General features: G+C 58.8%; 53 protein-coding genes, 4 pseudogenes and 1 riboswitch (2 of these 58 running past the window's edge). Of the genes and pseudogenes, 26 read left to right on the top strand and 31 right to left on the bottom strand.

Annotated features, from left to right (window positions below; translation table 11 throughout):
- The 9 genes in view from LRP30_RS07180 to LRP30_RS07140 are tightly spaced (at most 11 nt apart) and all read right to left on the bottom strand, a layout consistent with a single transcriptional unit that may run on beyond the window.
- Positions 1-163 carry the 5' portion of a flagellar biosynthetic protein FliQ gene (locus tag LRP30_RS07180; RefSeq protein ID WP_249759824.1) on the bottom strand. 113 nt of this gene lie to the left of the window's left edge, so the window shows 163 of its 276 coding nt (coding positions 1-163); its start codon is at positions 161-163; its stop codon lies off the left edge, out of view.
- A 2-nt stretch (positions 164-165) separates the two neighbouring features.
- Positions 166-831 carry a type III secretion system export apparatus subunit SctR gene (sctR, locus tag LRP30_RS07175; protein ID WP_249759823.1) on the bottom strand — a complete coding sequence of 222 codons (666 nt, stop codon included), beginning with the start codon at positions 829-831 and terminating at the stop codon, positions 166-168.
- Positions 824-1,942, bottom strand: a complete 1,119-nt coding sequence (gene sctQ / locus LRP30_RS07170; protein ID WP_249759822.1) for a type III secretion system cytoplasmic ring protein SctQ — start codon at positions 1,940-1,942, stop codon at positions 824-826. Before sctQ ends, sctR begins: the two co-directional genes overlap by 8 nt.
- A 6-nt stretch (positions 1,943-1,948) precedes the next feature.
- Complete coding sequence (locus tag LRP30_RS07165; protein ID WP_249759821.1) at positions 1,949-2,467, bottom strand: hypothetical protein; 519 nt, start codon at positions 2,465-2,467, stop codon at positions 1,949-1,951.
- The gene (gene sctN / locus LRP30_RS07160) at positions 2,443-3,798 is read right to left on the bottom strand and encodes a type III secretion system ATPase SctN (protein WP_276017371.1); all 1,356 of its coding nucleotides are present in this window, start codon (positions 3,796-3,798) and stop codon (positions 2,443-2,445) included. Before sctN ends, LRP30_RS07165 begins: the two co-directional genes overlap by 25 nt.
- Complete coding sequence (sctL, locus tag LRP30_RS07155) at positions 3,795-4,415, bottom strand: type III secretion system stator protein SctL (protein WP_249759820.1); 621 nt, start codon at positions 4,413-4,415, stop codon at positions 3,795-3,797. The genes sctN and sctL overlap by 4 nt, the downstream gene beginning before the upstream one ends.
- Positions 4,412-5,044, bottom strand: a complete 633-nt coding sequence (locus tag LRP30_RS07150) for a nodulation protein NolU (RefSeq protein ID WP_249759819.1) — start codon at positions 5,042-5,044, stop codon at positions 4,412-4,414. The genes sctL and LRP30_RS07150 overlap by 4 nt, the downstream gene beginning before the upstream one ends.
- An 11-nt stretch (positions 5,045-5,055) precedes the next feature.
- Positions 5,056-5,922, bottom strand: a complete 867-nt coding sequence (sctJ, locus tag LRP30_RS07145; protein ID WP_276017370.1) for a type III secretion inner membrane ring lipoprotein SctJ — start codon at positions 5,920-5,922, stop codon at positions 5,056-5,058.
- 8 nt (positions 5,923-5,930) lie between these two features.
- Positions 5,931-6,443: a nodulation protein NolB gene (locus tag LRP30_RS07140; protein ID WP_249759818.1), complete on the bottom strand. Its 513-nt coding sequence runs from the start codon at positions 6,441-6,443 to the stop codon at positions 5,931-5,933.
- A gap of 193 nt (positions 6,444-6,636) precedes the next feature.
- Here LRP30_RS07140 and LRP30_RS07135 point away from each other — a divergent pair, with 193 nt between their 5' ends.
- A complete protein-coding gene (locus LRP30_RS07135) occupies positions 6,637-7,311 on the top strand; it encodes a secretin N-terminal domain-containing protein (protein WP_276017378.1) in 675 nt (224 codons plus the stop codon).
- Between the two features lie 549 nt (positions 7,312-7,860).
- Here the strand turns inward: LRP30_RS07135 and LRP30_RS07130 are convergent.
- Complete coding sequence (locus LRP30_RS07130) at positions 7,861-8,052, bottom strand: hypothetical protein (RefSeq protein WP_249759817.1); 192 nt, start codon at positions 8,050-8,052, stop codon at positions 7,861-7,863.
- A 180-nt stretch (positions 8,053-8,232) separates the two neighbouring features.
- On the opposite strand from LRP30_RS07130, the gene LRP30_RS07125 reads away from it, so the two are divergent.
- Positions 8,233-8,499 carry a hypothetical protein gene (locus tag LRP30_RS07125; protein ID WP_249759816.1) on the top strand — a complete coding sequence of 89 codons (267 nt, stop codon included), beginning with the start codon at positions 8,233-8,235 and terminating at the stop codon, positions 8,497-8,499.
- A 654-nt stretch (positions 8,500-9,153) separates the two neighbouring features.
- On the opposite strand, the gene LRP30_RS07120 is transcribed toward LRP30_RS07125, so the two are convergent.
- The 4 genes from LRP30_RS07120 to LRP30_RS07105 all read right to left on the bottom strand — a co-directional run bounded on the left by LRP30_RS07120 (position 9,154) and on the right by LRP30_RS07105 (position 16,675).
- Positions 9,154-10,227: a ribonucleotide-diphosphate reductase subunit beta gene (locus LRP30_RS07120; protein ID WP_249759815.1), complete on the bottom strand. Its 1,074-nt coding sequence runs from the start codon at positions 10,225-10,227 to the stop codon at positions 9,154-9,156.
- On the bottom strand, positions 10,218-12,155 hold the full coding sequence (locus LRP30_RS07115) for a ribonucleoside-diphosphate reductase subunit alpha (RefSeq protein WP_249759814.1): 1,938 nt from the start codon (positions 12,153-12,155) through the stop codon (positions 10,218-10,220). Before LRP30_RS07115 ends, LRP30_RS07120 begins: the two co-directional genes overlap by 10 nt.
- Positions 12,156-12,256: 101 nt before the next feature.
- Positions 12,257-12,471: riboswitch (cobalamin riboswitch) on the bottom strand.
- A gap of 412 nt (positions 12,472-12,883) precedes the next feature.
- Positions 12,884-13,837, bottom strand: coding sequence for a class I SAM-dependent methyltransferase (locus LRP30_RS07110; RefSeq protein WP_249761713.1), 954 nt, complete (start codon positions 13,835-13,837; stop codon positions 12,884-12,886).
- Positions 13,838-15,211: 1,374 nt separating this feature from the next.
- Positions 15,212-16,675: a DUF1521 domain-containing protein gene (locus tag LRP30_RS07105; protein ID WP_249759813.1), complete on the bottom strand. Its 1,464-nt coding sequence runs from the start codon at positions 16,673-16,675 to the stop codon at positions 15,212-15,214.
- A gap of 899 nt (positions 16,676-17,574) precedes the next feature.
- Between LRP30_RS07105 and LRP30_RS07100 the strand changes: the two genes are divergently transcribed.
- From LRP30_RS07100 to LRP30_RS07070, 7 genes are all read left to right on the top strand, one after another.
- Positions 17,575-17,880, top strand: a complete 306-nt coding sequence (locus LRP30_RS07100) for a hypothetical protein (protein WP_249759812.1) — start codon at positions 17,575-17,577, stop codon at positions 17,878-17,880.
- Positions 17,881-17,922: 42 nt separating this feature from the next.
- Positions 17,923-18,114, top strand: a complete 192-nt coding sequence (locus LRP30_RS07095; protein ID WP_249759811.1) for a hypothetical protein — start codon at positions 17,923-17,925, stop codon at positions 18,112-18,114.
- 116 nt (positions 18,115-18,230) lie between these two features.
- Positions 18,231-19,124, top strand: coding sequence for an FHA domain-containing protein (locus LRP30_RS07090; RefSeq protein WP_249759810.1), 894 nt, complete (start codon positions 18,231-18,233; stop codon positions 19,122-19,124).
- A gap of 33 nt (positions 19,125-19,157) precedes the next feature.
- Positions 19,158-19,694 carry a hypothetical protein gene (locus LRP30_RS07085; RefSeq protein ID WP_249759809.1) on the top strand — a complete coding sequence of 179 codons (537 nt, stop codon included), beginning with the start codon at positions 19,158-19,160 and terminating at the stop codon, positions 19,692-19,694.
- Between the two features lie 2 nt (positions 19,695-19,696).
- A complete protein-coding gene (locus LRP30_RS07080) occupies positions 19,697-20,125 on the top strand; it encodes a hypothetical protein (RefSeq protein ID WP_249759808.1) in 429 nt (142 codons plus the stop codon).
- A gap of 9 nt (positions 20,126-20,134) precedes the next feature.
- The gene (gene sctV / locus LRP30_RS07075; protein ID WP_249759807.1) at positions 20,135-22,234 is read left to right on the top strand and encodes a type III secretion system export apparatus subunit SctV; all 2,100 of its coding nucleotides are present in this window, start codon (positions 20,135-20,137) and stop codon (positions 22,232-22,234) included.
- 105 nt (positions 22,235-22,339) lie between these two features.
- Positions 22,340-22,852 carry a tetratricopeptide repeat protein gene (locus LRP30_RS07070; RefSeq protein WP_249759806.1) on the top strand — a complete coding sequence of 171 codons (513 nt, stop codon included), beginning with the start codon at positions 22,340-22,342 and terminating at the stop codon, positions 22,850-22,852.
- Between the two features lie 951 nt (positions 22,853-23,803).
- On the opposite strand, the gene LRP30_RS07065 is transcribed toward LRP30_RS07070, so the two are convergent.
- The 5 genes from LRP30_RS07065 to LRP30_RS07050 all read right to left on the bottom strand — a co-directional run bounded on the left by LRP30_RS07065 (position 23,804) and on the right by LRP30_RS07050 (position 25,465).
- Positions 23,804-24,244 carry a hypothetical protein gene (locus tag LRP30_RS07065; protein WP_249759805.1) on the bottom strand — a complete coding sequence of 147 codons (441 nt, stop codon included), beginning with the start codon at positions 24,242-24,244 and terminating at the stop codon, positions 23,804-23,806.
- A complete protein-coding gene (locus tag LRP30_RS07060; RefSeq protein WP_249759804.1) occupies positions 24,245-24,517 on the bottom strand; it encodes a DDE-type integrase/transposase/recombinase in 273 nt (90 codons plus the stop codon).
- A 19-nt stretch (positions 24,518-24,536) separates the two neighbouring features.
- The gene (locus LRP30_RS07055) at positions 24,537-24,749 is read right to left on the bottom strand and encodes an IS3 family transposase (protein WP_249759803.1); all 213 of its coding nucleotides are present in this window, start codon (positions 24,747-24,749) and stop codon (positions 24,537-24,539) included.
- 297 nt (positions 24,750-25,046) lie between these two features.
- On the bottom strand, positions 25,047-25,172 hold the full coding sequence (locus LRP30_RS44915; protein WP_256477655.1) for a hypothetical protein: 126 nt from the start codon (positions 25,170-25,172) through the stop codon (positions 25,047-25,049).
- 80 nt (positions 25,173-25,252) lie between these two features.
- Positions 25,253-25,465 carry a hypothetical protein gene (locus tag LRP30_RS07050; protein WP_249759802.1) on the bottom strand — a complete coding sequence of 71 codons (213 nt, stop codon included), beginning with the start codon at positions 25,463-25,465 and terminating at the stop codon, positions 25,253-25,255.
- Between the two features lie 794 nt (positions 25,466-26,259).
- Between LRP30_RS07050 and LRP30_RS07045 the strand changes: the two genes are divergently transcribed.
- From LRP30_RS07045 to LRP30_RS07020, 6 genes and pseudogenes are all read left to right on the top strand, one after another.
- Positions 26,260-26,970, top strand: a complete 711-nt coding sequence (locus LRP30_RS07045; protein WP_249759801.1) for a hypothetical protein — start codon at positions 26,260-26,262, stop codon at positions 26,968-26,970.
- Positions 26,971-27,432: 462 nt separating this feature from the next.
- Positions 27,433-28,753, top strand: a pseudogene (locus tag LRP30_RS07040) (pitrilysin family protein).
- A 59-nt stretch (positions 28,754-28,812) separates the two neighbouring features.
- A pseudogene (locus LRP30_RS07035) lies at positions 28,813-30,184 on the top strand (pitrilysin family protein).
- 583 nt (positions 30,185-30,767) lie between these two features.
- Positions 30,768-30,905: a hypothetical protein gene (locus LRP30_RS07030; protein WP_249759800.1), complete on the top strand. Its 138-nt coding sequence runs from the start codon at positions 30,768-30,770 to the stop codon at positions 30,903-30,905.
- A gap of 893 nt (positions 30,906-31,798) precedes the next feature.
- Positions 31,799-32,548 carry a hypothetical protein gene (locus tag LRP30_RS07025; RefSeq protein ID WP_249759799.1) on the top strand — a complete coding sequence of 250 codons (750 nt, stop codon included), beginning with the start codon at positions 31,799-31,801 and terminating at the stop codon, positions 32,546-32,548.
- Between the two features lie 59 nt (positions 32,549-32,607).
- Entirely contained in the window at positions 32,608-33,327 is a 720-nt protein-coding gene (locus LRP30_RS07020; protein WP_249759798.1) for a hypothetical protein, read from the top strand.
- Positions 33,328-33,598: 271 nt separating this feature from the next.
- Here LRP30_RS07020 and LRP30_RS07015 read toward each other — a convergent pair.
- Positions 33,599-33,859, bottom strand: a pseudogene (locus tag LRP30_RS07015) (E3 ubiquitin--protein ligase); the annotation flags it as partial.
- 196 nt (positions 33,860-34,055) lie between these two features.
- On the opposite strand from LRP30_RS07015, the pseudogene LRP30_RS07010 reads away from it, so the two are divergent.
- A pseudogene (locus tag LRP30_RS07010) lies at positions 34,056-34,590 on the top strand (transposase); the annotation flags it as partial.
- 990 nt (positions 34,591-35,580) lie between these two features.
- On the opposite strand, the gene LRP30_RS07005 reads toward LRP30_RS07010, so the two are convergent.
- Complete coding sequence (locus LRP30_RS07005; protein ID WP_249759797.1) at positions 35,581-35,826, bottom strand: hypothetical protein; 246 nt, start codon at positions 35,824-35,826, stop codon at positions 35,581-35,583.
- Between the two features lie 1,499 nt (positions 35,827-37,325).
- Here LRP30_RS07005 and LRP30_RS07000 point away from each other — a divergent pair.
- Together LRP30_RS07000 and LRP30_RS06995 are read left to right on the top strand one after the other, a co-directional pair.
- Complete coding sequence (locus tag LRP30_RS07000) at positions 37,326-37,856, top strand: hypothetical protein (RefSeq protein ID WP_249759796.1); 531 nt, start codon at positions 37,326-37,328, stop codon at positions 37,854-37,856.
- A gap of 538 nt (positions 37,857-38,394) precedes the next feature.
- The gene (locus LRP30_RS06995; protein WP_276017377.1) at positions 38,395-39,216 is read left to right on the top strand and encodes a cytochrome c peroxidase; all 822 of its coding nucleotides are present in this window, start codon (positions 38,395-38,397) and stop codon (positions 39,214-39,216) included.
- Between the two features lie 300 nt (positions 39,217-39,516).
- Here the strand turns inward: LRP30_RS06995 and LRP30_RS06990 are convergent, their stop codons facing one another.
- Positions 39,517-39,690 carry a hypothetical protein gene (locus LRP30_RS06990; RefSeq protein WP_249759795.1) on the bottom strand — a complete coding sequence of 58 codons (174 nt, stop codon included), beginning with the start codon at positions 39,688-39,690 and terminating at the stop codon, positions 39,517-39,519.
- Between the two features lie 205 nt (positions 39,691-39,895).
- Between LRP30_RS06990 and LRP30_RS06985 the strand changes: the two genes are divergently transcribed.
- The 5 genes from LRP30_RS06985 (at position 39,896) to LRP30_RS06965 (ending at position 44,544) form a co-directional block, all read left to right on the top strand.
- A complete protein-coding gene (locus LRP30_RS06985) occupies positions 39,896-40,384 on the top strand; it encodes a hypothetical protein (RefSeq protein WP_249759794.1) in 489 nt (162 codons plus the stop codon).
- A gap of 34 nt (positions 40,385-40,418) precedes the next feature.
- Positions 40,419-41,600: a molybdenum ABC transporter ATP-binding protein gene (gene modC / locus LRP30_RS06980; protein WP_249759793.1), complete on the top strand. Its 1,182-nt coding sequence runs from the start codon at positions 40,419-40,421 to the stop codon at positions 41,598-41,600.
- The gene (locus LRP30_RS06975) at positions 41,597-42,010 is read left to right on the top strand and encodes a DUF2478 domain-containing protein (protein ID WP_346016205.1); all 414 of its coding nucleotides are present in this window, start codon (positions 41,597-41,599) and stop codon (positions 42,008-42,010) included. Before modC ends, LRP30_RS06975 begins: the two co-directional genes overlap by 4 nt.
- A gap of 1,427 nt (positions 42,011-43,437) precedes the next feature.
- Entirely contained in the window at positions 43,438-43,992 is a 555-nt protein-coding gene (locus tag LRP30_RS06970) for a peroxiredoxin (RefSeq protein WP_249759792.1), read from the top strand.
- A 3-nt stretch (positions 43,993-43,995) separates the two neighbouring features.
- Positions 43,996-44,544 (top strand): carboxymuconolactone decarboxylase family protein, encoded by a 549-nt coding sequence (locus tag LRP30_RS06965; protein ID WP_249759791.1) that lies wholly within the window; start codon positions 43,996-43,998, stop codon positions 44,542-44,544.
- A gap of 232 nt (positions 44,545-44,776) precedes the next feature.
- On the opposite strand, the gene LRP30_RS06960 is transcribed toward LRP30_RS06965, so the two are convergent.
- The 7 genes from LRP30_RS06960 to nifH form a co-directional block, all read right to left on the bottom strand.
- Positions 44,777-45,073, bottom strand: coding sequence for a ferredoxin family protein (locus tag LRP30_RS06960; protein WP_249759790.1), 297 nt, complete (start codon positions 45,071-45,073; stop codon positions 44,777-44,779).
- A 38-nt stretch (positions 45,074-45,111) separates the two neighbouring features.
- Positions 45,112-46,419, bottom strand: coding sequence for an FAD-dependent oxidoreductase (locus LRP30_RS06955; protein ID WP_249759789.1), 1,308 nt, complete (start codon positions 46,417-46,419; stop codon positions 45,112-45,114).
- Positions 46,420-46,430: 11 nt separating this feature from the next.
- A complete protein-coding gene (locus LRP30_RS06950; protein WP_018319594.1) occupies positions 46,431-47,540 on the bottom strand; it encodes an electron transfer flavoprotein subunit alpha/FixB family protein in 1,110 nt (369 codons plus the stop codon).
- Between the two features lie 986 nt (positions 47,541-48,526).
- Complete coding sequence (gene nifW / locus LRP30_RS06945) at positions 48,527-48,868, bottom strand: nitrogenase stabilizing/protective protein NifW (protein WP_249759788.1); 342 nt, start codon at positions 48,866-48,868, stop codon at positions 48,527-48,529.
- 472 nt (positions 48,869-49,340) lie between these two features.
- Positions 49,341-50,528 (bottom strand): homocitrate synthase, encoded by a 1,188-nt coding sequence (gene nifV, locus LRP30_RS06940; RefSeq protein ID WP_249761712.1) that lies wholly within the window; start codon positions 50,526-50,528, stop codon positions 49,341-49,343.
- 290 nt (positions 50,529-50,818) lie between these two features.
- Positions 50,819-51,610: a nitrogen fixation protein NifQ gene (locus LRP30_RS06935; RefSeq protein ID WP_249759787.1), complete on the bottom strand. Its 792-nt coding sequence runs from the start codon at positions 51,608-51,610 to the stop codon at positions 50,819-50,821.
- Between the two features lie 151 nt (positions 51,611-51,761).
- A complete protein-coding gene (gene nifH, locus LRP30_RS06930; protein WP_027571409.1) occupies positions 51,762-52,646 on the bottom strand; it encodes a nitrogenase iron protein in 885 nt (294 codons plus the stop codon).
- Between the two features lie 405 nt (positions 52,647-53,051).
- Between nifH and LRP30_RS06925 the strand changes: the two genes are divergently transcribed.
- The 3 genes from LRP30_RS06925 (at position 53,052) to LRP30_RS06915 (ending at position 54,833) form a co-directional block, all read left to right on the top strand.
- A complete protein-coding gene (locus tag LRP30_RS06925) occupies positions 53,052-53,210 on the top strand; it encodes a hypothetical protein (protein WP_249759786.1) in 159 nt (52 codons plus the stop codon).
- 7 nt (positions 53,211-53,217) lie between these two features.
- Positions 53,218-53,631: an ArsC/Spx/MgsR family protein gene (locus LRP30_RS06920; RefSeq protein WP_249759785.1), complete on the top strand. Its 414-nt coding sequence runs from the start codon at positions 53,218-53,220 to the stop codon at positions 53,629-53,631.
- 470 nt (positions 53,632-54,101) lie between these two features.
- Positions 54,102-54,833: an OmpW family outer membrane protein gene (locus LRP30_RS06915; protein ID WP_249759784.1), complete on the top strand. Its 732-nt coding sequence runs from the start codon at positions 54,102-54,104 to the stop codon at positions 54,831-54,833.
- A 442-nt stretch (positions 54,834-55,275) separates the two neighbouring features.
- Here LRP30_RS06915 and LRP30_RS06910 read toward each other — a convergent pair whose 3' ends face one another.
- Together LRP30_RS06910 and LRP30_RS06905 are read right to left on the bottom strand one after the other, a co-directional pair.
- Positions 55,276-55,623, bottom strand: a complete 348-nt coding sequence (locus LRP30_RS06910; RefSeq protein WP_018319601.1) for a (2Fe-2S) ferredoxin domain-containing protein — start codon at positions 55,621-55,623, stop codon at positions 55,276-55,278.
- A gap of 1,388 nt (positions 55,624-57,011) precedes the next feature.
- Positions 57,012-57,113 carry the 3' portion of a Rieske 2Fe-2S domain-containing protein gene (locus LRP30_RS06905; protein WP_249761711.1) on the bottom strand. 348 nt of this gene lie beyond the right edge of the window, so the window shows 102 of its 450 coding nt (coding positions 349-450); its start codon lies beyond the right edge, outside the window; it ends in the stop codon at positions 57,012-57,014.

Genomic DNA, 57,113 nt, shown 5'->3' with positions numbered 1-57,113 from the left:
GCTTGACCGTCAGCGGCAAGGTTTGATCCTGGAGCTGGGTTGCCGCCTGGATCAGGCCAATGATCAATCCTGAGATGAGAGCTGCGAGCAGCGGCGGCAGAACCCAGATCATGAAAAGGACAAGCGATTGGCTCAAGTGCGTGAGGATGCTGGCTTCGTTCATCGTCAACCTCCTGGCGTCGTGTAGCTTAACACCAGCCCGTGCATGAGACGTGACCAGCCGTCGATAGTGACGAACAGAAAAAGCTTGAACGGGACAGATATCACCGTCGGGGACACCATCGACATGCCCATGGCCATCAAAATCGTCGTGACGATCAGATCGATGGTGATAAAGGGAAGATAGAGAAGAAAGCCGATCTCGAAGCCACGCTTGAGCTCGGAAATCAGGAACGACGGCACAAGAATCACGAAATCATCTGCCGTTGCGCTGCCGCGCATCTCCTCCGACCAGACATGTTCGGTCGATGATAGGAAGAAGCGGCGCTGCTCTTCATTGGTGAACTTCTTCAGATGGGCGCGCAGCGGCTCCTGTCCCTCCTTGGCGGCTGTCACCCAGTCATCGAAGGTTTGGTAGCGGAGTTGCGGATCGGTAAGGCGGTTATAGGTCTGCTCGAAGACCGGAGCGCTGATGAAGACGGTCAGGATCAGTGCCGCTCCGTAAAGGATGATGTTCGGCGGTATCGATTGAGTCCCCAACGCGTTACGCACGAGGAAGAGAACAACCGAGACCTTGATAAAGGCGGTCATTGTGACGACGGCGAAGGCCAGCAGGCCAAGGCCGACGGTGATCGCAAGAAGCGCGAGGATGCTCGGTTGAATCTCAGTCATTGACCGCCAACCTGCCGCGTAACCTAACGGCCAGTTCCTCGCCGATCCGCACGATGTCGCCGCGGCCGATACGTTGACCGTTGGCAAGGATATCGACCGTCCCCTCCAGCGGCCGGCCAAGCTCGAACACATGGCCTTCGTTGATGGTTCGCAAGGTTCCCAGCGGCATCGGCCAGCGGCCGCATTCGAAGACAAGCGTGATCTCGAGACTGTCGATATCGGCCTCAGAGGGGAGCTGCTGCGCTTGGGGTGGTGTCGTCATATGTTCACTTTTCAGAGGGTGGGATTGCAGTCGGAACGGCCCGCGCAGGACCAATCGGTCGCCGGCAATCTCTGCAGGGGCCCACAATCGGTCCGCAGCGAGGATGACCTGGCCGCGAGCCAAAGGAATCGAGTCCGGCAGCAGTGCGTCGCCTTCTCGTGCCTGACGAACAAGGCCGATCGTGACCCGAAGCGAACCAATTTGGCCCGCAACGATGACCGGAAGCTCGGGAAGCTGCCTGGGCGCCTGTCGCGGCGATCGGCCAAGAAGCTCGCCGATAGCCCGGAAGGCCGGCGGAACCAGACCGTCAAGAGACGAGAATAGAAGCAAGCGAGCTTTGCTGGTAAGCGGACCATAGGCGACGTCGAATTCAAGATAAGGTCCCGCACCCAGCGCTTCACCGGCGCGAACAAGCTTCAGATTGCGCTGCATCAGTTGCTCAATTGGAGCAAGCAAGGGTTCAAGCGCAAGTTCCAGGATCAGCGAACGCGTCGGCTCCGAAGGTATGGCCAGGCCATTCTGCACGGTCTCAATCAGTGCTTCCGCAAGCGGACCGGGCAAGGACAGGATGAACGTTTCACCCGCCGTTTCAAAGACGCAGTCAAGCATCGACGTCGCAGCCGGCTCAGCCTGCCAGATGGTTCGGCTCACGCGCACCGATAGCGGCTTCTCGCCGAGGCGGCCTTGCAGAGGCGCACGCAACGCTGCGATCTCGTTGAGCCACGAGGCCACGGCGTGCGAGAGGGTCAGCGTCGGCATAAAGGCTGCGGGCTCAGCCGACCGATATGTCGCCGGTGCGGCTTCCGCGTCGCAGGCCCCTGGCTCGCGCGGAAGAGGATCTGCAATCATGTCGGCTCACCTCCCGTCTGCTCTGATGGGGTAGCGGAGCAAGACTTCATCATCGACTTCGATTTCGGCGGCGGCTTCGAAATGAGCATTCGTGATGCGCTGAACGTCGCCATCGATCTCACGCCATTTCTGGCTCGCCGCTGAACGCTTGGTCGAAACGGCCCGCGCCTCAAGAACCGCAGCCTCAGCTTGCTCTTGAGCAGCACGGGCCTTGTCAAGAACTCGCTGCGCCGCTGCGATCTCGTCTGCGAGCCGCCCGATGATAAGATGATACCGTCGCTGCAGTTCGCAGACGGATATCGCATCGGCGGCTAACATCTTCCGATAGAGTTCCGCCTCAACCTTTGCGCGGCGCCCTTCGGCATTTGCAAGATGCTCGCAAGCTTGTTGGACAGCTTGAATCGCGAGGTGGCGCTTGGCTTCCATGTTGGACAATTCACGAAGGGCGCTTCGCTCCCGCATGTCCTTGACGAGCCGCAGCTTCGAGGCGTGAACGGGATTTAGGCGGTCAGACGCGATATCCATGCGACCGTCTCCTCAAAGCTGCACGCCTCGTCCTGCCCCTGCCGCAAAAAGGCCCGCAGCTCCTCGATCGAGGCGATCGCCCGATCGGTCAGCGGATCAGAGCCTTGCTTGTATTCACCGACTTTGATCAAGAACTCGGCCTCAGCGTAGCGCGAGAGCAGATCACGGAAGAAGGATGCCGCCTTGCGATGCGGCACGGATACGATCGCATCCATGACGCGGCTGCGGCTCGACAGCACATCAATAGCGGGAAAATGCTCTCGCGAGGCCAGCGCGCGCGAGAGAATAATGTGGCCGTCAAGGATGCCGCGTGATTCTTCCGCTATTGGATCACCCGTGCCGTCACCTTCGACAAGCACGGTATAGAAGGCCGTAATGGAGCCATGCTCGCCCATGCCGGCACGCTCCAACAAGCCCGGCAACAGCGCAAAAACGGAGGGCGGAAAACCGCGCCGGGTCGGCGGCTCTCCTGCGGCAAGGCCGATTTCACGCATGGCGCGGCTAAAGCGCGTCAATGAATCCATCATCAGAACGACGCGAAGGCCCTGATCACGAAAATATTCGGCCAGCGCCGTCGCCATGTGGGCGCATTGGGCCCGCTCCATCGCCGAACGGTCGGAGGTCTCCACCACAACGACGGAACGGCGAAGGGCCTCGCCAAGATGACGTTCGATAAATTCACGCACCTCTCGACCACGTTCGCCGATCAGCGCAACGATCGTGACGTCGGCCGCCGCGCCTTTTACGATTTGCGACATCAGCGTCGACTTGCCGCAACCGGCATCACCATAGATTCCGATCCGCTGACCTTCTCCACATGTCAGAAGACCATCCAGGACACGGACGCCGAGCGGAAACGGCTGTTCAATCCCGCGCCGTTTCATCGGATTGGGTGCCCTGCCGCGCAGCGGGCGGGCTTCGCCAGCTTTTATCGGGCCCTTGTCATCGAGGGGACGGCCAAAACTGTCGATGACGCGGCCGAGCAAATTGGGGCCGACAGCCACTTCCTGCATTCGCCCGGTCGTCACCACCTCCGCACGATTGGACAGCCCCACCATGTCCCCGATCGGCGTGAGTAACACCCCGTCCGGCAACAGACCGATCACCTCGGCCTCGAGCGACCATCCGCTGCGAGGATCTTGCAACAGGCATAGTTCTCCGACCCGCGCCTCCGGCAAGACGGCGTGCAGCAGCGTGCCGACTGCCCGCGTGATCCGGCCGCGGACGGCGCGTGTATCGATGTGCTTGGCGGAAGATCTCAAGGATGAGAGTGCGGCCTTCACAGTTCCTTCTGCGGCCGCGGCATCATGGGTTGGTCGTTGCACGGTCACGATTCACCTTCCTGCGACAAACCAAACCCCAGACGCAGCGCTCGCAGCTGCGCCGCAAGTCCGAGATCGACATTGCCAAACTCGCTCCACAAGACACATTGGTCCGCGCTCAGCGCCGGATCCGCCTCAATCCTGACCTTCGGCCGGCCCTCCAGTCCGTCATAGTCCTTGAACTCACTGGCCAGCAGATCGGCTTTCAGTGGGGATACGTGAAGGCAAACTTCCGTGTTCTTGTATCTTTGCTCGATGGCATGACGAACGCCGCGGACCAGCATCTCGCCCGGATCAAACGCGCCAAGCAGATCGCGAACGATCTCAAATACCAGCTGCGGCAATTCCCGGTCCAGAACCGCCTTCCGCTGCGCCAGTTCACAAGTAGCCTGCGCAATCAGCCGCGCCATTTCCTCTGCGCCCGCCTTTGCACCCTCGGCGTGGCCCCGCGCCCGTTCCCGCTCATAAGCCTGGCGTGCCCAACCGCGAACCCGCTGCAGATGCCGCTCGGCAGCGGCGCGCGCCCGTACGGCATCGTGCCAGATCTCGAGCTGCGCAGCTGGGATCAGCGGTCCAAGAGGCCGAATCTGCGGGGCCACGGGCGGTGCTGGGGCATCGGCCGTCATGCCCTGGCAGCCTCTGTGCCCAAATGGGCCATGACTTGAGAAAGCAGCGGGCCTGCTGCGCTACGGTGTTCAGCAGTTGGATTCTCCGCGGCCGTCCCAATGGGCAAGCGTAGAAGCACGCGGACACGATCAAGCGATGAAGCCTCTTCGAGCCAGGCGCCGAGACAAGCATGTCCGTCATATTCGATCTGTCGCGACAATTGCTCTGGATCCACGATCGGGGTCGTTGCGACGGCACTGGATAAATGTCGGACTGCGAAAGCATGCGCTTCGGCCCCGATCATCTCGATCAATATTGAGAGATCGTGCCTGGAAACTAGCTTGAGGATGGAGCGTGCATGCCAGATGCTGCCCGCGAGCAGCGCAGCCCGGCGCGGATCATGCCCGAGGAGAGGATCCTCGTTCCAGTCGGCGCTGCCCACCTCCACCTCGCTGCCCAGCAGCAGTTCGGCCAGTCTTGGCTGCAGCCTGGCACTCTGCTGTAACCGAGCCAATGTGGAAGGCGAAAGCAGCGGGTCAAGACGCCCGGCAAAACGACTTGGATCGACCGAGGCAGCAAGCTTGCGCAGCCGATCGGCAGCGAGCGTGAACGAACGATTGGGTTCGGTGGATGACATCGATGCCGACATGAGCGTCCCGACTATGTCGCATCAGCAATCATCTTTTTGCCGGCCGCTTGCTCAGCAGGCACACTCGCGCTTATACTGAACATGCTCAGCTTGCGCGATGATTGTCCAAACTGACGCATACGCGGGCCCAGCAATACGTAAGATACGATGCCGAATACCGCTCCGGCGCCTCCCACAGCAAGCGCAAGTAACGGCGTTGAACCGTTTCTGGCTGACTGAGCCGTAGCGGCTGCCGGCGCGGCCGACTGCTCGAGCGGAGCGCGTTCGACCGGCACGAAGACGACCGCGACCTTGTCGTAAGACAGCCCTTCAATGCTGTTTGCGACGAGCATCTTGATCTGCGGCAACAGGGCCGAGAGTTTCGCATTGGAGCCATGGCGAATGAAAACAGAGGCCGAGGACGGGGTCGCATCTTGCCGCAACAAGTCGTTCTTCGGCAGAACGACGTGGACACGCGCTGAAAGGACGCCATCTATATCGCTGATCGTGCGCGACAATTCTTCGCTTAGAGCATAAACGTAACGCGCCCGCTCCTCTATCGGCGAGGCAACGAGGCCCGATCCTTTGAACACCTCGCCAAGATTCTTGAAGGATTGGCGCGGCAGCCCCTCAACATTTAGCAGGTCAATCGAAAAGGCGAGCTGCTTTTCCTCGACCTGGATTGTGCTGGTTCCGTCCTTGGCGACAACACGGACAGCATCAACGCCCTTGCCAAGGAGAAGCGCGAGCATCTCATTGGCCTCGCGCTCCTGAATTTTGGTGTAGAGATCAGCCTTACAGCCGATCAGCGGGAGGAGAAGGGGCAGAGCAAGACACATGCGAAGCCGGCGCCACGATTGACGGCCGCCGCAGCTACCCCTTTTCATCACGCCAGTCATCAACTCCCTCAGCCGGCCGACAGCAGCTTGTTTAGCGACGAGCTGACGGCGCTGGTGCCCTTGGAGACGAGGGAAACCTGAATGACGTCTCTGTATACGTCTCGCAGATTCGTCATCATCGAGTCGAAATCGGCTCCCACCGGTTTAACAGTCGCATGTGCACCGACGTTGTCCGCCTGCAAAAGCGGCTGCATAGCCGGTCCAGGCTGCACGCCAGTCATGGCAGCTGGCCCAATCGCCGGAGGAATGGCACGGCCGTGGTACATGCTCGAAAGGGTTTGGAGGATTCGGTCACCCGGCGGATTTGCCAGCACATTCGTGCGCTGGACCTCCAATATCGGCGGAGCCGCTGCGGGCCTGTCCGCGAGCGGGGAAGCAGATCCCTGATTGGAAGCTACTTGCGCCAGGGACTGCTCAAAGTGCGCCTGCTCGCCAAGAGCTGCCGGCGAGCAGGCATTGGAAAGACAGTCGGCTGAATTGGGAGAGATCGGCGTTGCGCCTAACAACATGGAATGAGTCATTGTGCTCGTGTGATGAAACCTAGGCGTTTTGACCGATGAACCGATCAAGTTCATAGGCTGGCGAGCTGACGAAAACCTGACGAAGATCGGGCTGACTGCGTCATCTAAAGATCACGTTTGGCTTCCAAGCTGGAATGAAAATTCCAACTTCATGATGAGCGGAAGGCGTCTGGGAATGCTCGCGCGATCCACGATGGTACAAATTTTGAAAAGGATTCTTTGTGTCGGCGTTTTCGTCTGTCTTGGAATGATGCGCTCGTTTGGCGCATCCCTTTCACTGCCGTCCGCCCCTTATAGCTACACCGTTCTCGATCAGGATCTTACTGCGGCGCTGCAGGAGTTCGGAAACAATCTCAATATCAGGGTCAATGTCAGCGCCGAGGTCAGGGGCCGGATTCGCGGACGAATGCCGGACCTGCCGCCACGAGAATTCCTTGACCGTTTGACCGCCCTCTACAATCTTCAGTGGTATTACGACGGGCTCGTCCTTTACATCTCCGCTGCCCACGAGGCGCAAAGCCGGTTGATTGTGTTGAACCCGATCAGCTTCGATGCTTTCAAGTCCGCGCTCGACGCGCTCAACATCTCTGATGAGCGCTATATCGTGAAACCGGCTCCGGGAGAGGGCCTCATCCTTGCTTCTGGCCCACCCCGATTTGTTGCGCTGGTGGACCAGACCCTTAAGGGCCTTGTGGCGGAGGCGCAGGCCCGGCGCAATCCCGTCGCGGCCGAAAAGCCACAGCGTGAGTCGGTTTTGATGTTGTTTCGCGGCTCCTCGAGCACGGTCTTTCGGGAAGGGCGGCCGGAAGGTTCTCCCGAAACGCACCAGGAGGGCATTTTGCGCGAAGCCGGTCCAGGCCAGAAGTGATGGTCGAAGATGCGAGACCGCTTCGAGCGAAGTCGGTCCATCCGGCGTCAGCCTATATTCATCCAACCGTCAGCTTCTCGAAAGCTAAGGTCCCCAGCATGAGCCTGCGAGGTCTGGACGGCTGCCTTGTTTGTGGCAGCCCCGGATGTATGGATCAGAGACCGGGTGCTCGAGGGAAAGGTGGGTAGCGCGATCTTTGAACGTGGCGCGAGGCATTAAAAAATCAATGCGAGCCTGCGAACACCTGCTTCGGAGCTAGCGCGGCCGAGCCTTCGCATAACTCGAGGCGCTCCATCAGTTAAAAGGAGGAACAGGGTGGATTTCAATGCAGTCGCGCCGGCGAATACGAGCCCGGAGCCCGAGACACCACGAACGGCTACGGATACAACCGAGTTCGAGCGGCAGCTCAGCGGCAAACAGGCTGGCGCTTCGCCGCATGGTGCCGCCCCTCCAGTGCTGCAGGGCGAGGCTTATTCACCATACCGGGACGCTGGCCATCCCTACTCTCCATACTTGGATGGTGGGCACCTCTATCCGCCATACCCAGATTTAGCGCATCCCTATTCGCCAGATTTGGGGTGGCAGGATGATCTGTATGCGCTCGGTGCGGCCGACGCCGAGCCAGCGCCGGAACACTCCCCGCAACACCTCTCGCAGCAGACCATCGCTCAGGCGATCGAGGAACATCCTGGCTTCGATGAAGATTTGATATGGCAGAATCAGGATGTCGGCCCGTCGCATGCCGAGCCACCATACGCTGGGCCATCACAAGCAGGGCCGTCGCATGCAGGACCATGGCGCACCGCCACTTTGCAGGGTGAGCCGTCGCACGCCGGCCCCTCCCATCCCCGGCCATTGCAAGCGGGACCGCCCCAAACTGGGTCTTCCGCAGCTGGACCGCCAGAACTTTCCGAGTTCCGTATGCGGGACGGACATCTCGCCAAGGACTACTGGGTGTTTACTGGTCAAACAGCCACAGGCGCTCAGATCGACATGCTGGAGCGCAGCGGAGTGAAACCGAGCAAGGACCACCCGACGACAGCTTTCACCATTCTCGGGGTGCCTCATACGGCCGAATGGAGAGAAGAGGGCTTCATTCGTCTCACACCGCCGCTAGACCCGACCCTTTGGCCTGAAGACCCGGAGAAAGACCAACCTGCAGACGCGGAAGATTCGCACATCCGCTAACGGCTGCAGCCGAGCCACGGCAGGGTGATCTCCGCGGGCCGACACCGACCTTGCCGATGGCACGAGCACCTGGTGAGAGGCGACCTTGTCGGCGGCTATTCTGCGGCCAAGCTTCTCGTTTCGGGCCACTTCATAAGTGCCCAGACCAGGTCGCGCGAGGGCAGCGTGCAAGGCAAAGGCCGCGCGAGTCGGGATAAAGCTGGATATACGAAATCGACGAGATCATTGTTCATATGGCCAGGATGCGCGGCGAAGAGCATTGCAATTTCACCGGCAAATCAGGTCTAGCGCGGCTTCCGGGCTTCCGCCGGGATTTTAAAGGATCGCGAGACGAACATGTCCTCGACGATGAAGGGCGTCTGCAGCAGGATAGGCGCGGTTTGACCGTCAGACTACTGCGCGGGTTCAACATCGAACTGCTTGCTCTGCCTGCCGTTTGTCCTCACCCTTGGCGGACGATTGATCATCCGCAAACATAATGACCCGAGCAACTGATGGTGATGGCCTGACTGATAACGGCGTCCGCGATCATAGTTTCAAACGGGCTAGATTTAAATGTCCATGTGATGTCGCTTGCCCCCACAAGCACAAGCGAACTTCTGCGAAGTCGAGGTGTACCGGGATCGAACGCAACAAAGCGCTGTTGCGATCGTCCTAGATGCGGCCGAAAGCCGCCCACACCCCTTCTTCGCCGTCCCAGCTGCCACGGCTCGCCCCCTTGGAGTACTCCGTAGCGCGCTGCTCGAAGAAATTTGCGTGCTCGACCCCATTCAGGATCTCGACCAGCCACGGCAAGGGGTGCGGCTTGAGCTGGTTAAACCCGCTCTCCCGGGCCTCGAAGAAGCCGAAGACCGGGGCAATCCCGAGCTGGGTCAGTCGCCAGTCGGCGACATAGCGGACATAGGCGTGGATCTGCTCGGCCCGCATGCCCTTGATTTCGCCGAGGCCGAAGGCGAGATCAACGAAGTTCTCCTCCAGCTTCACCATGGTCTCGGCAACATCGATGATGTCGTTACGGACGGAGCGCGTCACCGCGCCGGTTTCGCGGTGCCATTCGTGAAATAGCTTGATGATCCCCTCGCAGTGGAGACTCTCGTCACGTACTGACCAGCTTACGATCTGTCCCATGCCATTCATCTTGTTGTGACGTGGAAAGTTGAGCAGCATGGCGAAACTGGCGAACAACGCCATGCCTTCGGTGAAGGCGCCGAACATCGCGAGGGTGCGAGCGACGTCGCCCACGGTATGGACGCCGAACTCGTGCATGTAGTCCGCCTTGGCACGCATCTGCGAATAGCCGCGGAATGCCTCGAACTCTGTCTTCGGCATACCCAGCGTCTTGAGCAGCAGCGCATAGGCATCAATGTGGACGGTCTCCATATTGGTGAAGGCGGCCATCATCATCTGGACGGTAAGCGGTTGGAAGATCGGGATGTAGCGCTTAAGATAGTTGTCGCCGACCTCGATGTCCGACTGAGTGAAGAAACGGAATATCTGGGTGAGCAGCGCGCGCTCATTGGCGGTGACGCGGTCCGACGCCCAGTCCTTGAGGTCGGGGCCGAGCGGAACCTCCTCGCCCATCCAATGGGTCTGCTGCTGGCGCTTCCAGAACTCGTAAGCCCAGGCGTAGCGATCGACGTCATATGTTCCAGCCGAGTCGAGCAGGCCCACCCGTCCCTTGCCGATCAGCGTACGCGGATCGACGGACGAAAGTTCGATCACTGACATGCAAGGCACTCCTCATAATCGGTGCGCTGCGGCTGCGGCGCCGCCACCTTGTCGCCGTCGCTGATCTTGCCGGCGAACGCCGCGCGCGAGATCGATTTTGAGCGGCAGTAATAGAGGCTTTTCAATCCGCGCTGCCATGCCGTCCAGTGCAGCATGTGAAGGTCCCACTTATCGACATCGGCTGGCAGATAGAGGTTGATCGACTGGCTCTGGCAAATGAATGGGGCGCGGTCGGCGGCAAGCTCGACGATCCAGCGCTGGTCGATCTCGAAAGCGGTGCGAAAGATCGCTTTCTCGCGCTCCGACAAGATGTCGAGATGGGCGACTGATCCTTCGTGCGCTATGATCGACTGCCAGATCGCCGAGGTGTCGGCGCCTTTCGCCGCGAGCAGCTTGGCGAGATGCGGATTACGCACCGAGATGGCGCCGGACAATGTCTTATGGGTGTAGATGTTGGCGGGGATCGGCTCGACGCAGGCACTGGTGCCGCCGCAGATGATGCTGATCGAGGCGGTCGGCGCGATCGCGATCTTATGGCTGAAGCGGGCCATCACGCCGCGTTCCAGGGCATCCGGGCATGGGCCGCGCTCGCGAGCGAGCGCCACGGATGCCGCGTCTGCATCGCGACGGATTTTTCGAAACATGTTCAGATTGAACGACTTGGCTAGGACACTCTCCATCGGGATGCCCTTGGCCTGGAGGAACGAGTGGAATCCCATAACGCCCAGGCCGACGGAGCGCTCGCGCAGGGCGGCGTAGCGGGCACGCTTCATGCCGTCCGGTGCCACGGTGATGAAGATTGTGAGCACGTTGTCGAGGAAGCGCATGATATCCTCGATGAAGCCTTCCTCCTCATTCCACTGGTCCCAGGCCTCGAGATTGAGCGATGAGAGGCAGCACACCGCGGTGCGCTCCTCGTCGCGATGATCGATGCCAGTCGGCAGGGTAATCTCGCTGCACAAATTCGAGGTCGAGACCTTCAGGCCGAGCTCGCGCTGGTGCTTGGGCAGCGCGCGGTTCACGGTGTCGATGAACAAGAGATAAGGCTCGCCAGTCTGCAGCCGGTTCTCAAGGATGCGTTGCCACAGCTGGCGAGCGTCGATCTCGCGGACGGTCTCGTTAGTCTTTGGACTGCGGAGAGCGAAGGCGCTCCCGGCCCGCACGGCATGCATGAACTCGTCGGTCACGTTGATGCCGTGATGCAGGTTGAGGCTCTTGCGGTTGAAGTCGCCGGACGCTTTCCGGATCTCGAGGAACTCCTCTATCTCGGGATGTTGGATATCGAGATAGACCGCCGCTGAGCCGCGCCGCAATGAGCCCTGACTGATCGCCAGCGTCAGGCCGTCCATGACGTGGATAAACGGGATGATGCCCGAAGTGACACCGCCCTTCACCTTCTCGCCGATCGATCGAACATTCCCCCAGTAGGTGCCGATGCCGCCGCCGTTGGAGGCGAGCCAGACGTTCTCGTTCCAGGCGCCGACGATACCTTCGAGCGAGTCCGATACCGAGTTGAGGAAGCAGGAGATAGGCAGGCCGCGCGTGGTGCCGCCATTGGAGAGCACCGGTGTGGCCGGCATGAACCACAGCCGGGACATTGCATCATAAAGACGCTGCGCATGCGCAACATCGTCCGCAAACGCGCAGGACACCCGCGCAAACATGTCCTGGACGCCTTCGCCGGCGAGCAGATAACGGTCGCTCAACGTCAGCTTGCCGAACGAAGTCAGAAGGTCGTCGCGCGAGCGATCGAGCGTAAGGTCGGACGGTTTTGGCGATGGCGCGAGTGGCCGCGGCAGCGGAGCCAGCGATCGTCGCGGGGCAAGAGATAGCTCACGCGCGGAAGGCTTTGCCTGCGCTAGCCGCGGCCGCACCCTCGGCGGTGCAACGAGATGACCCCGCTGATCGAAATCGTAAGACGACGACATCGGCAACCCCGCGATGTTTGGCGCTGGGGCCCGCGGACGACTTGCGAGGAGACGGGCAAACGTCCCCGACTGCAAGCGCTCCACCGGGGCACCCCGCCCGAGGACGTTTCTTCTGTCGCGGCAGGTCTCCTGGCTCGCGGGTCGCTGCGGCTGTCGGCCTTCCCGGCGCTCGCGCGCGCCAGTGACCATGATGACAGCCGCTCGCCGCTTACAGTTGCGGGGGCAGCCCCGGAATAGCCGTTCGGCGCACCGGATTCCCTCTTAGCTTCTATCCGACAAGATATCGGAATGGAAGACCGTGACAGGCCCACATCTAGCCGCCACTCGCCGAGATTCGTCAAGTCTTGCGCTCGGGAAGATCAAGCTTCGGAAGGTAGAGAACACCGTCAACTTAACGGCCGAAGTCGGGTATATTTCCGGCGCTCCCGCTTTCCCGCTCGAAGTGGTCGGCTATGCGTTAGGCTGCATTTTCCGGTTCTCCCTTAAGCTTGCCCATGGTCGAGGCAAATGCTCGCCGCGTGAGCGTTGATGTCAGGGAACGTCAGTCAGAAACGAACGGCATCCGCTAGCACCTAGCGCTCGCCGCGATAATGACATCCGGATGAAGTCTTTATCCCGCGCTCAAATGACATTGGCTGCGGCCGCGCTGTCGACCAGACTGGCTTCGTTCTCGAGCCCTTGATCCAGCGCCGAACGGGCCGCCGCGCAGCGCAGCGGCTCCTGACCTGTTACGGCTCAAGCGCGACCTGCAAGCCCTCGGCGCCTTCAACATGAACGTAACGCGGCCCAATCGGCCGACCTCTGCCGCTGGCGACGGTGACAATGCTTTCCAGAGGAGTGGCGCGCGCGTCCGCCTCAGGCCGGGTCACGATCAGATCGGCGTGAAACAGCCCTTCTGATTCAAGACCGGTCGCATCAAGGCCAAGAGCCGCCAAGCTGGCCAAACACCCTTCAAACTCTTCAGCATCGCGAAAGCGACGCTGGATAAAGGTTGCGCCGGAAAGACGTTCTGTCACAAGGCCACGACTGGCGAACGTCGAGGCCAAAGACTCAAATGGAAACATGCGCAGCACGAAGGAGATGATCCATGGACATTTGTCTGTCGCATCGAGAATTTTGCTGAACGTCTTCTCCGTGATGTAGCCGATGCACCCCGTCGACATGATGACATCCGTAGAGCGGAGAATGTGCGCGCTGTCCGTTGATAGCGGTTCCTTTTCAAGGTCAGCGACAATGCCCTGCTCCAGCAGACCGACATTTGTTGCGTAGCTGATTGCCGGTGCCGAGACGTCGAGGCCGATAAACCGCGCCAAACCGACATCAGGCCAAGCTGCATAAAAATGTCGATCGAGACGCACCAGTGTCGCAGAACTGATCGCCCTCATTTCGCGCCGAGCGTAGCGATGACGCAAGCCCCCGAAGGTCAGGGGAAAGCGATGCACCGCCGCGTTGATGCCGTATGAACAGCCGACGTCAAGCACGACCGGCTTAAGGCCGGTTGCCGAAGCTTTCGCTGCTAGAATTTGCCGCACAACCGGCTCAGCCACGTCCGGGATCATATAATCCAAGCCTCCGAGGACAGAGAAGTATGCCCTCGGATCATCCAAAGCATAAATATCATCGAAGATAGCTTTAGACCGATTGATCCGCGAAAAATCTGTGCGCACCCCAATGTCTCCCATCTCATTTTGCTGCCCGGCCAAAGGCTGCTGCTTCCAAGTACTCGATGACCTATCTCAGAAGTTGGGCGAGGTGCACCTTCATCGTGCGTTTTTTTAGGCTCGTATCGTGAGACAGAGGCCCAAGCTCTCTATTTCATGTTAGCGAACGCAGATGCCCAGCCGATCCATTGGCTCTCAGGCGCGCCTGAGCCGGACCGATGCGGGCCGATGTTCGGCGGACACGCGGCTGCCGAATGATTCGAGTCAGCACAGTCCTTTGTGCATCAAAACTCCAAGACGCGGAACCAACCTACATCACTGAGCGCAGGCGCATCAAACGGGCCTCACTCTTCGTCAGCTTCTCGCAAGCTGTCCCTGCTAGCATGACGAGAATAGGTCATCTCGCGGCAACGCCGCTATCTGGGTGTTACGACATGGACGCAGGCGCAGCCGATATCGCAGCAAGGGCGCCAGAGGTTGGCGCAAACACCGATAACGCCGGGAACGGCGGCGACAACTCGCCTGCAGCCTTGTTGCAGCGAGCATTCGAAAGGGCGCTGATTTCCGTCGCCACCCAAGTCATAAGCGATTCCCAGTCTGATATGGATGACGCCATGAGCGAGCTAGATGATGGGTGAAGGCCCGGATTCTCGGACGCGCACAGGGAAGGATACGTCGGACGGACGGTCAAATCGAGAACGATTGGGCGAAGCAAGCCAGACTTGGCACATAACAGCAGCTAGACGCGTCTTAGGTGATCCTCCAGGCCGGCGGCGCGAGCGGGTCCGCAAATCCGATCGCACTCGGAGCTTTCGGAAGGCGCCGCAGCGACTTTCCCTTTGCCTTCCGCAGTGGCAAAGATGCACTGCAAATCGAAGGCTTAACGGTGGCCCAAGCTTAACGGCACCCCAAGTCCGCCGGCGTGCCCCATATTCTCCGATGCGGGTTCACGCGGAGCGCTCTTAAATGGACAGTTGAAGGCGAAACGGACCGCTCCCCTTGATGATCAATTGCGGTAGCTACGCTATCCTCGATTGGATCTGCAGCCGCCCGCGAACTCGTCCGCCAGAGAGATCTTCTAAGACTTTCCGTAACATCGGCAGCATTGGCTTCGGGGCGCACATACCTGCGCAACTCCTACATCGCTGGCACCAGCATCGAAAGATGTTGCAGGTACCTGGGCCTGAGGTCACGGCCTGTTTGTCGGTACGATTGGCGCCAAAGCTCAGACCGCCCCGATCGCGCGACCAGAGCGGCGATCCTGGATCGATACGCTGCCGCATCTAATATCTTCATCTCGCTTGCCGAACACGAAAAGCGGGCGCTAGCGCCCGCTTCAGTGACTTACCCGATAAGCTGGAACGCTGCCCCGTACCAGCCAGGCATGCGGCCAATTCAAGCATCCGACGGTGCGCCTGGGTTCTCATTGCTGTCGATGATCGCCTGGTTCATCTGGCGTCCAGACCGATCAACCCAGCCCGAGCCTGGTTGTTCATAAATCGTCTGCGCTCCATCCGATGTCAGCTGATCAAGCGTACGTCCCGCATTCGACTGCGTCACCGTCAGATTGTTCTTACCGTCGAAGCGGTCTGCGAGCCCTTCGACGACCATGGCATTGTCGCCGTTGGTAATGGTCAGCTTCGAGGCCATCGTTTTGCCCTTGCCGATATCAACGGTATCGACGGTAATCTTCGTGCCGTCGTCGAGCTGGAAAGTCATGTTCTTCTTGAAGTCAAAATCGATCTTGCCGTCACCATCGGCATCGACGTGGGGATCCCCTTTAATCGCTGTGACCTTGCCAGTTTGATTGTTACGAATGAGCACCGTTCCGTCATTTTCGGCGACCAAGATCGAATACTTATCACCAAGCTTGATCTCAGCCACGCCGTCCCTGACCTCATGCGACCACACTGGCGCCGGCTGAGACAACCGCTGAGATGACTGCGTGGGCGCCTGAGCGACCGCAACGGGCACCATCGCAAGAGGCGGCGGCGGAGGAACGAAGAAGACGGGGGCCGTAGAGGCAGGCGCTGCGCTCGCATACTGGTAGTTGCCCGGCCCGCGCCCTTGTTCGCCAGCATCGATACTCGCCTGATTCACCGTGCGTCCGGCGCCATCGACCCAGCCTTGGCCACTCTCATGGATCGTCTGGGCACCATCGGACGTCAGCTCGTCAAGGGTCATGTCAGCATTGGACTGTGTCACCCTCAGATTGTTTTTGCCATCCTTGTCGTCGCCGAGCCCCTCGACAACCATCGCGTTGTGGCCGTTCGTAATGGTAAGCTTTGAGGAGATGGCCTGACCATTGCCGTAGTCGACATTATTGACAGTAATTTTCGTGCCGTCGTCGAGTTGGAACGTCATATCCTTCTTGAAATCGAAGTCATCCTTGCCGTCTCCGTTCGCATCGACGTGGGGGTCGCCATGAATGACCGTGACATGGCCGGTCTGGTTGTTGCGAACTGTCCAGGTGCCATCCTTCTCATCGGCCGTAATCGTATACTTGTCGCCAAGGTTGATCGTGGCCTTGCCATCCTTGACCTCATGCGTCCACACCGGATCCACAGCAGGCTCAGAATTCTGATTCAGCTGGTTCATCAGCATGGTTGGAGGAGGAGGCGCCATCATGTACGCTTGGGTCGTAACGATGGCTGGCGCCACGGCGACGGGGACGACACCCGCAACGACCGAACTGACGAGGGCTGGCGAGGCTACCGGTAGGTACTGGTAGCTCGCTGGAGCATACTGCCCCAACAAGGCGTTGAAAGCGGGAGTGACAACCGCGCCTTCTGGCGCCACTCCGTTCATCGAATCGAGCGCGCCGACCACGGGGAGACCGGCCATGGGAAGATACGGCATTTAGTTCACTCCTGTTGCATAGAAGAAAGCTGTAAAACTGCGAGCGTTACGCGCATAGTCAACCAAGGCCCGCCGCTTCAGATCTGCATGAGAACGCACCAATTAGCCCATCCGAGCGAATGGCTGCTTCTCGTTGCCCCAGATCCAGCAGCCCTAATGAGATCCTTCCCCTTCATCCCACCGCAGTAACAGCACGAGCACATCGCGCGCATTCAACTCACAGGAACTCTAGCCCCAATACCTGTCGAAAAGCTGACGATGAGCGACCGAAGTCGCACCCCACTTTGACGTCAATCGGATGTCCGAGGCGCATCCTCTGCTGAACTGCTCACGATGCGTGACGCGACAGCTGCCGGTATCGGCCAATCATCCCATCGCACCACGCAATCAGCGCTCCCGCCGGTCCTGCACATTATCGGCGAGGAGCGATCGATCGCGTCCAGAGATGATTTATGAACGCGCGCGGCGACACGGTCAGTTTCCCCAGCATCAAGACTTCCCGAAACCAGACCTCCTTTCGCCAGCCGCCCATATCGAACAGACGAGTCAAGCGCAGACCGACAGCCGCACAAGTCGATGCCTTATCGCCCGCTTCCGCGCCCTACGCTGCAAGCAAGCCACATGCCTCCGCAGGCTCCGCCAGGTCAAATCATTGCCTGAACACGCAGGGAAGCACCGCTCAGCCCGAGTCGACGCCAAGCCGACCATACGCGCGGCTGGGAACGCCCTGGCGAGCCGATGATTGCGAGCAGATGCAAGGCTGCCGCAAAAGATCAGTCCAATCGCCTCAACGTGAGATTCGTCAGCTTCTCGAAAGGTAGCGCCCCTAGCATGACGCCGCTGAAATCTAGGCGAGCAGTCGTCTATTGATCGCAACAAGACGAGCATAGGAGAATGCGATGATCGGAGAAATGATCGGAAGCGCTGCCGGCGGATACCTTGGCGGCCCGGCCGGAGCGGCCATTGGTTCGGCACTGGGCGGGACCGTAGACAAGGTCTTTGACAAGGTGGTCCACACATTCGTGCCAGAGGGTGGCCACGATAAGGCCGCAGACCACAAAGACGCCGGCGAAAAGTGCGAGGTACAGCCCAAGCTGGACACTCTCGGCAAGAGCCCGGAGCTGAACCTTGGCCTCAGCACCCTCGGCGGTGCGCCGATGTTCCTTTCCATTCCTGCGATCGTTTCGCCGGCCCCCACCTCGTGACAACTCAGACCCAACGATATCCGAAAAGAAAGGCGAATAGACATGGCGGTTGACAATGTTGGCGGCAATGGCGGCCCTGCTGGTGCCCAGCAGACCGGCGATGCGGGCTTCCAGAATCAGATGGCTGAGTTCGAGCGTGTTAGCCAGAAGGTTCAGGCCCAGGCCGTGGCGATGCGCAGAATTACGACCGAACTCTCGTCCGAGAAGAAGGTCGCCGACGAGCGCGTCCAGTAGTTCTGCAAGACGGGTGGCTCACCGCGTTGCTACCGTCGCCGCGCTGTGAATGACGAAATCTGGATGAGCCGTACGGCACTGCCGTACGGCTTCTCTCGTTATTCAGGAGATTATCCGTGAACGAATCGATTTCCCTCGAGTTCGAGGTGCTTTCGGGGCTCTATACCGGGCTCAAGGGCAAGGCGGCGGGCGGGGAAAGTATTATCGGCAGCGGCCTCGATGCCGATCTGATCTTCGTTGAACAAGGGCTCGAACCGCATCACCTTCGCATCATCCCGCAGCGCGATTCGATCGAGGTCGAGGCACTCGCTGCCAATATCCGCATAGACGGTCACGAGAGCATCACTTCGGGCGAGCGCGTCAGTGTACCCGTTCCTGCGGTCGTTCATGTCGGCGCGATGTCCATCCGCTGGTCGATAGAGGATTTCCAGCCAGTTGCTTCGAGCAAGCGCTCGCGCAGCTCGATCGTGGCACTCAGCCTGGTCTTGCTCAGCTCTGTCGTGATCGGCACCCTCTCAACTATCTTCGCCCCCAGCGATAGCGCGGTGGCGCTAAGTACTGAGTCATCGCGCGTGGTCGAGATTGCCGCCAAACCAACTGTCGATCATTTTGATGCGAGGGCTGCTGATGGAATAGCCGACTCGCTGCGGCAACAGGTCGAACGAGCGGGCCTTCTTGATGTCAAGATAGGGGCGGGCCCCGGCGTTGTGACCGCGGAAGGCACAATTACGCCGAGCCTCGTCGCAAAATGGAAAGAAATCCAGCAATGGTTCGATCATCAAACCAACGGCACTCCTACCCTTGTGAATGCTGTCACGGTGAAAGAGGAGAGGATGCCCTCTTCGATTGCTGTCCAAGCCGTCTGGCGCGGAAGCGACCCTTATCTGCTAATTGCCGGCCAGAAGTATTTCGTCGGCGCGCTCTTGAGTAATGGATGGACCGTTGATCGAATTGAGGATGGACGAGTTCTGCTCAGTCGCAACGGCCGATCTGCCGCTTTGCCATATTAGGGTCTCTGCCCTGCAAGAAAGAAGGAGAAGGCGATGGCTAGGCTGCCCCAGTACGCCGTAGGACCCGGCACCTCATCGCAGGGATTAGATGCGGGCCGGCACGCACCAGTCATCGGCTCGCCTCCCTCGCAAGCTGATCAAATCGACGTCGGAGGCGCTCATGCGGATGGCGGCACGAAACGCGCGTCGTGGCGGGATGCGCCTTCGCATCATTTGCCAATTGATGGTGCGAGCGAAGCGGCGCTCGAGGTCAATTCCGTCGGTGCCATCTCGCGCGTTGCTTTGTTCGAAAGCGAGGCAGGGGCAAATGAGGCCGATCCACGCACGGTATTGGCTTCGCTCTATGGTCCCAATCTGTCACGCGGCCTACTCTCCTTCGTCGTTCCACGCCTCCGTCATCCGGACGTGCTGCGCGCCGACAAGCATAGTGTTCTTCTGGAGCGCTTGACCCGAACGTTGGAGGCGACGCCGGACGACAAGACGGCGCGTGAGTGTTTGGCGGTCCTGCAGCAGGAACTTCAGCGGTTATTGATGCTCCGGCAGAATCAAAACAGCTTAATCAAGGGCTAGCCATGGCCGATCCTGATGGATTGCGGCATGTCCCCGCACCCGTGGTTCCAGAAGTCCCCAAATCCGGTGATATTCTGTCGATCTCCGGGCCGGAGCGCGACCTGCTCTGCGCCCTCTCCTATGTCCACCTCGCGTGCGGGCAGAGCGCACAGAGTCTGGCTCTGTTGCGAATCGCAGCTCGCGAGCATTCCAACGACGTCGGTCTACTCCGCATTCTAGCCTACACGCTTATCTCCGAGCGCCTTGGCGACGAAGCGCTCGATGTGCTGGACCGGCTGGACGCACTTGATACGCACCCCTCTTCCCGCATACCGATGACGCTGTTGCGAAGTCACGCCCTGCGGCAAGCTGGCCGCATGGCCGAGGCTCGCGAGGTTTTTCAGCGCTATGTGTCATTGCGCGCGAGCACAGCCCTCATCAAACAGCAATAGGGATCTTTCATGGCCAACGTCTTGCGTAACTTCATCGTGCGCGCGCCGGCCCACCCGGATTTCATGGTCGCCTTGATGCTGCTTCTGGCGATCGGCATGATGATCATGCCGATCCCAATCATCGCGATCGACATGCTGATCGGCTTCAATCTTGGCTTTGCTATATTGCTGCTGATGGTCGCCCTCTATCTCAGCACACCGCTTGATTTTTCGTCCTTGCCAGGCGTCATCCTGATCTCCACGGTGTTTCGTCTGGCGCTGACGATCGCAACAACGCGGCTGATCCTTGCCGAGGGCGACGCCGGCAGCATCATCCACACCTTCGGCGACTTCGTCATTTCAGGGAATATTGCGGTCGGAATCGTCATATTCTTGATCGTGACCATGGTCCAATTCATGGTTCTTGCCAAGGGTGCCGAACGCGTCGCAGAGGTGTCGGCGCGCTTCACGCTTGACGCGCTGCCGGGCAAGCAGATGGCGATCGATGCGGAACTGCGCAACAGCCACATTGATCAACACGAAGCACGTCGCCGGCGTGCCGCGTTGGAGCAAGAGAGTCAACTTCATGGCGCGATGGATGGTGCCATGAAATTCGTTAAGGGCGACGCGATCGCCGGGCTGATCGTAATCTGCATCAATATGCTGGGCGGAATCAGCATCGGCCTGCTCTCCAAGGGTATGTCGCTCGATGAAGCGCTGCATCAATATACGCTTCTGACGATTGGTGATGCACTCATTTCGCAGATTCCGGCATTGCTACTGTCAATTACCGCCGCAACCATTGTCACGCGCGTCAACGGGCCCTCCAAGCTCAAACTCGGCGCCGATATCGTTCACCAACTTACCGCAAGCACGCAGGCACTTAGGCTAGCCGCCTGCGTCTTGGTATTTATGGGGCTCGTTCCCGGCTTTCCTTTGCCCCCGTTTGTCATCCTGGCCGTCCTGTTCGCTGCGGCAAGCTACGTCACGGTGGGCGCCAAAGGTGACAAGCCTGACGCCAGAACAGGAGCTGGCGGCGTTGCTTCGGCGCCGGCTCCCACAGCGGCTCAGAAGCAAACCGTACATGCGGAAGCACTCCCGATTGCGTTGTTCCTTGCACCGAACTTGACGGATTCGATCGCCAAAGACGAGCTGGAAGAGAGCATTGCACGTGTTTCAACGCTGGTGTCGGCGGACCTTGGCATCACCATCCCGCGCATCCCGGCCCAGATCGGCCAAAGCTTGTCCAGGTCGCAATTTAGGGTGGATGTCGACAGTGTGCCAGTTGAACGCGATGTGATCAATCCGGGGCACCTGGCGCTCAACGACGATGTGGCGAACATCGAATTGAGCGGCATTCCCTTTCGGCAAGACCCGGAGACGAATCGGGTCTTGATCGAAGAACGGCATGCAGCCGCTCTCAAAACCGCCGGAATCGGATATCATCGGCCGAGCGACGTTCTTGCCTTGCGCCTCCATTCCACATTGACACGCTATGCACAGCGCCTGGTGGGTATCCAAGAAACCCGCCAATTGCTCGCCCGGATGGAGCAGGAATATCCTGACCTGGTGAAGGAGGTGCTGCGTACGGCCACCGTCCCTCGGATCGCTGAGGTCCTGCGCCGCTTGCTCGATGAAGGCATTCCCATCCGCAACACCCGCTTACTCCTGGAGGCGCTGGCAGAGTGGAGCGAACGCGAGCAAAACGCCGTCCTGCTCACCGAATATGTTCGTGCTACTTTAAAGCGACAAATCTGCTTTCGGTATGCTAATGCCCATCGCGTTGTGGTTGCGTTTATCATCGAGCGCGAGAGCGAGGAAATCATCCGCGGCGCGGTACGTGAAACGGCCGTCGGCCCATACCTCGTCTTGGATGATTGGCAGAGCGAGAAGCTGCTTGCACAATTCCGTCAGATCCATGCGACCATCGCGCAAAGTAAGAGCCAGCCTGTCGTTCTCGGTTCGATGGATATCCGGCGTTTCGTACGCGGTTTTCTCACGCGCAACGGGATCGACCTGCCTGTTCTGTCCTATCAAGACCTCGCCGCGGACTTCACGGTCCAACCGATTGGATCCGTTAAGCTTCCCAAGGCGCCTTCCTCGGGAGGGCTCCTAACAGCTGCGAGCTAAGAGTGCGCAGCAGTTCCTCGTGAGTAGCCTATGAATTCAAATGAAATCAGGTGCCGGCGGTACTTGTGCTCCGCCAGTCCAGGCCCGCGGCCGGCTCTGCTTGCGATGCTCGCTGTTGTGCTGCTCGCCGGCTGCGCTAGCCCGGATAGGCATGGCCTTTCACCGCAGCCGTCCACATCAGATTTGGCAGATGCCAAAGAGGTCGACCCTGCCAAGCGCGAGCGCATTTCACAGGCGCTCGGTCGGGATGCTGACGAGGCGGCGCTGCGCGATGCATTGAAGGAACAACCGAACAACATCGATGCAGCGATCGCTCTTGCGCGAGCCCTGCTGAAGCGCAGGAGCCCGAATGACGCGCTTGAGGTGCTCGATACCGTTCTATTGGCCGCTCCCGGCGATCTGCGTGCATTAAATGCCAAAGCTGTTGTCCTTGATTACGAGGGTCGCCACCGGGAGGCCCAGGAGCTTTATAATCAAGCTCTCGCAGCTGAACCCGCAAATCCGATGTTGCGCAACAATCTCAAACTGTCGCTCGCCCTTGAAGGCAAGACGCAGACTGAGAACGCCAACCCAGCACCAGTGGCTGACGGCCGGAACGCCTTGGTCCGATCGAGATAGCGTGGCGAGCAAAGAGCGAATCGTAAATGCTCGCGGCACAGAAATCAGCTTGCCGACCGCCGATAATCACTATTAGCGCGGGATCTGGAAGGGCGGCCACTGCATTGACGCCCTCTATAGAGAAAAACGAACTGTCATGTTTCAGCTGATCAATGATTTATCACTGCCCAACGCGCTTCCGAGCTCGATGAAATGGGACAGCGGGCGAGCAATGGCCACGACCTTGATGACAGCCAACCTTTCTGGGATATATTGTCTAACGTGAATTCGGCGCCTTGCCGATCCTCGACGGCAACCGGGCCGTACTCCCTCATTTCCGAGCCGCCGGTGGTTGAGATCTCAAGGTCTCTATTCGAGAACAAGCTGGCGGAGTATTATGGCGACGACATAGAGCATATTGCTGCGAATCCGCAGAAGTACTCGCATCCGGTCTCCCAAAACGCTCAACACACAGCGAATGTTGCGTTTCGCTTCGGCACGAAGGCCGAAGGCTGCGCCAGCGCATACTCTTGGATATGCACGACCTTGATTGACGACGTCTGCATCCGCGTGGAAGAGAGGGATTGCGCTGCACAAATATGGCCTCCGCGCTTACCTTCCGTGCGCGACGTCGCAGCCGTTGGCTGGCAAGCGCGCCTCGACGTCCATCACGGATTTATCGGACGCAATCTGTGCCACCGCCGCTTAGTAGATCTGCTCGCGGCGGCTCTTCGCCGGTCGACTAGAGGGTTGAATATTGCGCTTCTCTGCCGAGAACCTTGTGAGCCACCGGTCCTGTTTGCCACTTCTGACGCATACGCCCCGCGAGCGATGCAACTGCGACCCTGGCATGGCCGGTCGCTGGTCCTGGTCACTATCGACCGCGCTGGAGGAGTTGCGCAGAACTGATCGCCATCCTGCGGTTGGGCGAGAGCCCAGGCCGCTCGATCGCCGGGCTGCTGCACATGACCGCTACGCTGCCCATGATTTCACGCGAGGGTTGGATTGCGCAACCTGGTCATTTTCTTGAACTGAAGTGGACCCTATGCTGAGGGCTACCGGGTCCGGTTTCTTAAGTGGAGCTGCTGCCGTTCGTTCTTCCCAATACTTTACGCTACTCTTGCTTGCTGCTGTTGTGGCTGTGGGGATCTGGGCAACGCGCAGCGTTGTCCAAGCTTCTCGCTTGCGAGAAGCGTCATATCCACAGCCTCCTCGCCGAATGCGCCGGTGACACCGGCCTGCCAGACCGCCATCGGCGCGCGGTTTTCCAGCGCCTGATGGGGCGCTGGAAATTGTAAACTCGATCCATCGGGCGATTCCGGCTTTGGCCTCGTGGCCATCCGAATAACCCTTGAGATAGATGTCCTCGTATTTGAGCGAGCGCCACAGCCGCTTGATGAACACGTTGTCCATTCAGCGGCCGCGATCGTCCATCGAGATCCTGACGCCGGGTGGGGGCCAGCGTGCCGGTGAAGGCGGCGCTGGTGAACTGGCTGCCCGGTCGGTATTGAAGATCTCAGGCCGGCCGAAGCGCGCCAAGGCCTCTTCGAGCGCAGACATACAGAACGATGTGTCCATCGTGTTCGACAGGCGCCAAGCCAGCACCGCACGGCTCGCCCAATCGATGATGGCCACCAGATATAGAAAGCCCTGGCCGATCGGCACATAGGTGATATCGGCCGCCACACTTGATTTGGCCGGTCGATCACCATATGGCGCAGGAGATACGGGAACATTTTTTGTCCCGGCGCCGGCTTTGTGGTTCTGGGCTTGGTCCCAGCGCGGCGATGCCCATCTTGCGCATCAACCGCTGCACGCGCTTGCGATTGATGCGACAGCCTTCGCCATTGAGCATCGCCGTCATCCGCCTCGAGCCCAGGAACGACAAGGCCGTGAACAGCTGGTCGATCCGTCGCATCAGCTCAAGATCGTTGTCATTGGCCGGCCGCGGCGGCCGATATACGCTCGATCGCGCAATGCTCAGCAGTTGGCATTGCCGGCGGACCGATAGACTCTCATGTCGCGCTGACGCAATCCTCGGCGATCCGGCGCGCTCATCTTCCGGACCTCCTGGCTAAGAACTCTCGCTCGATCGTCAATTGTCGATCTTGGCGTGGAGCTTCTCGACCTCCAGTTCGTGGCCCGCCTCGCCATCCCGACCAGCGCCCGCGTCGAACGCCTGAACCGCTTGATCCTGAAGCTGCTTCCTCCACGCTTAAGTCTGGTTCACATGCACCTGGTAGCGCTGTGCCAGATTCGTCAGGGTTGATTGTTCTCGCAGCGCCTCCAAGGCGATCTTTGCCTTCAGCGCTGCATCGATTTTCCGTCTCGTCTTCTTCATGGTCCGATCCGTTTATCAAAACGGAACGGCATCCGCACCACCTAAGCCGCCGGTCCAAAATCCGGGGTCCACTTCAAACTTCACCTATTGTTGGACGGTGGATCTGTGGATCGTCCGGTACCAGGCGAACAGTTAAAATGTCTTTCGAGCTCCGCGACCGCGCGCTCCTCCCACTCTACAGCTTGCGCCAGCAATGAGCTGCCTTGAATTGGCCGAAATGCGGCAGCCTGCCGGCACAGAGACGCTATCGCGCGATAGCGGCGCACGTTTTCCATAACGGCCAGTCCGGTCATGTGCGGATATTTCCCCTGCTCTCCTAGACGAGAACTTGCTGCATAACAGTTTTCGATCCGTTAGCGGCACGAGCGAACGGCGTGAATGGTTGGCAGAATCTTGCCGGCCTGACAGCCGACGAATGTTTTCCCAATAGGAGGCCTTCCATCAAACGCGGTCATGCCAGTTAAAAGGCGCTGCTGCTCCGCGTTTGCTGAAGTCTACGAATTCAGCCAGGGAAGAGCATAGATGAAGAACAGGAGTGAGCGCACGCCTCGGCTTGCCCATCAGTCAAATGACCTGGTGCTGCTTGGCTTCCAGCTTGATGTGACAAGCGGAGGCCAACACCTGTCAACCTCCTCGACGAGGCCAAGGTTTGGGATCTACTCGGACGCAGATCAACATCCCTTGGAGCCTAGCTTACGCCCGAACCTCGGTCCCATGCCACATGACATGGCCAATCCTGCGCGGTCCAGACTGACCGATCGGTAGCGCGAATCAGCGGCGTCGCTGGATCTGCTGACACTAAGCGCTCCTGTCAGTTCGCAGCCCCGCCGAGGCGGCGCTCTCGGCGTCAGGCGCGTCATCTTCGACCACCGGTTGAGAGTGGTGCTTTCGACTTGCGGCCCTCGGCCACAAGCACTGGCTGCCCCATTCCAGGTGACGCTTCAGTTCAGGTCGGAGATCTCTGGCCTAGAATCAACCCGCCAAAACGAATAGCTGACGGCCCGTGTTGCTTGCAGCAAACTGCTTTGCGAACGTTTGCTTAACAATGGCACGCTAGAGCGCTCGCACCGCGATTAGGGGCACTCAGATGACTACGCCCATTCGGCGGAACTGGAGTCCAAAAGAACTATTCAATTCTCTTACGCCAGCGATGTTCAACGCCGCGCCGTCGGATGTACGTGCACGTTGGGATAAATTGTGGCCTGATCTGTACACGGAATATGACGCCCGGCACCTGAAAAAAGAATTAGCCGACAGAAATCTCATCGTTAGCGATGAGGCTGCGGCATTCTTCAGCGCCTGGGCGATCGACGAAGAGCGCCACACCGATGGCTTCATCCGCATCATTGAACTCGTCGCTAATGGATCCGAAAAGGATCTTCGGGAGAGTTTGGACGCTCGATCGCATGATTTTGATCCGATCGTTGAACACCTGAAGGATGAATTCTCCCTAATGGTTATGATCGCATTTGATGAGATGTGCACTTGCCGCGCCTATGCAGCAGAAAAGCCATTTTATGACACCCTTGGGAACAACACGTTCCATCATTGGCTGCGGGAGGTAATTGCCGACGAGGCGGTCCACTCGACGAACGCCGTTAACGTTATCCGCGCGCGCTATGGCGACCGCATTGGCGAAGTTGGCACAATTCTCGATAACCTAATTCGCGCGGCCGATAATCTACGCTATTCTGGCACCTTCGTGCTGGACTACTTCGGCGCAGTGTACTCCAAGGATCTGCTCGCCGACTCCCGCCTCGCGACCATGAGAAATATTGCCAAGCCACTCATCGTGTAGAGCCAGATGAGTAACAGCGAGCCTGGCGAAAGTTGCATCGGCGTCACATCGCTGATCAATCCACCTTTTCTGCAAGTTTTCCATTCTGTCAGTTGACGCCGAGTTGTCCTGACGCGTTGTGCGCAATGTCGTGTTCACGACATGTCGACGGTTCACCTTTGGCCAGAATAGTACGAGACGGTTCTGTTCCGTGTCCAGTTTGCGTGCGTGCGGCCGTGAGTACGCCACTCCGACAATTGGTCCGGCCTTTGCTCTGCTGTTTGGCAAACGACGTGCGGCTCCCCGCTTTGTCGGATTTGTCCGCCATGAACGTGGATCAGTATGGAGCGAAAGGCGATGCCATGCACAACCGGATTTCGGTCACCGCCAAGGCGGGAGGTACCGCCGCTAAAGCCTCCGACTCGACGACGCGCACCGCGCCGACGTGTCGAGCACAGAATAGATGATCACACTGACGTATACCTGCCTGATGAGGATAGCGTCTTTGCCGACACGGTCAGATCAGATCGACCAGCTAGCTTCACGCTTCAGAACGGCTTGCAGGTGGTCGTGATCCCGGATCACCGCACACCCGTTGTGACTCAGATGATCTGGTATAAGGTCGGTTCCGCCGACGAGCCGCCTGGCAAATCGGGGCTTGCGCATTTCCTCGAACACCTGATGTTCAAGGGCACCTCCAAACATCCGGCGAATGAATTCTCCATGGCCGTGCAGCGCGCCGGCGGCAATCAGAACGCCTTCACCGGATTCGACTACACCAGCTACTTCCAGCACGTGCCGCCCGAGCACCTCGGCAAGATGATGGGACTTGAAGCCGACCGCATGACCGGTCTCATTCTCAAAGATGAGAACGTGCTGTCCGAGCGCGACGTCGTGCTGGAGGAGTTCAATAAGGGCATCGCCAACCATCCAGGTGAACGGCTCGCTGAGCAGATGATGGCGGCGCTTTACCTCAACCGCTCGCCCCATTATCGGGTGGCGCCATGAAATCGAAAAGCTTACCCGAGAGGACGCGCTTACCTTCTACAAGCGCTTCTATGCACCGAACAACGCGGTCCTGATTATCGCTGGAGACGTCGCCCCCAAGGAAATCCGCTCGATGGTGAAGGAGACGTTTGGTGGCATCCCCACGCAACCATCGATTCCCCTGGAACGTCTGCGGCCGCAGGAGCCAACGCCGGCGGCGGCGCGCACAGTGACGTTGGCCGATTCCCGCGTCGAGCAGCCAGCCCTGCACCGCTATTATCTCGTACCATCGGCTCGCACCGTAGCCGCCGGCGAGGGACCAGTGCTTGACGTGCTAGAGCAGTTGATGGGCGGCGGCGTCAACTCATATCTCTATCGCTCGCTGGTGGTCGAAAAGCAGCTCGCGGTCACTGCCAGAGCGAGCTACCACTCTGCCGCGCTCGATCCCTCGCTATTCGCGATCTCTGCCATACCAAAACCTGGCGTCACACTCAGCCAGATCGAGCGCTCCATCGACGAGGTAATCGCCGACCTTGCGCGTAATCCCGCGAGCGCCGAAGATCTCGAGCAGGTCAGAACGCGGCTGATCGCGCAGGTAACCTACGCCCAGGACAATCAGGAAATGCTCGCGCGCTGGTATGGCCGCGGCCTGACAACGGGACTATGCATAGACGATATTCGAGGCTGGCCGGACGGCATCCGCGCGGTCGGTGCACAGCAGGTGCGCGAGGCCGCGCGGAAATGGCTCGACAAGAAACGATCGGTGACCGGCTATCTCATCAAAGAGTCTACGCCAAAACACGGGGAGAAGCTCTAGTGGTCCATCCTTGCACACGACGTGGGATCCTCCTCGGGGGAGCCTCGCTCTCAATCGCGATGCTCGCTTCGCCAAATTCGCTTGCCGCCACCAGGACGCTTGCGGGGACCAGGATCGAGCGCCTGGTTTTGTCTTGCGGTATAGAAGCCTGGTTCGTGCAGGATTCCACTGTCCCGTTGATCGCGATGGAATTTGCCTTCACCGGCGGCGCGGCTCAGGCCCCCCTCAAAAACCTGGCGTAGGCCACATGGTTGCTGGCCTGCTCAAGGAAGGTTCCGGCGACCTTGACTTCAAGACCTTTCATGAGCGGCTCGACCGTTGTGCCATTGAGCTGGGTTTTCGCTCGACCCATGATCACTTCCGCGGTGCCTTGCGCACGCTCGAGGACAACGCGGACGAGGCCTTCGAACTTTTACGGATGGCGCTAACCTCGCCGCGTTTCGACGCGGCCGATGTCGAACGGATCCGTGCCACTGTGCTTGCGCGCCTTCGGCACGACTCGACCGATCCTTCGTCTCTGGCCCATCGCAAGTTCGTCGAAGTCGCCTTTAGCGATCATCCTTATGCTCGCCCAGCCGGAGGCTCGCTGGAAAGCGTGCCGAAGATCGAGGTCGCGGATCTCAAGGGCTATGTCCGACGCGTGATCGCAAAAGACACGCTCAAGATCGCGGTGGTCGGCGATGTCGATCCAGGGGTCCTCTGCAAACTGCTCGACAAGTCCTTTGGCAGCCTGCCGACCAAAGCGGAAGCGACGCCGGTTCCCGAAGTCGTCGCAGCAAAGCCGCCGCAGCGCGTCTTTATTCCGCTCGACGTACCGCAGACAGTGTGACTTTTGGCGGACCAGCCGTCCGTCACAGCAAGCCCGATTTCATGGCCGCCTATGTCGTCAACCACATACTCGGCGGCGCCGGCCTGACGTCGCGCCTGTTCCGGGAAGTCCGCGAGAAGCGCGGACTGGCCTATTTCGTCCGTGAGAACCTGGTCTCGTTGGATCATTCAGCCATGTTTCTCGGCAATAGCGGCACCTGCGCCGATCGTGCCGGCGAAACGGTCGAAGAAATCGAGAAGCAGGTCCGCCACATCGCCGAGGAAGGACCGACTCAGCAGGAACTCGATGATGCAAAGTCCTACCTGAAGGGCTCGCAAGTGCTGGCTCTCAACACATCATCAAAGCTTGCGCGAACGCTGCTGCAGCATCAGCTTGACAAGTTGCCCATCGACTATTTCGAAAAGCACAACGCCGTGGTCGATGGGGTGACGTTGGAGGACGCCAAGAGAGCAGCGCAGCGGCTGTGGGGCGAGGGTTTGCTCACAATTATCGTCGGCCGCTCCCCAAACGACGCAGCGCAGCCGACCACCATGCCATCGGGGACCACACCCCCGCCAGGCGCCCAGCAGCTAGACGCCGCCCCGACGGCGCCACCGAATTGACCTTGTAGCAGCCCAGGCGCGTAGCAAGCGCCTCCCTGTTACGCGCAGAGTGCGTCTTGCCATCCGCCTTTAGCTCGCGGAGATATTCGCTCGTTGGGCAGGTACCATGCGGCCGCTCGAGTGCCGCTTTTGCTCAATCGCGTTGCTAAACAAGGCGGCACAGTCCGGGTTGACGTGTTCAGGGTAGCGAAATGCAAAAATAGAGCTATCACCAAGAAAAACGGCCTCAGCGGGGGGATACGCTGAGGCAGAGCTTCCACTGTGGTCGTGCCATTGGGCGAATGGCACAGACCTGGAAGGAACGTTTACCAAATGCTTGTTCTTAATTCTTTCCATTTCCGGCCTACCCAGCGATCTCCGGATCGGAGCTCTTCGCGGCGGCCGGGGATCGCTACTTTCAGCGGCCTTCGGCGGCAGCTATGAGGTCGACACTTCCTGTTTTGCACGTCTCCCTCGATTGTTGCAGTAAGTATCCGCCTTAGTCGCATTCAGTTGTGCTCGATACTCTGGTCGGCTGGCGTTTGTACCGTGGCGCCAGCGGGATCGATGCCCCCTAGAGCGCAGCTCTAGGGGCGTGCGTCCCATGAAGGATATGAAGGTGAGCATGATGTCGCTTCACGCCGAGGCCGAATATGCAGACCAATTATCTAAAGCGCGACAGACCAGAAGAAACGAGAACTGGACGCGCACCTCGCACCCCATTTCAGGCGGGCTTGCCTAGCAAATCGAAAGGGTGGTCAGAGTGGGCGCTTTAAAACGGTAATGTACACCGTCTGCCGCACTCAAGGAAGCGGCCCAGCGAGAGCGCACACGCGCCAGGCCATCGTTCATTCCCTGCAGATTCTTCTCGACTCGCACCACGTAGCCTCATCGACGAAATCTGTGCCCAAGACAAAGATCGCCGGTCCCGGTCGCTCGACGCCGGCTTCTTCTGACGGAGCATCCTCGATATCGCTTCGCTACCGCCGTCGGCCGGCGCCCCCGCTCACCCTTCGATCTTCCATCACACGATAATCTCGCTTCGGCGCGAACAGATGCATGCTTGCTATTTGCGTCAGCAATCCGTTTTCAGCGCTCGCATATCTCGATATTCTTCAGCAGAGTGAGAGCTCGGTCGTTCAGGGTCATCTCCCAGTAATGGACCAGCCACTTCGCTGTCTGCCGAAAAGACGACGATCTGATCCAGCAGACCTTTGATGATCTGCCAAGCCATAGTCGGACCGCGTAGCACCGCCTCGATTGCGCTTCCACCGAGCTCGCAATCTGACGCTACGTAAGATTCGGCCGCTTCATGCCAGTCTAGATAGCGGCAGCGATAGATCACGCAATCGCAACGATCACCACGGGCAGACCGTTGATTCTTGCCGGCGCATTCCAGCCGCCCACAAACCTCACGCAGATCACCAGCACAAGTGATTTACTCCCCATTTTCGGCCTGCATCGTCGTTTCGATCCAAGGACGTCACTCGCTTGATGTTGAAAACGTTCATCGGTTGCGGAGCTCTCGCATCGAAGGTTCATTGCCCCTTCTTTCTGCCATGTTCGCACCCAAAGCAGAGACGCGCCGGTTGCGCACTTTGCGCGCCGCGATAGCGAGTGTCTCAGGAGATTTCCATGGTGAAGCCAGTTGTAATTGTGGTCGGTGCGGACAAGGGAGGAGTCGGCAAGACGACCGTATCACGAACGCTACTGGACTACTTCAGCGTCAACAACGTGCAAACACGCGCATTCGACACGGAGTCGCCTCGGGGAACGCTGAAGCGCTTTTATCCCGAGATCACCGAGATCGTCGACATGACGACGACGGCGGACCAGATGAAGATTTTCGATACCCTGAACTCAGGGCTGTCCGTCACTGTCATCGATGCTCGCGCAGGCTTACTGTCCTCTGCGCTGGCTTCCTTGCGCGACATCGGATTTCTGGACTCGGCGCGGTCTGGTCAGATAACATTTGCTGTGTTCCATATCCTGGGATCATCCATCGCTTCGCTAGACGAGATCGCGGAAACCGCGACCTTCATGAGCGGCGCAAAGTACTACCTAGTCAAGAACTTCATCAACGACACTCAATTCTTCCAGTGGGATCAAGCGACCTATAATTCCTATTTTCACCGCATCAAACATGCGACTGAGTTGGTCATACCGAAGCTTAACGAGATGGCCTATGAGCAGGTGGAAGTCGCATCCGTCCCATTCATAGACTTCGTCGCAAACAAGGGGCGGAACGATGAACCTGCGAACAACTCCTTCGTGCTGCGCGGCTATGTCCGGCACTGGCTGGCAAATGTCTGGAGCGAATTTGATCGCATCAACTTGACGGATTTGGCCGGGGCCAAGTCCGCCACCCGGGCCGGCGAGAAGTAGTCGCATATTCGGCGAGCTCAGGTCGGGCCCACGTACGAAACGAAATTGATCTGCCGGCTATGTTAGCGACCCCCATCTACATCATCTGCTCTCCTAGCCCGCAGGTCGGTAAAACTCTCATCGCTCGGGCCATGAGCGAGTTCCTGCTGCTGAAAAACGGCACAGTGCTGTCGTTTGATGTCAACTTGAAAGAGCCGTCATTGCTCGACTACCTCCCCAACATCACGGAGACCGCGGATGTGATCGACACTTACGGCAAGATGCAGCTGATGGATCCTCTTGTCATCCACGATCGGGTACCCAAGGTCATCGATCTGGGCTTTCACGCCTTCGACGAATTCTTCAAGATGTGCGAGGAGATCGGCTTCATGAAGGAGACGGCGCGCTGCTATGTCGCCCCTATCATCCTCTTCGTTGCGGGCGCTGACCGCATCTCCTTTCGCGGTTACGAAATGCTGCGGCGGCGAATTCCGCCGGCGTCGCTGGTCACCGTCCACAATGAATTCGTGCTGCGCGGCGGATTACCTGAAGCGATGGATGGCGAGCGGGTGCTTCGGATTCCCGCGCTTCCGCTGTTCCTGAAGAGATATATAGACCGACTTAGCTTTTCCTTCACTGGATATCTGCGCAACGAGAAGGACTGGTCGACCGAGCTGCATCAATGGATCCGACGGAATTATAGCATGTTTCGCGATCTGGATTCGAGTGTGATGCTGCGAAATTCCTATCGATCTCGAGGGACGGATATCGACAGCCTACGTTGCACAAGGGCTACTTGAGATTCCGATCTGCTCGCCATCTATTCGTCCGGCCTATGAGTAGTCTTCATTGGCGTTCTCAACGGGATGCGAACGCATGAATTGCGGTAGACGAATCTTCAGGTGGGTTGCGCATCTTTACCGTGGCGTCCGCACGACCACGCGACCGGCAATTGACGGCAGCTCATTCGCCGAATGGCTCATGCAGACACGCCGTCCTCGAAAGGATCGATGACCGTCTCCACCTTGTGAGCGGCTAGGCGGATCGACGGGCCCTTCCATCAGAGGAGGCTCATAGATCAAGGCCGAGTTTCCCGAGCACCTGGTGCATGACCGCGCTTTTGATCTCGCGGCCGATCTCGTTTCGGATCTGGGCTCCGAGCACCCGCTCGGCATCGGCATCGCCTGTCAAACCTTCCTCGGCCAGTTGGAGATTCAGACGGGTCTGAAACTCTTCGCCCATCGCGTCGACGAGCCGCTCCTGCATGGCAGCATAATCTTCGGGCGCGATGCGCCTCGTCACGCTTTCCCACGGTTGCTAGCGCGTTGCCACCATGATTTCAAGGCTAGCCACAGGGCTTCGGTACCCGCTGTCTACGCTTCACGAGCGACGTTGCCGTCACCCATGCAAGGCTCGCTTCCGGCTGGCGGGCTCCGCCTTTGCCGGGAGGGCGTCGAACCCTCTGGGTCACGATGAAAGGTTTCAGATCACATTCTTCCTCCTTTCCAGGACTTGTCCTGACGCAAGCTGGGCGCACGGCAGGCGCAAGTTCTTCGATCTCGCGCGGCTCAGCAAGGCGCCGATCGCCGCCGAGGCGCTCAAGCATAACGCTGAGTTCTATGCCATCGAGAAGGACATCCGTGGTCGGAGCGCCGAGGAGCGACGTCTCGATCGACAACAGAAAAGCCGGCCGCTCGCCGACGCATTCCAAAGATGGCTGCGAACGAAACTCGGTTTGATCAGCCAAAAGGGTAAGCTGGCCGATGCCATCCGCACGCTGGGAGGGCCTGACGCGCTTCATCGAAGATGGCCATATCGAGCTCGACAACAACACCGTCGAGCGCCCGATTCGCCCGATCACGCTCAATCGGAAAAACGCATTGTTCGCAGGTTCTGACGGCGGTGCCCAATACTGGGCCATCATCGCCTCCTTGATCGAAACCTGTAAGCTGAATCACATTGATCCGCTGGCCTACATCACCGATGTGCTCACCAGGATCGTCAGCGGTCACCCGAACCGCCAACTCGACAGTTTGTTGCCATGGGCCTACGGAAACGGATAGAATCAGGCCTGAGCGAAGAAAAACGACGAGCCAACATTTTTGAGGCGTGGCAGTGAGCGACAAGAACATCTTGTGGCAACAGGACGGGGTAGATCCCGGTTGGTTTACAGCCGATCACATCGGGTCGATCAGGAACAGCACGAGTTACCGTCCGGGCGGTTGGTGGTTCTTGCCTGCTTGGCTGCCCGACACGCAAGAACACGACGTTGGGCCCTTTAAGACCAAGACTGCGGCACTAGCTGAGGCGGAACGGCTGGCAGCCCTCCGCAAACCAAAAACATAGAGATCAGCTAACGTCTTGAACCCGTGTGTTCGGAGCAGCGCTTACGATCGACCAGCTACTGTCCTGGGCCTACCGCGCTCAAGCCCTCAAAGCCGTGGGCTGAACGACGCTTACAGCCAACCCAGGTGAAGCGTTGCTCGAGGATCGGAGTCTATCTCGGTGTCCTCTGCCAGATCTGCGCCCATCGAGTCGGGCCTGCCAGCGAGTAGCGACGTTCACGATAGGAGAGTTCGCTGTCGATAAGCTGACGGACCGCGGAGCGACGAAACTGGACAGCCCCCATCAGTTTCTCAACCTTAGGCTCAGCGCAACGCAGACGAATCACTTCGAGCTGGGCCGACTGGTGCCGGCACGCCGGCAGCGTGACGCTTAGGCCAGCAACTTTGCTGTCGCTTGCGGCGAGCTAACGCTTATGTAAATAGCTGAGCTAAAAAGCTTGCAGTCCATCGCGCCTAACGCCGCTCGGGCTTGGCTACGAGACGCGGCGCGCGCCCGATCTTAACAACACGGGCTAGCTAAATTTCTCCGATGATGAGTTCCCAGCCATTTTGATATCGACCACGAAGACCGGCCCTCCCCCCTTGGCTCACCCTCGCAGATCTCGACGGGCAAGCGCTGACGAGGCGGCACTTGACCGTACACGTTCGTCTGAATGATCGAACAGCTGCATCTGCACTGGTACGACACAGAGTTTCTGTATATCGAGCTCAATTTAGTCGATCCGCGCCGCGACCAATGAACTCGAGCATCGACTGCGCCTCGTTGATCTCGCGTGAAACACGTTTCAATATCCGTATTGCTATCTCCTCCGTCGCGATCAGTCCCGCTCTCTCGCAGGCTAACCAAAAATGGTGCATCACCTGCTCGTCCGAGGGCGCGATACGATTTTGCAACACGCTGGTCGTCAATGACGAGAGCATGTGCTCGACGACGTCATTCTCCGCCTGGCTCAAGCCCTAGTCCTTCTGATTTGATGTTCAGTTCTGTAATCTTTAGCCACCACATCGCGAGAGTGTCGCTGCGAAGGATAGTCGCCTTCGACATTGCAGTTTCATGCCCGTTGAACGCTGCTATCGAGAGATTTATTTGGTCGGTTACCTCACTGCTCGGACCGCTTCTCCTCAGCACAGGCGCACGGCTTCAGATAGCGTGAGTTGCACGATTTTGATAGCTCCACAGCGGCTTTCCGCTCTTTTGGGAGTGCCGACCGCATGATGGTGGAAATATGGAAAGGGCCCCTAATACCGACCTTCCCAATCAGAACGTCATCAAGTTGCGACACACGAGAAGCTATTCTCTCGCAAACGTCCTGCCGGCTTGACCTCCGGCCTTTCGGCTCAACGCGTGCATCTCGTGGCGTAGCCCCACGATCTTCCGGCGCGGATGCTTTCCTCGAAACTCGGCACAGAAATCTAGCCTGAAACTCAACCGCGGCCTTTTGCTGTGGCTCAAGTCAGGTCGCGCCCAGCGCCCGAACAGGCTACAAAGCCGCCAAACGCTTGCAAATTCCGCTGCCATCGACCATGTGGACATGCGTTGTGGGTTAATAGCTCCTGCTTGAGCCGTCTGTGTGTCGGACATGGATTAAACTGCTCTCCGGTTGTCGGCTTTTGTGCGCGCACCCATCAATCCTGCGGAGCGCAGGAATTGTGCAAGGCACACGATCGCGGCGCCGTGAAAGCGCGAGGATCTGCTGCGATTTCTCGTCACACGCGCGGCGCAGGGTGATATTGATGATAAGAGCTTCATACATCGAGCTGCTCGCCGAAAGAGCGGGCGGGAAGTCGCAAGTGCTCGGATGGAATTATTCGGCAGGAACGGAGCCAAGGAATGGCCGCTCGATGACGATCGCCATGCTTGATACTCCAGGGACGAAGTGAACTACATCTGTGATGACTTCAATTGATGATACGTTAAGTGAGATCAGGTGGCTGCGGAACGAAATCTGGCGCTGCCGCCGATTCCTTAAAAGGGACCTACCTGGCGCGGAGCGCAAGGCGGTTGAGAAGCGTCTGCTTGAGCAGCTTTCTGCCTTTGAACGGCTCTTGTCGACGGCGTTTCCTTTGACCTTGAGCCCCAAGTGCTCGGCCAAGAGCACCATGATCGGGCGAAGCGACTCCCCTCAAGCGCCCATCGAGAACGCCGCAATCCCATCAAGCGGGTCCTTCGGGAAGTCGATGGACGGCTGACAAGAGCGCGTAACATCTCGCATGGCTCTTCAAGGGCTGCAGTTCCTGAGAAGGCAAAGTGGCGTGGGCGCACTATCGTCGCTGATCGAGGCCCAGCAATTCACGGAGCTCAGTCCCCCTGATAGATGAACTGCGCTCGGCAGGCTGATCTTCCAGCCCGATCGACTTTCGGCCCCCAAGCTGGCCAAATTCCGGCACCCGTCAGTCCGAACACCTCACTGTCGCTCGATTTCTGCAACTGCCGCTCGGACGCCTCACTCTCAATGGAGGACGACCGGAAGCCTGTTGAGACGTCGTCTCGGTCCGTCGTTTCTCTCCGCCGCGATTGGCATCATGCGGCGGCATTCGCCGCGCAAGTTCTTGAAATTGTCCCTAAGACAAAACATGGCTACATCCACATCTCTACGCCCTGTAAAGCGGTCACAGAAGCGCATCACGTCTGGTCTGCACGACGTCAAGACTTCCTCGGCCCGCCGATCTCGCGCACGAGCCTGTCCTGTGCACCACGTGGCTGCGATCGCGATCACGATCGCAGCGAGGGCGGCTGCACAGCGATGCGCATTGCAAATCCAGCTCATTCGTCGCTCTTGATTCACCAAACCTGTCTTAAGCCGCATATCCTTCACTATTATTCTTCGCCCCGCGAGCGTAATCTGTTTACGATTGGGCGCCTCGGCAGCCACGGTCGCGCTGTTGCGGGCAGCCGCAATGATTACGGCCTCCCGAATCATCGTCCCGCCACGCGCAACACGCTCATTGCGAAGACCGAGATACAACAGAGATCGGCCGTTTAGCGCTTGTGTGGCGATGCTGGCTCCCAATATGACGTTCTGCTTCGCAATGCCTACAACCTGACGCTACGGTCGATTCAAGCACTTTGAGCGGCCGGCATGTGTGAACACGTTCTGAGAGGGGCATAATCACATTGGGGGCAGTAGGACGAACTCCCGACAACTGGACGCCTGACCGGCTGCCCCCGGGTAGGAACGTCACCGATGTTGGTGAATGACGCTTAGCCTAGTGTAGGGGTTGAAGGCGAAAAGGGCACGCATCGAGACGATCAGCGACAAGCTGCGTCGACGCAGCTCGCTTTGTTCGCGGTCCGAATCAGACCTTGACTTGCAGAGTCAAAGAGTTCGGCACGATGGCTTTCCGAGAAGCACAGAGGTTTGGACCGACAGGCCAGGATACCGTGGCTGGATGGTGATTGTCGCAACTGTCACGTCCTGTCGATTGATTTGATGAGCGCCGCCAAGCGGATTTTCAAGCCGATTCCCTCAATCGTTGTTTTTCGATCCGAGGCTATCGGCGAGCGGGATTATTAGCTGCAACATGTGTCATAACCTTGGGACGGGCGGGGTAGATGCCGGCCCAACGTCGATTGGTCATCGCTGGCAGCTGGGGTCACGTCGTGCGCCAACAGTCTATAACGCGGTCTTCAACGTGGCGCAGTTCTGGGATGGGCGCGCGCCGGATCCTAAGGTGCAGGCCGCAGGCCCTGCCCAGTCCAGCGTCGAAATGAATGCGACGCCGGATCGCGTGCTCAGCACATTGAATTCAATGACCGATTATGTGGTTATGTTCAGTAAGGCTTTTCCCAACGATGCGGCGCCCGTTACGTTTGAAAATTTCGCCAAGGCCATCGAGGCTTTCGAGGCGACCTTGACTACTCCTGCCGCCCCCTTCGATCAGTACCTCCATGGCGACGGATATGCTCTCACTGATCAGCAGAAAGCCGGGCTGAAGCTATTCATCGAAAAGGGATGCTCCTCTTGCCACAACGGAATCAACGTCGGTGGACGGGATTACTTCCCGTTCGGCACGATTGAAAGGCCAGCCGAAAGCCTGCTTCCGAGGGAGGACAAGGGTCGTTTTTCCGTCACCAAGGATCTCGGCGGCGAGTATGTTTTCCGCTCGGCGCCGTTGCGCAACGTCGCATTGCGTCCCCCCTACTTCCATTGTGGTCAGGTTTGGAGTCTTAAGCAAGCGGTTGGCGTGATGAGTGAGGTTCAGCTTGGCGCAAAGCTCAGCGATGAAGAAGCTGACGAGATTGTCGCCTTTCTGAATTCGCTCACCGGGCAGCTGCCAAAGATCGATTACCCGATACTGCCCACGCGGACCATTGCAACCCCAAAGCCCTCCTTAGATAAATAGGCCTTCACGATAGCGACACGCTGCGTTGTGATCAGCGAGGAAGATAGCGCTGCCGCAACGAAATCAGGCGATGTCCCGGTCCAAGCTGGAGCATTCAGCAGGCCCACATTGCGAGCCTCGAGCCCGAACCCGTTCGTCGCTGACGCAAGAATTCCTTAGGGGCCTGTCAAATTATCCATCTTTGGCAGCTCAATCCTGGGTCACCTCGTGTTGCAACAAAAGGCCCGCGCGCCCTGAACTGCGCCAGCAACCGGTGCGAGGAAGACGCTCTCCCGTAGCTCGAGGGCACAGCATATCACGTCACATCAGCCCTTTTTTCCAAGCGCCCGGCAGCCGACCTTCTCCTGCGCGCACATCGGAACCTTCGCCAAATCGGATTGCATGGACTTGTGCATCATTGACGAGTTTTACGGCGCGTGTTCGCCAAAGCACCATCTCCAATGCAAGAGGCGATGGATCATCCTCAGCTTCCATCTCCTAGCTCCTGCATGTGCGGTTGGTGACGCGAGCGTCCAAAGCCCTACAATAAGATGCGGCGATTTAAGACGTCCGGTGGAGACCGATACAAAGCCCCGTTGCCGCTAGACCCGCAGATATTCCTTGAAACGGCACGCGGATTGCTGGGTCGGGATCAACTAGTTGCCGCGAAGGAAGCGGTTGCGGCGGAGCCGGAGTTCCAATGAGGCTTATCCGATTCATCCTGATCGATCTGGCTTTGATGCTGCTCGCACCCGAGAATGCAGAGTCCATGACTATGGCGACCGGCGCAAACTTCAAATCGGCTACCAAAGCTGGGGGATCCTTGATGCGGATTTCCGGCTCCGAACCAGTATTCAGCGCTGGCGTGAGCCGACATCTTTACCGCCAAACCTCTCAAGCCGCGCCATTTGGACATTCAGCAGAAGCCCTCGGCTCGGCCAAGCAGGATGAGAACCTCGCGCTGCTGGAAAGGCGCTTTGCCTCTCATTGGCAAGCGCACCGGGCAGCGTGCGATTGTCACGATGCTCGCGACGCCGAGATGCTCAACAAGCCTCTGGTCTTAACACCGATCTGCAGTCCGCCGCCACACCTTATGCCCTCACGCGAGCAGAGACGCGGTGCTAGAGCCGCACAGACTGGACTGTCGGAAGCATGGCGATCATCTCCATTGCAGCAATTGTGCTCGTGACTTGGATGGGAAGATACAGCACAGGCGCAGGTTCATGAGAGAAGCAAAAAGGGGCTATATCGAGGTTGCCTTCAACGGCTCTCTCGCAAACATTCCGCTAGATGCGCAATTCAGCCTACCAGCCAAAGGCGTCACAGCGATTTTTGGTCCGCCCGGGTGCGGCAAGACCACACTCGCGCGCTGCATCGCTGGCGTGCAGCGTCTGCCGACCGGATTTTGTGCGGTCGATGGAGAGATTTGGCAGGATGAGACGACGTTTCGACCGCCTCATCTGCGTCCCATCGCATATGTATTCCAGCTACCAATTCTTCTTTCTCATTGGTCTGTACGGCGCACCCTTCTATACAAGGCGTCAAAATCGAGACCGACACTGATCGATTTTGATGGTGTGGTCGAATTGCTCGCCTTGGCGCCACTGCTCGAGCGTTCGCCATCACATCTTTCCGCGGCCGAGCGACAGCGACTTGCCCTTGGCAGCGCGCTGTTAGGCCAGCCTCGGCTACTTTTGCTGGACGATCCACTCATTGTGCTCGACCGCTCCGCCAAATGCGAATTCCTGCCATTTCTTGAGCGCATGCGGGAAAAGCTCCCATTGCCGATGATCTACATCAGCCATGACATCGCTGATATCGAGCGTTTTGCCGATCATCTTGTCGTGATGAAAGATGGCGTCGTGACTGCGGCCGGGCCGCTCAATGTCGTTCAGAGCGATCCGGCGTTTGCCAGGCGCGGCGAAGCGGCAGTCTGTCTTGATACCGTGGTCGGCGGCTATGACGGACGCTATGGGCTGATCATGCTCCGCCTCAAGGGGGCGCGCCTTCTGATACCTGGAGTGCCGCTTAGACCGGGCGCGCAGCTGCGGCTGCGCGTCGCAGCCGGCGACGTCAGCATTGCGTGCGAGCCCCCGCGTGCAAGCTCTATTCTCAACGTATTTCCGGCACGGATCAAAGCCTCTCTCCCGTTCGACGAGGCTGAGGTCACCTTAGTTCTGACTCTTGAAACTGGCCGCTCTGGCGTGCCGCTTTTGGCGCGCATCACGCGCCGCTCCTTTGATGCGCTACGGCTCAGCAATGGAGCGGACGTATTCGCGCAGGTCGGGCGCGCCGTTCCGCTCGCGACGGCCGAGCGGCTGCTTGCACGCCTGCCACATCCGCATGAGAACGTTCGACAGCTATGCCCCGATACGAGAAACACATCAACAGGATCTCGGCCGTGATCGATAATCTGGATGAGATAGATCCGAATAGTCTGGGGCCAATTCTCTACCGTCCAAAAGACGATGTCGATACGCTACTGGCCGATTTCGCTCAGGATATCGCGCAGCAAGGCGTACGCATCGGAGGCATCGTGCAGCGACACTCGAGGCGCGCAAATGGCACGCACGTCATGCTCGCAAACGACGTTGCGACGGGACAAGAGATCTCGATTTCCCAGCCACTCGGCAGCGGAGCTATGTCCTGTAATCTCGATACAAATGGGCTCGCCGAGGCCGCAGCTGTCGTTTCCCAGGCACTTCGCAAAAAGATCGATCTCCTCGTGATCAACAAATTCGCCAAACAAGAAGCAGCGGGCCGGGGCCTGCGCGCCGAATTCGTTGACGCGATCACCCGAGGCGACCAGTCCTGACAGCCGTTCCGAAGAAATGCCTTGCCGACTGGCGAACCTTCACTGCGGGCGTTGGCACGCTGCTGCCTTGTGATCGCCAATTCTTGGAGCAGTGGTGGTTCGATATCTCAACGCGCGTGGCGCGCAGCGGGGCCTTCAGCCCCAGCTGCGGTTATTTGGGGACGACGATACCGGACCGCTTGATGCGGACAGTGAGACTGTCGAGCACGTCGGCTCCGAAAGGCTCCATACCACTCTCCCTGGTTGACGTAACTCTTCATAGCTGCCCCAAAGTCACGCTCCGGTGCACCGACCACAGAGACTCCAGCTTCAAAAAGCTGGCCTACGAGATCAACACCTGAACAAAAGAGACCCCATCTCACGCCGCCCGAGCTCGTGCATTACTCACACCTGCCCAACCTTCCCTGCTGCAGCAGAGCGCGCGCTCCTGATTGGCCTCGCTAAAACTGAAAAGCAGTCCAAGAGAAACGAAAACCAAATACTTGCCTCATCCGAAGAGCAACGGCGTTCGCGTAGTACTCCGGGCAAGGGCGCATGCTGCACATCGGGATCGATTTGGGCTGATCCATTGCCGTTGGAAGACCTACCGGGATTTGATACTTGCAAGTGTAAGTTCTGCTTCGCATTCAATTCTTCACGCCAATGCCTTCACATCCGCGACAAACCGGGTAGTGCCTGCACAGCCACATACCCAATGCACCTAAGATCTTGAGACATTGAGGTCTCTCTCCTTGTGATCATGAAGCTTCAGAGGGATCGCCGCATGTATGATCCAAACTGTACAAACTGACGCTACGTAGAGTTCAACCCCCATCACGGCCGACGGCGAGCCTGGTTGGCTTTCAACGCGTTTCAGGATCCGTCAAATCCTCGAGCTTGGTGATCTACCGCCGCTTCAAGCGCCTCAATGCGCGAGGCGCCGCAGCCTATGATTACTCGCATCTTGTTTGGCAACGGCGAGCATCTGCGGCCTTATGAGCGCCATCTGTTGTCGCAGCGATACAGCCGCTCTTGTTCGCGCCAGATTCCACAGAACCTCGCGGCTTCGTCAGGTTCAGTATTTTCATTAGATCTCGGCAGACCGACAGTCGCGACTCATGCGGCACATTGCGAGATGAGGCAGTTTGCTCTCAAGGACGCAGAACGGGCTTTGACCAGACGCTTGCAGGCGAACATCTCAGGCGGTCGCGCAAAGCAAGGCTGTTCTCATGAGAACTGTATGCGCTGCCTACGACTGTCAACCACTTGAAGCCTTGGCAAGGAAGCGCTTGGCTACAGATTTTTAGAACTCAGCGCTGATCGACGCTCCAAACGCGCGCGCATGCCTGTACCAAAGCCGCTGGAATGTACTCCTGAGAACGTATGGCATATAGTTTGCTTCAACAGTGAAGTCACGATCTACACAAAAGCAAATTTGTGAGGACAGCATGCTCGGAATTGGAAGTCAGTTGCCGCCGTTCGAAATCACAGGCGTGAAGCCGGGTTTTCAAACGCAGGAAGAAGAAGGACAGAGTGCATTCGAGACGCTGACCGAAACGAGCTTTCCAGAAAAATGGAAGATCATCTTCTTCTACCCGAAGGATTTTACCTTCGTCTGCCCGACAGAGATCGCTGAGTTTTCCCGGCTTTCGAAGGATTTCGCCGACCGCGATGCGGTTGTACTGGGTGGTTCGACTGACAACGAGTTCTGCAAGCTCGCTTGGCGGCGCTCACATGCCGACCTGCACAATCTATCAATATGGCAGTTTGCCGACACAAAGGGAACGCTCGTCGATGGTCTTGGGGTGCGTTCACCCGAAGGGGTTGCCTATCGTTACACCTTTATTGTCGACCCCAAAAACACGATCCAGCACGTCTATGCGACCAATCTCAGTGTTGGGCGCAGTCCTAAGGACACGCTCCGCGTTCTGGACGCGCTGCAAACCGACGAGCTCTGTCCCTGCAACCGCGAAATCGGCGGCGAAACATTGAAAGTTGCTTGAGGCATGTCGTCGATCGAACAAATAAGCGACAGGATTCCCGATTTCGCGAAGGATGTCAGGCTTAACTTGACCTCCTTGGTGGCCGATGAGACGCTTTCGCCGCAACGAAAATACGGGCTGCTGCTGGCGAGCGCGATTGCCACCCGCAATGCAGCCCTCATTGCCGCGATCGAAGCGGCTGCGTCCGCCGTGATGACGTCTGTGGCGATCGCCGCAGCGAAAGCCGCTGCCTCCGTGATGGCAATGAACAACGTCTACTACCGCTTCGCTCACCTTGTTTCCAACCCGGAATACAAGACGATGCCGCCACGGCTGCGTATGAACGTGATCGGCAATCCCGGCGTGGACAAGTCCGATTTCGAGCTGTGGTCGCTTGCGGTCTCCGCCATAAACGGCTGTGGTGCCTGCATCGACGCCCATGAGAAGACACTGAGAGCCGCGGGCGTCGATTCCGCAGCGATCCAGACCGCCGTGCGCTTTGCCGCGATCATGCAGTCAGTGGCGACCGCAATCGAGGTCGCTGGGCCCAACCCCTCTCAGGCGAGGGGCTGATCCTTCCTCTGTCATCCGATCGACGGCGTTGTGGCGCCACTCAGTGACGCCACAACCAGTCCTTCGCGGCTTCCAAACGAGCGCGACATCTGCAAGTCATGTCTTGCGCAGCGTCCCCATGAAGAGTGTCTTGCTCGAACGCCAGGCGCCGTGCAAGCGGCGCGGAATGCGCCACAGACACGGTGAGATCCTGTCGCCTAACTCGGTCGCACCACTGCCCTTCGTCCCACCATCACCCAAACTTGAACAGCACTCCATATCCGCCGCGCGGATGGCTCCATTGGATGTCGCCGGTGGGCTCGGCGATCACGCGGCAGGTACCGCACTCGATGCAGCCGTCAACTGTTATCTCGACCTGGCCGTCGTCGTTGAGCTCGTAGCATCGCGCGGGGCAGGCTTTCAAAAGTGCAAGTAGCTGCGGCGATGGCGTCGTGTGGGCACGGACCTTGACGTGAGGGTGACCGACGTCGACAAGATAGCGGTTGTAATACAGCTTATCTTCGACGCGCAGTGGGGGTTCGACATTCATGCTTTGACCTTCCATTGTTGGACTTCACACTGTTGCGGTCAGCGCCAGGCCCGGGCAAAACGACAAGCATCGCCGAACAGACCTGTCCATGACCGCGCCTTGACAAAGGATTTCAAGGTCGCCTTCTCCTTCTCAGCCTTGGGCGTACCATCGACGCGCACAAAGTTTTGCATCGCCTTGGAGATGAGCTGCGGATAGGTGAGAAAGAAGTTTTGTGAGTGGGTATGCATCAGGGGCGGAAAATCCTTGTACTTCTTTAGATCTTTGATGACGAAGGAATCGTCCAGCATCTTCTTGTAGATCGACAGATTTGTTGCACTCATCGGCTCGCCGCGCGATTTCACCAGACCTATCGCTTCGGCGGCGATGCGGCCGGAAGTCATCGCGAGATTGGAGCCCTCACGATGAATGGCATTGTTGAGTTGGGCCGCATCGCCCACGACGACCCAGCCTTCCCCATAAAGCTGCGGGATCGACTTGTAACCGCCTTCAGGAATGAGATGCGCCGAATATTCCTTGACCTCGGACCCTGCTATCAGGGGCGCCACAGAGGGATGCCTCTTGAATTGATCGAGCAGGCCGTAGGGCGTCTGGCCCGTGCGCTGGAAGTCGGCGACGAGACAACCGATGCCGAGCGAGATGCACTCTTTGTTGGCATAGATGAAACCCATTCCGGTCATGCCGCGGGAAATGGTACCGGCCGCCTCGATCACGACGCCTTCATCGCCCTTGAGATTGAAGCGCGCCTCGATAGTCTCGCGAGGCAAGAAGTGCATTTCCTTCACCGCGAGCGCAACATTATCGGGTGTCGGGCGCGCGCGCAGGCCCGCGCGCGTCCCGAGCAGGCCATTGACCCCTTCGGCCAGCACGACGACATCGGCGTGTATTTCGCCGTCTCGGCGATCTGTACGAACACCGACGATCCTTTCACGCTCGTCCCGTGCGAGCTCGGTGACGGTCGTCTCGCACAGCACGGTCGCGCCAGCCTCCCGCACCTTGGAAGAGAACCATTTGTCAAATTGGGCGCGTATAATCGTGTAGCGGTTCGGCCGTTCCTCGTTGAAGTCCTCCGAGCGGTAATGCATGCCGACATGGGAGCGATCGTCCATCATCCAAAACCGCTGCTCGATCAGGTGACGTTCGAGCGGCGCCTCCTCTCGAAACTCGGGGACCAGCTTTTCCATCATGTCGGCGTAGAGGATGGCGCCCTGCACATTCTTCGATCCGGGATATTCGCCGCGCTCGAGCTGCAGCACCTTCATGCCGCGTTTGGCCATGGTCAATGCCGCCGCGTTGCCGGCCATACCGGCTCCGACCACGATCGCATCGAATCTCTCTTCAATCATCATCATCTCCTCTAGACCGCGATACGGGCGCGCGAATTCGGCAAAAGCCGGGCGCGAAATGCGGCCGTCAGCGCCGGTAGCAATTGCATGGCGTCACTGACGATCGCGAGATGGGCGAAGTCGAAGATCGGAGCGTTCTTGTCAGTATTGACGGCGACGATCAGATCCGCGCCCTCCACGCCAACCCGGTGCTGGATCGCGCCGGAAATGCCGGCGGCAATATAGAGCTTCGGCCGGATGGTTTTGCCCGTCTGGCCGATTTGCCGGTCAGACGTAACCCACCCTTTTTGCACGAGAGGACGCGAGCAGCCATATTCAGCGCCAAGCAGAGTTGCGAGCTCGCGCACCAACCGAAAGTTCTCAGGCGATCCCAATCCTAGGCCGCCCGCAACCACGACATCGGCATAGGCCAGATTGGACGTTTCTGCATCGCGGTCGGGGAGGAACGACAATACTTTTGTGACAATATCGTCTTCGACCAGGCCGAGCGGATGGACGATGATACGAGCGGCATCGCGTACGACGCGCTCAGGCATCGGCATGACCCGCGGGCGGACGGTTGCCATCTGCGGACGATAATTCAAGGTATAGATCGTGCAGAGCAGCGAGCCACCAAAGGTCGGACGCGTCGCCGCAAGAGAACCATCGGCGTCGACCTCCAGCGCGGTGCAGTCGGCAGTGAGCCCCGTCGACAGGGTCGTCGCCACGGAACCTGCGAGATCGCGACCGAGCGTCGTCGCCCCCAACAGTAGGATCTCGGGCTTGTAGGTGTTGACGAGTTCGGTTAGCGCTTTGGTATAGGATTCGTTGCGGTAATCCGACAAAACATTGTCGCTCACGAGATAGGCCAGATCGGCGCCATAGCAAAAGGCGTCAAGCGCGGCGTTACGTGTATGCTGCCCCTCCGGACCGATAACGACAGCGGCAAGATTCACCTTTAGCCTGTCTGCAAGCCTGCGCCCCGCACCCATGAGCTCCCAGGAAACCGGATGAACCTGGCCACGCTCCAGCTCGACGAAGACCCAGACGTGCTTGTACGCCTTAAAGTGCTCCGGCAGTTCTTTTTTGGCTGCTGCGCGGCCGGCCGCCGCCGGCATGGCCGTTCTGGTGACATTGCTCATACTCTAAAGTCCCCTCAAGGATAGGCGCGCCCGCGCCACAGGTTGCTTTTTAGCTTCGTTAACTGAAGATCACTTTTGGTCAGCAAGTGGCCGGCTGCTCTGCCCCGTCTGCTTGGTCGGACCGGCCGCGCACCAAGACCGCCGTCGCGATAGACGTACCGGTCCGGCCGGATTTGGAGAGGCTTCCAGACTTAACCATTGCGCGCCGGGTTCGACGAGCGCCACCGCGGCGGCTAGGGCGCCGCGGTGATTCTGGCCGCTCGCTTCCATTCCTGAGTTGGCGAGTCCGTTCGCTGCGCAATACCTGCGCCTCACTTTCGGCCCAGCGGCTCCGCGGACTGTGAGACGAGGGCGATCCTGGCAGCGCACCTGTCACGCAATCCATGCCGAGCCTCCAGCGCGGACAGCCCGTATGGGCCGACGCTGGCCCTCTTCCTGCCGCATGTTGCTATCCGCGATGAGATGGATACAAATCTGAGCAGAACCGGGAGCCGGTTTGATGCGGACGACGCTGTGCATACTCTCTCCAGGCGTAGCGCGAACGGGTGACTTATCCATTGACCACCATCTCACCGTCCATACGGAGCCTCGATCGCGTCAAAGACCGTTTCGAACGGACCTGGCGCGATCGTAGGCCACGAGATGACGGCGCAGGGCGGCAGGCAACTAAAAGCAGCATCATGGGTCTTCCTTCAATCTCATCTCGGACGACTACCATCTGTCGGCGTCGATGATCGGATCGGCAGGACAACAGCAAGTGTCGTACCAGTTGCAAAAACCGTTGAAAGTCAGTCGAAAGTAATGGTTTGGCAGACCCTTGAAATATCCGCTGATACCGTGGACACCCGACCAGTCCAGACATGGGTCGGAAATACGACAGCCGCCGCTCGGGTGATGGCTGCAGAGAGTTGACCCGGATAAAGAAGGCCGCACATCGGGTTGCCCGCACCCCGTCGGGCACACCTTGCTTGCAGTGGAACGCTAGATCACTTCAGCTCGCTCAACGGGACAAAGGCCGCCGCCTTCTTAGGGTCCGCGACGGCATCCTTCAACACCTTGAACACTCGCTGGTCGATCGGTGACGATGCCACGAAATCGGCATAGGCCTGCTCCAGCATCGCCTTGCACCGAGCTCTGATTTCCGGCTCTGCGGCACCAGCAAATTGCTCTTTGGCAAAATATTGTCCCATGCGCTTTAAGATGTGAAGGCGCGCGACATTCACGATTTTAGGGTCGTAATCGACGCCAAGCAGCGAAAAAAACTCCTCTGCCGACGAGGCCTTGCTGAGCCGATCCAGGATACCGGCTGCCGGGGATGAGTTGATCATGGAAAATTCTCCTTCGGATTAGCTCTGAACGGTAAATGAGATGGGTGGCCCCTATTGACTGCTGCTGTCCCGCCTCGCACAGCTGGTGCGCATCGCCAAAGCCTGACTCCGGAAAGCGTGCCCTCAACTTCGCTGCCCAGATCAGCAGGTCCGCCGGTGACGACGTCAGTCCCGATGACGATTTGGGATCAATGGCCAAACCACGATCGAGGACGCTCGTCAGGCCGGTCGCTGGACCGGAAATCAGCCGCGCGAGAAGACGCCGATTGGCAGTCCGGGAACGGCTCGCCATTGGGTAGGAGATCACAGCATGTATGGTGGAACGGGAAGTAAGATCTGGAGGAGAGATCGCGTCAGGGGATCTGGCGTGCGAAAGCTGGACGCCGTTCGCGCCCATCAGCGACATCGGACGCCGTCCTTGCGGCGCGTCTGTTTGCGAATGGTCGACGCAAGCGCTGCTGGACACGGCGTTTCACGCGGGGTGGTTTGCCAGGCATCCGCACACGTCGCGCCAGATCGCGGCAACGGTTTCGCGCTCGACCGGCCGCTTGTGCTCGATGGCATATTTGCGGACTTGCGACAGAATCTGTCTGGCTTGATCGGCGCTGGCGACGAGCTGCAGTTCATCGAGTAACGCGGTGATCGCCCCAAGTCCGGAATGCTTGCCGATCACAAACCGGTTGCAGCGGCCAAGCAAAACGGGATCAAGCGATTGATAGGTGCGTTGATCCTTCAAAAGGCCATCGACATGAATGCCGGATTCGTGCGTAAATACATGCTCTCCGACGATGGCCTTGTTCATAGGAATCGCACGTGCGGCCGCCGCTGCTACCACCGCGGCGACGTTCTCGAGCTCCGGGAGTATGATGCCGGTCTCGCGCCCGTAGAGCTGCTTGAGTGCGACCGCGATTTCCTCGAGCGGGGCATTTCCGGCCCGCTCGCCAAGCCCGATGACGGTCACTGAGGCGTGGCTCACGCCAGCCTTGATAGCGGAGAGCGTGTTGGCGGTGGCGAGTCCGAGATCATCGTGACCGTGAAACTCGAGTTCGAGATCGGTGGTCGCACGCAAATTCCTGACCAGCGCGTAGGTTGCGTCGGGATCGAGCACACTGAGCGTATCTGCAATACGAAAGCGACGCGCGCCCGCGGCTTTTGCAGTTGCCATCAGTCCGATGAGAAAATCGATGTCGGCGCGGGAGGAGTCCTCACCACCGACGGCGACCTCAAGTCCGCGCGCACAGGCATAGCCTACCACTCGCTTCACCCGTTCCAACGCCAGGTCGCGATAACCACCTAGCTTGGCCGCGATCTGGACATCGGAGGTCGGGATCGACATATTGATCATGGACACCTTTGCTTCGATCGCCGCGTCGACATCCGATTCCCGCATCCGGCACCAGCCTATGGTGGTCAGCGGAAGATCTGCTTCGACAATGGCGCGAATGGCGGCGATCTCCTCGTTGCCCATCGCCGGCGTTCCCGCCTCGATCTCCGTGACTCCGGCCCGCGCCAGCGCCTGCGCGATCGCCAGCTTTTCCTCTGTGGTGAACGCAACGCCAGGTGCCTGCTCGCCGTCGCGTAATGTCGTGTCGTTGAGCACGGTGGGCTTGGCGCGCACCTGGTCGGACCAAGACGATTTGGCGGCGGTGCTGGCGGCAATCACGCGATAGCTCCTCATTGTTTGACCTACCTAAGCTTCAGCAACCAGCATGCCAGCCCGTCGTCCCAGGCAACCCACTGACGAAGCTAACGCTTCCGTCCTCGACCTTCTTCAGCAAATGGATTGTCGCAAATGCGACAGGCTCATGAAGCGGACGCCTTGCCTGGTGCCCCGCCGAGTTCGAACGTTAATGCAATTGCGGCGCGCAGGATGTGAGAATTGTCGCGGAGCTTGAGCCCGCCGCCGCCTTGGACACATGGTCACTCGCTCGAAACGCGTCAGCCGCGCCCTCAACCTTCCGCGCGGCTTACCAAATCCGGCGAGGCTTTCTCCGATGATCGTGCGATCGCGAACCCTCGTGGCAGTTCAGATGGCCAGTCGCCGGCAACGACTGGCCGAGCCGCCTGCAACAGCAAATCGCGCCGGCGCTCGGCCATCCGGCTCTCACCGCTTTCTTCGCCGAAGCAGAGGTTGAAGTCGACACATTGCGTGCACACGGGTGTTGTGCACATCACGAGGCCTTCATCCTCGCAAAGCATGCGGTAGAAGAAGCGCTTCCAGCGCATATTGTTGACATTGCGCACGGCGAGCGGCGCGAAATGGCGGCTCAGCAGCCGAGAGAGTTCGCCACGATTGCGCAAGCCGAGAGCTTCCCATAGATGGTCTGGCTCAATGGCGCGGCGCGCGATCATCGCAGCCAGCCAGCGGCCGATATCCCCTTCAGTCGAGCGTTGCTTGAGCAAGAAATCGCGCAGCATTGCGATCTCGTCGTCCTCTTCGCACTTGAAAGCCGAGAGCTGCTCCGCGAGCTTGATCTCAAGGGAGGGAAAGTACTGCTCCAGCAAGGCCGCCAGTTCAAGGCCGCACAGGCCGGCCTTCTCGGGAAGGGAGCCACCATCCAATGTGGCAGCCGCCAGGATAGACGCCAAGACATGGCGATCGAAATTGCTGTCAATGGCAATATCGGCATCTGCAGGAGGCACACCGGTGAGCAGGCTGTAGGTTGCAATTCCCCTGTGCATCTGGCTGTTGGCATCAACGGCACAAGCAGCCATCAACGGAAGGAAGTGCGCTTCGGACATAATTTTGCGGGTTTCCACAGTGGTCAGGTTTGCCCCGCCGCATCCTGGTTTTGGTCAGGGTCGATCGTCAGAATGCCGGCCTCCCCGGGATGGGCGGTGAGGGAGACCGGCATCCGTCGCGGCGCCTTCACAAGGCCGCGACTCTCGACCTTTACGAGGCCGCGAGTTCGGCGGCGGTCTTGCCGATGATGGATTCGTCCACGGGCTTCATAATGCCATGCTCCATCAGCATGTCCTCGAGCTCGTCCATGGAGATCGGAGTCGGGATGATGCCTTTGCCGCCATTGTTGTGAACCTTGGTCGCAAGATTGCGATAGTGATCGGCCTGCTTGGAATCGGGTGCATATTCGAGCACCGTCATGCGGCGTAACTCGGCATGCTGCACAACGTTGTCGCGCGGCACGAAGTAGATCAGTTGAGTGCCTAGCTTCTTGGCCAACGCCTCCGCCAGTTCCAGCTCCTTGTCGGTCTGCCGCTCGTTGCAGATCAGACCGCCCAGCCGCACGCCACCAGAGTTCGCGTATTTCAGGATACCCTTGGAAATGTTGTTTGCGGCATACATCGCCATCATTTCACCGGACATCACGATATAGATTTCCTGCGCCTTATTCTCGCGGATTGGCATCGCAAAGCCCCCGCAAACGACGTCGCCAAGCACGTCGTATGAGACATAGTCAATGTTCTCGTAGGCGCCGTTCTCCTCCAGGAAATTGATCGAGGTGATGACGCCGCGCCCGGCGCAGCCGACACCCGGCTCAGGACCACCGGACTCCACGCACCGAATGTCCTTGTAGCCGACCTTCATTACGTCCTCGAGTTCGAGGTCTTCCACGCTGCCAGCGCTCGCTGCAAGGCTCAAAATCGTGTCTTGCGCCTTGGCGTGCAGAATCAGGCGGGTCGAGTCCGCTTTCGGATCGCACCCTACAATCAGAATTTTCTGACCCATCTCGGCCAGCGCCGCCAGCGTGTTCTGCGAAGTGGTCGACTTGCCAATGCCGCCCTTCCCGTAGAACGCGATTTGTCTCAGTGAAGACATGTTGCTCTCCATCAACCGATTTCCCAAAAGTTGCGCGCTTCTTGCGCGCGAGCTTGTTTCTCTCTCAGAAACGGGGGCACACGGGATCAAGGGAAGGAGCGCATCGCTCGCCTTACGCGTCGGCGTGCACTCAGCCCTCACTCAGTGTTGCTGCCGGTTGTTAGCAACCGCCGTGCCAACGCTGACCGCACTCCTTAAGCTTCTGATTACGTTTCTAAAAACCAACCAGCCGGTGAGTGATCCTGGTTGTTTCGGATCTGACAGGATCTGCGCGGCTGTCAGAAAACGAACAACGACCACAACCATCAACGCGAAAAAGCCGATTTGGCGGGACCTGTTCCGATGCCTTTGTGGAACGGAACTTGCTGCTCTTCTCGCAAGTCGGGCGATTTGAGGAGAGTGAATATGCCGGTCGGGCTCAAAACCTGGCGGACCAGCGGCGAGCGTTGCAAATTCATTACAGCGCTTGGTGCGCTGACATTGGAGATGATCGGCAAGAAATTCGAACTGGCTCACGAAAGCAGCAGCGCCGTGCCAATCGTTCAGCTCAGCGCGCCTACATAGGTATGTCGTGGCGACAATCATCTTTTATCAGAAGCTCGGCTGCGCCACTAACGCGCGTCAGATTCAAGCGCTGAAGTCCGCCGGCCACGACGTGATCGCCCAAGACATCTTGAAGAAGCCATGGGATGCGGAGGAATTGCGCGGGTTCTTCGGCAACATGCCCGTCGAAGCCTGGTTCAACCGAGGTGCGCCCCGTATCAAGTCAGGCGAAGTCAATCCCGATACTATCGACGCGGCAAGCGCACTCGCATTGATGGTGGGCGATCCGCTCCTGATACGACGACCGCTGATCGACGTAGACGGGGCACGATGTGCCGGACTCGATCATGAGCCCGTGCTGTCGCTGCTTGGCCGCAACACGCAAGATAATCTCGAGGAATGCTTGCACGAAGCAAACCGCACGCGTTGTCCGCAGACGTGAGGAAACGGCGGAGCGTACCCCTAGGCCATCAAACGAGGCAAAGAATGACGTTTCCCACTTCCGGCTTCCTTCACGGGTAGTAACCGAGGGGATCTTCGCTGAGACGGCCGGCGCGAGTGGCTGCTCCGTAAGGCGGCACCGCCCATATTGCGCTCGCATGCTGCGCTTATCGCCTGCGCAAGCTGTGAGAGGCTGCCGCAGTTGCTGCCTTTATCACGCATGACCTCCGCGGCCTGGATTGGATCGAGCACCAAGCCGAGAGGCAGTTTCTTGAAGAATTCGGCTCTCTTGAATTGAATAACGATCAGAACAGACCACCACGCTTCGCGGCCCGTGATCCTTATGCAACTTAGCGGCATAATTGCGCTACGGCCGCTCCCATTTTGATCGGTATCAAATCCTTCGCCATTCCCCGTGTGTGACAGAGACCTCGCGCGGTTCTTCGCGCGGATTTTGGAATGGAGAATTCGATGAGAACAAGGACAGTTCTGACGACGGCATCGCTCCTCGCGCTCGCGACCTCGTTGGCCAGCATCTCGGTACAGGCTGCGGATCTGGGTCGGGCGCCGCTCTATTATAAAGCGCCTCCAATCGAACCCTTCAATCCATGGATGATCCGCCTGCGCGTTCTCGGCGTTTTGCCGGATACCGCAGGCAGCTCGGTCAACGTTGCCGGGACTCCCTCGCTGTCCTCACCAAGTTCTGGGCTTTCGATCAGCGATCAAGCCATACCCGAGCTCGACATCACCTATTTCTTCACGAAAAACGTTGCCGCTGAACTCATTCTCGGCGTGACCAGCCATCACATCAGCGGCAATGGCGCGCTCACTGGGCTCGATATCGGCAAAGCCTGGCTCTTGCCGCCAACACTGACCCTGCAATATCACTTCACCGATTTCGGCGCGCTCAAGCCCTATATCGGCGCGGGCATCAACTACACCGCGTTCTTCAATCAATCGGCAGCCAACACGTCGCTCGCCGGTCTTGCCGTGACGGATTTGCGCATCAGCAACCAATTCGGCGCGGCGGTCCAGTTCGGCTTCGATTACATGCTTGATCGTCACTGGGGTCTCAACTTTGACGTCAAGAAGCTGTGGCTGCGGCCGGAGTACTCCGCGACCGTAAACAATGCGATTGCCGTCACCGGGCGCGCCAACATCGACCCATGGCTTGTCAGCGGCGGCGTCACTTACAAGTTCTGACGCTAGAACAGGACCAGAAAGGCGTTTGATCAACCCGCACGCGGCGAGCTCATCGAGCGCGTCCCCTAACCTCACCGCAGTGCAAGCAGGGAGCGAGGTGACGCGTCAATGACGCGTCATCTCGCGAGACGCGGGAAGCCATTCGCAGCATTACTCTCGCTGTAAGCTATGGATCGCGCGGCATGGAGTGACGGTACACAAACAGATCGACCCAGCATATGATCATATTCTTGTTTCGTCGCGCATTGAAAGGCGCCATTTGCCTATTGGGCCGAAGAAAAACGGCGGCACGCCGCGCCAAGGTCAATGACCTGCTGTTCGCAGACCCGGAGCGTAAGGGCTCCGCTCAACCTCAGACGATCCGAGCTCCGAGCGGCCAGCTCATGGACGGACAAGCCGTCCATGCTTGCTAGCCCGGGCAAGTGGCCGCTAAGCGAAGCCTCTAGCTTCGCTTTAGCACCATCACAAGGCGGTCGACACGTTTGCCCTGCTTGAGGTGGGAGTTTACGATTTCGTCAACGTCCTCAGGCGTGGTCGCGCGATACCACACTCCATCGGGGTAGACGACCATCAAGGGACCAGAGTTACAAAAGCCAAGGCAGCCTGCCATCGTGAAGCCAATATCGTTGAGGCCTTGCGCTTCGATCGCCTTGCCCATTCGATCCCACAGGGCTTGCGCGCCGGAGGCGCCACAGCTGCCGTGCGGATGAGTCGGCGGACGCTGCGTGTTGCAGGCAAAGACATGATGCCTATAAAGTTGAGGAAGCTCGAATTCGGTTTCTGAGTTCATGCGCCTATCCTGTGATCAATGGGCTTCATCTGAAAAGAGATAAGGCGCGAGCACATCACCCCCCGCAATCTCTTACGACTGAACGCCGCATCGACCAATTGATGCTACTGTTTCCCACTCGCGCTTGCGAAAGCAGGCGAAATGAGCGGGCGCCATCGTGATTGTCGTCGCTGAAGATCAGCGATAGATACCTTCGCGTCCGGAGCCGCCTCCTTGATCAATTCCAACCTCTTCTGCCGTCATCGCGATCATTTTTACTCCCACGTCACTTGCTCACCATCCAACTTCTCCAAAGCAAGTTGTACACCAGATGCGTAACGTTCGTTTCTGCAACGATCCCCTGCTCTGCCCGACGCGAGTCACAATTAGTGTCGAGGTTGCGACAATCTCGCTTCTTTTCGGACACGACAAACCTCGCGTAGCATTTGACCTACCGCTTCAACCGTCTGCAGTTCGTACGCAGAATGGGCGAGACTCTCGGTTATTTAGCCCAGCTCTTGCGCTATCATGCCTTGGAACGATCAGCGATCTTCATGATCCTCCTGCCGCCTATCGAGGAGCCTCCATCCTCGACGATCGCGCGGTGAATTGCGCGCTCTGTTCTGCCATGGCGTGATCGGCTGGCCGCATCGTCCAGTGCGAGCCCACAGCATCTTTTTCGCCCGAAAGCTGAACGCTGCGTTCCGCCGCTGCCGATTATCGTTTGCCTCGACAGATAGCGCCTGTCACGAGAGCCCAACGAGGCAGGGATGATCGCCGAGCGTCTTTGAGGCTGCAGGCCAAGCCGGCCGCAATCCTGATTGGCAGCAACGGCAACCGGCAACACAGCGGTCCCAGATTGGGCCCACGCTTCGCACCTCAAAACGCGCTTGCCGCGGCGCATGCGGAACAACGAACACGTGCCTATTAATGCATCTGATCCTAACCGATCCTTCTGACGATGGTGGCGACAATCGCTAGGGCGTCGCGCGAGCGGAGGTTTGGCATTGCAGTTGCAGAGCAGGCAATAACGCCAGCTGCGCCGGCCGGCCAAACACTTCTGACACAGGATCGTCATTCCTCCCCAAACGGTCCTGTCAGTCTGGGTCCCTCCATTTCCCCAGCCCAGACGATGCCCTCGGCGAACTTCCAGCCGCCGGGGGCATTCCCGCTCGAACATATCGTCGGCAGTACGAAGGGTGTCCTGCCTGCCGGCTCGACGCAAACAAGAGCAGCTTCTTGGTGCGACGGAGATCGCGGGAGTGCAAGGGCGCAATCCGGCGGGCTGCCCGTTTTATCTCACAAGTCAAAGGCCGTGACGCGCATCTGCCAACGCTCAGAGTACGACCGGCCTCGTCCGGCGGCAAAGCGCCTGAGGTAGCTTGAGCAACAGCAAAGCGATGGGCCCGTTAGTCCGGGTGGATCGTGATATCCATGGTTTCGTCGCTGTCCCCGAACGGGTCGGCGAACCGATCGTCCTCCAGCAGCTTGACGCCGCACAGGCAGACGTC

Source organism: Bradyrhizobium sp. C-145 (genome assembly GCF_023375135.1).
GTDB lineage: Bacteria > Pseudomonadota > Alphaproteobacteria > Rhizobiales > Xanthobacteraceae > Bradyrhizobium > Bradyrhizobium zhanjiangense.
Note: the sequence above shows the minus strand (reverse complement) of the source record. Positions and strands in the feature narration are given on the sequence as shown.

Excerpts from the sequence above, each read along its gene's own strand:
- LRP30_RS07050 (WP_249759802.1), bottom strand. The coding sequence starts at position 25,465 with ATGACCGGACTGGCCGTTATGGAAAACGTGCGCCGCTATCGCGCGATA.
- LRP30_RS07150 (WP_249759819.1), bottom strand. The coding sequence starts at position 5,044 with ATGTCGGCATCGATGTCATCCACCGAACCCAATCGTTCGTTCACGCTC.
- LRP30_RS06950 (WP_018319594.1), bottom strand. The coding sequence starts at position 47,540 with ATGAGCAATGTCACCAGAACGGCCATGCCGGCGGCGGCCGGCCGCGCA.
- LRP30_RS07020 (WP_249759798.1), top strand. The coding sequence starts at position 32,608 with ATGTTAGCGACCCCCATCTACATCATCTGCTCTCCTAGCCCGCAGGTC.
- LRP30_RS07025 (WP_249759799.1), top strand. The coding sequence starts at position 31,799 with ATGGTGAAGCCAGTTGTAATTGTGGTCGGTGCGGACAAGGGAGGAGTC.
- sctQ (WP_249759822.1), bottom strand. The coding sequence starts at position 1,942 with ATGATTGCAGATCCTCTTCCGCGCGAGCCAGGGGCCTGCGACGCGGAA.
- LRP30_RS06985 (WP_249759794.1), top strand. The coding sequence starts at position 39,896 with ATGAGGCTTATCCGATTCATCCTGATCGATCTGGCTTTGATGCTGCTC.
- LRP30_RS06915 (WP_249759784.1), top strand. The coding sequence starts at position 54,102 with ATGAGAACAAGGACAGTTCTGACGACGGCATCGCTCCTCGCGCTCGCG.
- LRP30_RS06935 (WP_249759787.1), bottom strand. The coding sequence starts at position 51,610 with ATGTCCGAAGCGCACTTCCTTCCGTTGATGGCTGCTTGTGCCGTTGAT.
- LRP30_RS07055 (WP_249759803.1), bottom strand. The coding sequence starts at position 24,749 with ATGCGACGGATCGACCAGCTGTTCACGGCCTTGTCGTTCCTGGGCTCG.
- LRP30_RS44915 (WP_256477655.1), bottom strand. The coding sequence starts at position 25,172 with ATGAAGAAGACGAGACGGAAAATCGATGCAGCGCTGAAGGCAAAGATC.
- modC (WP_249759793.1), top strand. The coding sequence starts at position 40,419 with ATGAGAGAAGCAAAAAGGGGCTATATCGAGGTTGCCTTCAACGGCTCT.
- LRP30_RS07165 (WP_249759821.1), bottom strand. The coding sequence starts at position 2,467 with ATGGATATCGCGTCTGACCGCCTAAATCCCGTTCACGCCTCGAAGCTG.
- nifW (WP_249759788.1), bottom strand. The coding sequence starts at position 48,868 with ATGATCAACTCATCCCCGGCAGCCGGTATCCTGGATCGGCTCAGCAAG.
- sctJ (WP_276017370.1), bottom strand. The coding sequence starts at position 5,922 with ATGACTGGCGTGATGAAAAGGGGTAGCTGCGGCGGCCGTCAATCGTGG.
- LRP30_RS06965 (WP_249759791.1), top strand. The coding sequence starts at position 43,996 with ATGTCGTCGATCGAACAAATAAGCGACAGGATTCCCGATTTCGCGAAG.
- LRP30_RS07070 (WP_249759806.1), top strand. The coding sequence starts at position 22,340 with ATGCTCGCTGTTGTGCTGCTCGCCGGCTGCGCTAGCCCGGATAGGCAT.
- LRP30_RS07130 (WP_249759817.1), bottom strand. The coding sequence starts at position 8,052 with ATGCGACGGGCCGACATCCTGATTCTGCCATATCAAATCTTCATCGAA.
- LRP30_RS07115 (WP_249759814.1), bottom strand. The coding sequence starts at position 12,155 with ATGTCGTCGTCTTACGATTTCGATCAGCGGGGTCATCTCGTTGCACCG.
- LRP30_RS06970 (WP_249759792.1), top strand. The coding sequence starts at position 43,438 with ATGCTCGGAATTGGAAGTCAGTTGCCGCCGTTCGAAATCACAGGCGTG.
- LRP30_RS06960 (WP_249759790.1), bottom strand. The coding sequence starts at position 45,073 with ATGAATGTCGAACCCCCACTGCGCGTCGAAGATAAGCTGTATTACAAC.
- LRP30_RS07000 (WP_249759796.1), top strand. The coding sequence starts at position 37,326 with ATGGAGGACGACCGGAAGCCTGTTGAGACGTCGTCTCGGTCCGTCGTT.
- LRP30_RS07045 (WP_249759801.1), top strand. The coding sequence starts at position 26,260 with ATGACTACGCCCATTCGGCGGAACTGGAGTCCAAAAGAACTATTCAAT.
- LRP30_RS06955 (WP_249759789.1), bottom strand. The coding sequence starts at position 46,419 with ATGATTGAAGAGAGATTCGATGCGATCGTGGTCGGAGCCGGTATGGCC.
- LRP30_RS07095 (WP_249759811.1), top strand. The coding sequence starts at position 17,923 with ATGGCGGTTGACAATGTTGGCGGCAATGGCGGCCCTGCTGGTGCCCAG.
- LRP30_RS07105 (WP_249759813.1), bottom strand. The coding sequence starts at position 16,675 with ATGCCGTATCTTCCCATGGCCGGTCTCCCCGTGGTCGGCGCGCTCGAT.
- nifH (WP_027571409.1), bottom strand. The coding sequence starts at position 52,646 with ATGTCTTCACTGAGACAAATCGCGTTCTACGGGAAGGGCGGCATTGGC.
- LRP30_RS07125 (WP_249759816.1), top strand. The coding sequence starts at position 8,233 with ATGCGGGACGGACATCTCGCCAAGGACTACTGGGTGTTTACTGGTCAA.
- LRP30_RS07065 (WP_249759805.1), bottom strand. The coding sequence starts at position 24,244 with ATGGACAACGTGTTCATCAAGCGGCTGTGGCGCTCGCTCAAATACGAG.
- sctR (WP_249759823.1), bottom strand. The coding sequence starts at position 831 with ATGACTGAGATTCAACCGAGCATCCTCGCGCTTCTTGCGATCACCGTC.
- LRP30_RS07030 (WP_249759800.1), top strand. The coding sequence starts at position 30,768 with ATGAAGGATATGAAGGTGAGCATGATGTCGCTTCACGCCGAGGCCGAA.
- sctL (WP_249759820.1), bottom strand. The coding sequence starts at position 4,415 with ATGACGGCCGATGCCCCAGCACCGCCCGTGGCCCCGCAGATTCGGCCT.
- LRP30_RS06910 (WP_018319601.1), bottom strand. The coding sequence starts at position 55,623 with ATGAACTCAGAAACCGAATTCGAGCTTCCTCAACTTTATAGGCATCAT.
- LRP30_RS06995 (WP_276017377.1), top strand. The coding sequence starts at position 38,395 with ATGTGTCATAACCTTGGGACGGGCGGGGTAGATGCCGGCCCAACGTCG.
- LRP30_RS06925 (WP_249759786.1), top strand. The coding sequence starts at position 53,052 with ATGCCGGTCGGGCTCAAAACCTGGCGGACCAGCGGCGAGCGTTGCAAA.
- LRP30_RS07110 (WP_249761713.1), bottom strand. The coding sequence starts at position 13,837 with ATGGGAGACATTGGGGTGCGCACAGATTTTTCGCGGATCAATCGGTCT.
- LRP30_RS07080 (WP_249759808.1), top strand. The coding sequence starts at position 19,697 with ATGGCCGATCCTGATGGATTGCGGCATGTCCCCGCACCCGTGGTTCCA.
- LRP30_RS07135 (WP_276017378.1), top strand. The coding sequence starts at position 6,637 with ATGGTACAAATTTTGAAAAGGATTCTTTGTGTCGGCGTTTTCGTCTGT.
- LRP30_RS06990 (WP_249759795.1), bottom strand. The coding sequence starts at position 39,690 with ATGGAAGCTGAGGATGATCCATCGCCTCTTGCATTGGAGATGGTGCTT.
- LRP30_RS07085 (WP_249759809.1), top strand. The coding sequence starts at position 19,158 with ATGGCTAGGCTGCCCCAGTACGCCGTAGGACCCGGCACCTCATCGCAG.
- sctV (WP_249759807.1), top strand. The coding sequence starts at position 20,135 with ATGGCCAACGTCTTGCGTAACTTCATCGTGCGCGCGCCGGCCCACCCG.
- LRP30_RS07140 (WP_249759818.1), bottom strand. The coding sequence starts at position 6,443 with ATGACTCATTCCATGTTGTTAGGCGCAACGCCGATCTCTCCCAATTCA.
- LRP30_RS07120 (WP_249759815.1), bottom strand. The coding sequence starts at position 10,227 with ATGTCAGTGATCGAACTTTCGTCCGTCGATCCGCGTACGCTGATCGGC.
- LRP30_RS07100 (WP_249759812.1), top strand. The coding sequence starts at position 17,575 with ATGATCGGAGAAATGATCGGAAGCGCTGCCGGCGGATACCTTGGCGGC.